Annotated in this window: 60 protein-coding genes (2 of these 60 only partly in view); 26 read left to right on the top strand and 34 right to left on the bottom strand. The window is 68.4% G+C overall.

Annotated features, from left to right (window positions below; translation table 11 throughout):
• The 3 genes from OG205_RS28285 to OG205_RS28275 form a co-directional block, all read right to left on the bottom strand.
• Positions 1-492 carry the beginning of a YncE family protein gene (locus OG205_RS28285; RefSeq protein WP_330271054.1) on the bottom strand. It extends 567 nt beyond the left edge of the window, so the window shows 492 of its 1,059 coding nt (coding positions 1-492); its start codon is at positions 490-492; its stop codon lies beyond the left edge, outside the window.
• Positions 493-774: 282 nt separating this feature from the next.
• Positions 775-1,458 (bottom strand): SDR family NAD(P)-dependent oxidoreductase, encoded by a 684-nt coding sequence (locus OG205_RS28280; protein ID WP_330271053.1) that lies wholly within the window; start codon positions 1,456-1,458, stop codon positions 775-777.
• A complete protein-coding gene (locus OG205_RS28275) occupies positions 1,455-2,195 on the bottom strand; it encodes an inositol monophosphatase family protein (protein ID WP_330271052.1) in 741 nt (246 codons plus the stop codon). Before OG205_RS28275 ends, OG205_RS28280 begins: the two co-directional genes overlap by 4 nt.
• A gap of 117 nt (positions 2,196-2,312) precedes the next feature.
• Between OG205_RS28275 and OG205_RS28270 the strand changes: the two genes are divergently transcribed.
• Positions 2,313-3,152 (top strand): SGNH/GDSL hydrolase family protein, encoded by an 840-nt coding sequence (locus tag OG205_RS28270; RefSeq protein ID WP_330271051.1) that lies wholly within the window; start codon positions 2,313-2,315, stop codon positions 3,150-3,152.
• 40 nt (positions 3,153-3,192) lie between these two features.
• On the opposite strand, the gene OG205_RS28265 is transcribed toward OG205_RS28270, so the two are convergent.
• The 6 genes from OG205_RS28265 to pqqA all read right to left on the bottom strand — a co-directional run bounded on the left by OG205_RS28265 (position 3,193) and on the right by pqqA (position 7,488).
• Positions 3,193-4,338 (bottom strand): PucR family transcriptional regulator, encoded by a 1,146-nt coding sequence (locus tag OG205_RS28265; RefSeq protein WP_330271050.1) that lies wholly within the window; start codon positions 4,336-4,338, stop codon positions 3,193-3,195.
• An 18-nt stretch (positions 4,339-4,356) separates the two neighbouring features.
• Positions 4,357-5,238, bottom strand: a complete 882-nt coding sequence (gene pqqB, locus OG205_RS28260; protein WP_330271049.1) for a pyrroloquinoline quinone biosynthesis protein PqqB — start codon at positions 5,236-5,238, stop codon at positions 4,357-4,359.
• On the bottom strand, positions 5,235-6,314 hold the full coding sequence (gene pqqE, locus OG205_RS28255) for a pyrroloquinoline quinone biosynthesis protein PqqE (RefSeq protein ID WP_330271048.1): 1,080 nt from the start codon (positions 6,312-6,314) through the stop codon (positions 5,235-5,237). The genes pqqB and pqqE overlap by 4 nt, the downstream gene beginning before the upstream one ends.
• Positions 6,307-6,585, bottom strand: coding sequence for a pyrroloquinoline quinone biosynthesis peptide chaperone PqqD (gene pqqD / locus OG205_RS28250; RefSeq protein ID WP_319980320.1), 279 nt, complete (start codon positions 6,583-6,585; stop codon positions 6,307-6,309). The genes pqqE and pqqD overlap by 8 nt, the downstream gene beginning before the upstream one ends.
• Positions 6,582-7,277 (bottom strand): pyrroloquinoline-quinone synthase PqqC, encoded by a 696-nt coding sequence (gene pqqC / locus OG205_RS28245; protein WP_330271047.1) that lies wholly within the window; start codon positions 7,275-7,277, stop codon positions 6,582-6,584. Before pqqC ends, pqqD begins: the two co-directional genes overlap by 4 nt.
• A gap of 88 nt (positions 7,278-7,365) precedes the next feature.
• On the bottom strand, positions 7,366-7,488 hold the full coding sequence (pqqA, locus tag OG205_RS28240) for a pyrroloquinoline quinone precursor peptide PqqA (RefSeq protein ID WP_330271046.1): 123 nt from the start codon (positions 7,486-7,488) through the stop codon (positions 7,366-7,368).
• A 290-nt stretch (positions 7,489-7,778) separates the two neighbouring features.
• Here pqqA and OG205_RS28235 point away from each other — a divergent pair, with 290 nt between their 5' ends.
• The gene (locus tag OG205_RS28235; protein ID WP_330271045.1) at positions 7,779-8,813 is read left to right on the top strand and encodes a PQQ-dependent sugar dehydrogenase; all 1,035 of its coding nucleotides are present in this window, start codon (positions 7,779-7,781) and stop codon (positions 8,811-8,813) included.
• Here OG205_RS28235 and OG205_RS28230 read toward each other — a convergent pair.
• From OG205_RS28230 to OG205_RS28220, 3 genes are all read right to left on the bottom strand, one after another.
• Positions 8,810-9,958: a polysaccharide deacetylase gene (locus OG205_RS28230; protein WP_330271044.1), complete on the bottom strand. Its 1,149-nt coding sequence runs from the start codon at positions 9,956-9,958 to the stop codon at positions 8,810-8,812. The genes OG205_RS28235 and OG205_RS28230 overlap by 4 nt on opposite strands.
• A 70-nt stretch (positions 9,959-10,028) precedes the next feature.
• The gene (locus tag OG205_RS28225; RefSeq protein WP_330271043.1) at positions 10,029-10,736 is read right to left on the bottom strand and encodes a class F sortase; all 708 of its coding nucleotides are present in this window, start codon (positions 10,734-10,736) and stop codon (positions 10,029-10,031) included.
• On the bottom strand, positions 10,721-12,109 hold the full coding sequence (locus tag OG205_RS28220; RefSeq protein ID WP_330271042.1) for an MSCRAMM family protein: 1,389 nt from the start codon (positions 12,107-12,109) through the stop codon (positions 10,721-10,723). Before OG205_RS28220 ends, OG205_RS28225 begins: the two co-directional genes overlap by 16 nt.
• Before the next feature lie 320 nt (positions 12,110-12,429).
• On the opposite strand from OG205_RS28220, the gene OG205_RS28215 reads away from it, so the two are divergent.
• Positions 12,430-13,236 (top strand): Bax inhibitor-1/YccA family protein, encoded by an 807-nt coding sequence (locus OG205_RS28215; protein ID WP_330271041.1) that lies wholly within the window; start codon positions 12,430-12,432, stop codon positions 13,234-13,236.
• Between the two features lie 120 nt (positions 13,237-13,356).
• The gene (locus tag OG205_RS28210; RefSeq protein WP_330271040.1) at positions 13,357-13,743 is read left to right on the top strand and encodes a GNAT family N-acetyltransferase; all 387 of its coding nucleotides are present in this window, start codon (positions 13,357-13,359) and stop codon (positions 13,741-13,743) included.
• Here OG205_RS28210 and OG205_RS28205 read toward each other — a convergent pair.
• The 3 genes from OG205_RS28205 to OG205_RS28195 all read right to left on the bottom strand — a co-directional run bounded on the left by OG205_RS28205 (position 13,740) and on the right by OG205_RS28195 (position 16,297).
• Positions 13,740-13,949: a hypothetical protein gene (locus OG205_RS28205; RefSeq protein WP_319980312.1), complete on the bottom strand. Its 210-nt coding sequence runs from the start codon at positions 13,947-13,949 to the stop codon at positions 13,740-13,742. The genes OG205_RS28210 and OG205_RS28205 overlap by 4 nt on opposite strands.
• Positions 13,950-14,112: 163 nt before the next feature.
• Positions 14,113-15,333 (bottom strand): acetyl-CoA C-acetyltransferase, encoded by a 1,221-nt coding sequence (locus OG205_RS28200; protein WP_330271039.1) that lies wholly within the window; start codon positions 15,331-15,333, stop codon positions 14,113-14,115.
• 91 nt (positions 15,334-15,424) lie between these two features.
• Positions 15,425-16,297 (bottom strand): SGNH/GDSL hydrolase family protein, encoded by an 873-nt coding sequence (locus tag OG205_RS28195; protein WP_330271038.1) that lies wholly within the window; start codon positions 16,295-16,297, stop codon positions 15,425-15,427.
• A gap of 118 nt (positions 16,298-16,415) precedes the next feature.
• On the opposite strand from OG205_RS28195, the gene OG205_RS28190 reads away from it, so the two are divergent.
• The 3 genes from OG205_RS28190 (at position 16,416) to OG205_RS28180 (ending at position 20,245) form a co-directional block, all read left to right on the top strand.
• Complete coding sequence (locus OG205_RS28190) at positions 16,416-17,786, top strand: cystathionine beta-synthase (protein ID WP_319980309.1); 1,371 nt, start codon at positions 16,416-16,418, stop codon at positions 17,784-17,786.
• A gap of 92 nt (positions 17,787-17,878) precedes the next feature.
• Positions 17,879-18,988, top strand: a complete 1,110-nt coding sequence (locus OG205_RS28185) for an RDD family protein (RefSeq protein WP_330271037.1) — start codon at positions 17,879-17,881, stop codon at positions 18,986-18,988.
• Positions 18,989-19,099: 111 nt separating this feature from the next.
• Entirely contained in the window at positions 19,100-20,245 is a 1,146-nt protein-coding gene (locus tag OG205_RS28180) for a cystathionine gamma-synthase (RefSeq protein WP_330271036.1), read from the top strand.
• A 506-nt stretch (positions 20,246-20,751) separates the two neighbouring features.
• On the opposite strand, the gene OG205_RS28175 is transcribed toward OG205_RS28180, so the two are convergent.
• Positions 20,752-20,997: a hypothetical protein gene (locus tag OG205_RS28175; RefSeq protein WP_093602603.1), complete on the bottom strand. Its 246-nt coding sequence runs from the start codon at positions 20,995-20,997 to the stop codon at positions 20,752-20,754.
• A gap of 54 nt (positions 20,998-21,051) precedes the next feature.
• The gene (gene hppD, locus OG205_RS28170) at positions 21,052-22,233 is read right to left on the bottom strand and encodes a 4-hydroxyphenylpyruvate dioxygenase (protein WP_330271035.1); all 1,182 of its coding nucleotides are present in this window, start codon (positions 22,231-22,233) and stop codon (positions 21,052-21,054) included.
• A gap of 74 nt (positions 22,234-22,307) precedes the next feature.
• On the opposite strand from hppD, the gene OG205_RS28165 reads away from it, so the two are divergent.
• Positions 22,308-22,817, top strand: coding sequence for an Lrp/AsnC family transcriptional regulator (locus OG205_RS28165; protein WP_319980305.1), 510 nt, complete (start codon positions 22,308-22,310; stop codon positions 22,815-22,817).
• Between the two features lie 29 nt (positions 22,818-22,846).
• On the opposite strand, the gene greA is transcribed toward OG205_RS28165, so the two are convergent.
• Positions 22,847-23,341, bottom strand: coding sequence for a transcription elongation factor GreA (gene greA, locus OG205_RS28160; RefSeq protein ID WP_330271034.1), 495 nt, complete (start codon positions 23,339-23,341; stop codon positions 22,847-22,849).
• A gap of 186 nt (positions 23,342-23,527) precedes the next feature.
• Positions 23,528-23,950, bottom strand: a complete 423-nt coding sequence (locus OG205_RS28155) for a DUF4307 domain-containing protein (RefSeq protein ID WP_330271033.1) — start codon at positions 23,948-23,950, stop codon at positions 23,528-23,530.
• Positions 23,951-24,046: 96 nt separating this feature from the next.
• On the opposite strand from OG205_RS28155, the gene mca reads away from it, so the two are divergent.
• Together mca and OG205_RS28145 are read left to right on the top strand one after the other, a co-directional pair.
• Entirely contained in the window at positions 24,047-24,916 is an 870-nt protein-coding gene (gene mca / locus OG205_RS28150) for a mycothiol conjugate amidase Mca (protein WP_330271032.1), read from the top strand.
• A 2-nt stretch (positions 24,917-24,918) separates the two neighbouring features.
• On the top strand, positions 24,919-25,236 hold the full coding sequence (locus OG205_RS28145) for a hypothetical protein (protein ID WP_442916595.1): 318 nt from the start codon (positions 24,919-24,921) through the stop codon (positions 25,234-25,236).
• 462 nt (positions 25,237-25,698) lie between these two features.
• Here OG205_RS28145 and OG205_RS28140 read toward each other — a convergent pair whose 3' ends face one another.
• From OG205_RS28140 to OG205_RS28125, 4 genes are read right to left on the bottom strand one after another with little or no spacing between them, the layout of a single operon-like run.
• Complete coding sequence (locus OG205_RS28140; protein ID WP_330271031.1) at positions 25,699-26,457, bottom strand: nucleotidyltransferase domain-containing protein; 759 nt, start codon at positions 26,455-26,457, stop codon at positions 25,699-25,701.
• Entirely contained in the window at positions 26,454-27,068 is a 615-nt protein-coding gene (locus OG205_RS28135; RefSeq protein WP_330271030.1) for a nucleotidyltransferase domain-containing protein, read from the bottom strand. The genes OG205_RS28140 and OG205_RS28135 overlap by 4 nt, the downstream gene beginning before the upstream one ends.
• Positions 27,065-29,533, bottom strand: coding sequence for a polynucleotide kinase-phosphatase (locus OG205_RS28130; RefSeq protein ID WP_330271029.1), 2,469 nt, complete (start codon positions 29,531-29,533; stop codon positions 27,065-27,067). Before OG205_RS28130 ends, OG205_RS28135 begins: the two co-directional genes overlap by 4 nt.
• Entirely contained in the window at positions 29,533-30,870 is a 1,338-nt protein-coding gene (locus tag OG205_RS28125) for a 3' terminal RNA ribose 2'-O-methyltransferase Hen1 (RefSeq protein WP_330271028.1), read from the bottom strand. The genes OG205_RS28130 and OG205_RS28125 overlap by 1 nt, the downstream gene beginning before the upstream one ends.
• A 55-nt stretch (positions 30,871-30,925) precedes the next feature.
• Here OG205_RS28125 and OG205_RS28120 point away from each other — a divergent pair, with 55 nt between their 5' ends.
• From OG205_RS28120 to OG205_RS28105, 4 genes are read left to right on the top strand one after another with little or no spacing between them, the layout of a single operon-like run.
• The gene (locus OG205_RS28120) at positions 30,926-32,902 is read left to right on the top strand and encodes a thioredoxin domain-containing protein (RefSeq protein ID WP_330271027.1); all 1,977 of its coding nucleotides are present in this window, start codon (positions 30,926-30,928) and stop codon (positions 32,900-32,902) included.
• Positions 32,903-32,955: 53 nt separating this feature from the next.
• Complete coding sequence (locus tag OG205_RS28115; RefSeq protein WP_330271026.1) at positions 32,956-33,510, top strand: hypothetical protein; 555 nt, start codon at positions 32,956-32,958, stop codon at positions 33,508-33,510.
• Positions 33,511-33,520: 10 nt separating this feature from the next.
• Positions 33,521-34,324, top strand: coding sequence for a hypothetical protein (locus tag OG205_RS28110; protein WP_330271025.1), 804 nt, complete (start codon positions 33,521-33,523; stop codon positions 34,322-34,324).
• A complete protein-coding gene (locus tag OG205_RS28105; protein ID WP_330271024.1) occupies positions 34,321-34,854 on the top strand; it encodes a hypothetical protein in 534 nt (177 codons plus the stop codon). Before OG205_RS28110 ends, OG205_RS28105 begins: the two co-directional genes overlap by 4 nt.
• Before the next feature lie 6 nt (positions 34,855-34,860).
• Here OG205_RS28105 and OG205_RS28100 read toward each other — a convergent pair whose 3' ends face one another.
• A complete protein-coding gene (locus OG205_RS28100; protein WP_330271023.1) occupies positions 34,861-35,799 on the bottom strand; it encodes a DMT family transporter in 939 nt (312 codons plus the stop codon).
• A gap of 47 nt (positions 35,800-35,846) precedes the next feature.
• Here OG205_RS28100 and pdxR point away from each other — a divergent pair, with 47 nt between their 5' ends.
• Positions 35,847-37,199, top strand: a complete 1,353-nt coding sequence (gene pdxR / locus OG205_RS28095; protein WP_330271022.1) for a MocR-like pyridoxine biosynthesis transcription factor PdxR — start codon at positions 35,847-35,849, stop codon at positions 37,197-37,199.
• On the opposite strand, the gene OG205_RS28090 is transcribed toward pdxR, so the two are convergent.
• Complete coding sequence (locus OG205_RS28090; protein WP_330271021.1) at positions 37,196-37,369, bottom strand: hypothetical protein; 174 nt, start codon at positions 37,367-37,369, stop codon at positions 37,196-37,198. The genes pdxR and OG205_RS28090 overlap by 4 nt on opposite strands.
• A 90-nt stretch (positions 37,370-37,459) precedes the next feature.
• On the opposite strand from OG205_RS28090, the gene OG205_RS28085 reads away from it, so the two are divergent.
• From OG205_RS28085 to OG205_RS28065, 5 genes are all read left to right on the top strand, one after another.
• Entirely contained in the window at positions 37,460-38,989 is a 1,530-nt protein-coding gene (locus OG205_RS28085) for an ATP-dependent DNA ligase (protein ID WP_330271020.1), read from the top strand.
• Between the two features lie 19 nt (positions 38,990-39,008).
• Positions 39,009-40,274, top strand: a complete 1,266-nt coding sequence (locus OG205_RS28080) for a GNAT family N-acetyltransferase (RefSeq protein WP_330271019.1) — start codon at positions 39,009-39,011, stop codon at positions 40,272-40,274.
• Positions 40,275-40,347: 73 nt separating this feature from the next.
• A complete protein-coding gene (locus tag OG205_RS28075; RefSeq protein WP_330271018.1) occupies positions 40,348-41,787 on the top strand; it encodes a GuaB1 family IMP dehydrogenase-related protein in 1,440 nt (479 codons plus the stop codon).
• Positions 41,788-41,791: 4 nt separating this feature from the next.
• Positions 41,792-42,745, top strand: coding sequence for an ABC transporter ATP-binding protein (locus tag OG205_RS28070; protein WP_330271017.1), 954 nt, complete (start codon positions 41,792-41,794; stop codon positions 42,743-42,745).
• The gene (locus tag OG205_RS28065) at positions 42,742-43,512 is read left to right on the top strand and encodes an ABC transporter permease (protein WP_330271016.1); all 771 of its coding nucleotides are present in this window, start codon (positions 42,742-42,744) and stop codon (positions 43,510-43,512) included. Before OG205_RS28070 ends, OG205_RS28065 begins: the two co-directional genes overlap by 4 nt.
• 60 nt (positions 43,513-43,572) lie before the next feature.
• Here OG205_RS28065 and OG205_RS28060 read toward each other — a convergent pair whose 3' ends face one another.
• Together OG205_RS28060 and OG205_RS28055 are read right to left on the bottom strand one after the other, a co-directional pair.
• Positions 43,573-44,877: a PhoH family protein gene (locus OG205_RS28060; protein ID WP_442916839.1), complete on the bottom strand. Its 1,305-nt coding sequence runs from the start codon at positions 44,875-44,877 to the stop codon at positions 43,573-43,575.
• Positions 44,878-45,265: 388 nt separating this feature from the next.
• The gene (locus OG205_RS28055; RefSeq protein ID WP_330271014.1) at positions 45,266-46,516 is read right to left on the bottom strand and encodes a DUF885 domain-containing protein; all 1,251 of its coding nucleotides are present in this window, start codon (positions 46,514-46,516) and stop codon (positions 45,266-45,268) included.
• 229 nt (positions 46,517-46,745) lie between these two features.
• Here OG205_RS28055 and OG205_RS28050 point away from each other — a divergent pair, with 229 nt between their 5' ends.
• Positions 46,746-47,015 carry a hypothetical protein gene (locus OG205_RS28050; RefSeq protein WP_330271013.1) on the top strand — a complete coding sequence of 90 codons (270 nt, stop codon included), beginning with the start codon at positions 46,746-46,748 and terminating at the stop codon, positions 47,013-47,015.
• Between the two features lie 87 nt (positions 47,016-47,102).
• On the top strand, positions 47,103-47,372 hold the full coding sequence (locus OG205_RS28045; RefSeq protein WP_330271012.1) for a hypothetical protein: 270 nt from the start codon (positions 47,103-47,105) through the stop codon (positions 47,370-47,372).
• 58 nt (positions 47,373-47,430) lie between these two features.
• Here the strand turns inward: OG205_RS28045 and OG205_RS28040 are convergent, their stop codons facing one another.
• Positions 47,431-48,213 carry an isoprenyl transferase gene (locus OG205_RS28040; RefSeq protein WP_330271011.1) on the bottom strand — a complete coding sequence of 261 codons (783 nt, stop codon included), beginning with the start codon at positions 48,211-48,213 and terminating at the stop codon, positions 47,431-47,433.
• Positions 48,214-48,290: 77 nt separating this feature from the next.
• On the opposite strand from OG205_RS28040, the gene trhA reads away from it, so the two are divergent.
• Together trhA and OG205_RS28030 are read left to right on the top strand one after the other, a co-directional pair.
• Positions 48,291-48,962, top strand: a complete 672-nt coding sequence (gene trhA / locus OG205_RS28035) for a PAQR family membrane homeostasis protein TrhA (protein ID WP_330271010.1) — start codon at positions 48,291-48,293, stop codon at positions 48,960-48,962.
• Between the two features lie 29 nt (positions 48,963-48,991).
• On the top strand, positions 48,992-49,270 hold the full coding sequence (locus OG205_RS28030) for a hypothetical protein (RefSeq protein ID WP_330271009.1): 279 nt from the start codon (positions 48,992-48,994) through the stop codon (positions 49,268-49,270).
• A 39-nt stretch (positions 49,271-49,309) separates the two neighbouring features.
• Here the strand turns inward: OG205_RS28030 and OG205_RS28025 are convergent, their stop codons facing one another.
• Positions 49,310-50,704: a class II fumarate hydratase gene (locus tag OG205_RS28025; protein ID WP_330271008.1), complete on the bottom strand. Its 1,395-nt coding sequence runs from the start codon at positions 50,702-50,704 to the stop codon at positions 49,310-49,312.
• 63 nt (positions 50,705-50,767) lie between these two features.
• On the opposite strand from OG205_RS28025, the gene OG205_RS28020 reads away from it, so the two are divergent.
• Positions 50,768-51,736, top strand: a complete 969-nt coding sequence (locus tag OG205_RS28020; RefSeq protein ID WP_330271007.1) for an NAD(P)/FAD-dependent oxidoreductase — start codon at positions 50,768-50,770, stop codon at positions 51,734-51,736.
• A 28-nt stretch (positions 51,737-51,764) separates the two neighbouring features.
• On the opposite strand, the gene OG205_RS28015 is transcribed toward OG205_RS28020, so the two are convergent.
• On the bottom strand, positions 51,765-52,226 hold the full coding sequence (locus OG205_RS28015; protein WP_093602793.1) for an Lrp/AsnC family transcriptional regulator: 462 nt from the start codon (positions 52,224-52,226) through the stop codon (positions 51,765-51,767).
• Between the two features lie 111 nt (positions 52,227-52,337).
• Here OG205_RS28015 and OG205_RS28010 point away from each other — a divergent pair, with 111 nt between their 5' ends.
• Positions 52,338-53,279 carry a Glu/Leu/Phe/Val dehydrogenase dimerization domain-containing protein gene (locus OG205_RS28010; protein ID WP_330271006.1) on the top strand — a complete coding sequence of 314 codons (942 nt, stop codon included), beginning with the start codon at positions 52,338-52,340 and terminating at the stop codon, positions 53,277-53,279.
• A 45-nt stretch (positions 53,280-53,324) separates the two neighbouring features.
• Here the strand turns inward: OG205_RS28010 and OG205_RS28005 are convergent, their stop codons facing one another.
• The 4 genes from OG205_RS28005 to glpX all read right to left on the bottom strand — a co-directional run.
• On the bottom strand, positions 53,325-53,735 hold the full coding sequence (locus OG205_RS28005) for a L,D-transpeptidase (protein WP_330271005.1): 411 nt from the start codon (positions 53,733-53,735) through the stop codon (positions 53,325-53,327).
• A gap of 79 nt (positions 53,736-53,814) precedes the next feature.
• Positions 53,815-54,363, bottom strand: coding sequence for a L,D-transpeptidase (locus OG205_RS28000; RefSeq protein WP_330271004.1), 549 nt, complete (start codon positions 54,361-54,363; stop codon positions 53,815-53,817).
• Between the two features lie 125 nt (positions 54,364-54,488).
• On the bottom strand, positions 54,489-55,259 hold the full coding sequence (locus OG205_RS27995; RefSeq protein ID WP_330271003.1) for a S1 family peptidase: 771 nt from the start codon (positions 55,257-55,259) through the stop codon (positions 54,489-54,491).
• Positions 55,260-55,391: 132 nt separating this feature from the next.
• Positions 55,392-55,771: the 3' portion of a class II fructose-bisphosphatase gene (gene glpX / locus OG205_RS27990; RefSeq protein WP_330271002.1), read on the bottom strand. It continues 661 nt past the right edge of the window; the window shows 380 of its 1,041 coding nt (coding positions 662-1,041); the start codon falls outside the window, past its right edge; it ends in the stop codon at positions 55,392-55,394.

Here is a 55,771-nt window from a genome sequence, read left to right as displayed (position 1 = left end):
CGCGCGCACCTCGCCGGTCGCCGTGTCCACGACGGCCACGTGTCCGCGGGAGCCCCCGCCACCGCTGGACCCGGTAGCCACGTAGACGGTCCTGCCGTCCGGCGAGACGATCAGTTCGTTGACGAACCCGCCGACCGCGACCTCACCGGTCACCCGGCCGCCGTCCACGTCCACGACGCTCAGTCCCGGCCCGAAGACCGTCCCCACGTAAGCGCGCAGACCGTCGGGCGAGCCCGCGATCCCGTTCGGCTGGCCGTTGACGGCGACGATGGTCTGCTCGCCGGTCAGGCTCGGGTCGGCCAGCTGCAGGATCCCGTTGCCGAGCGGATCCACGCTGCCGATCAGAAGTTTCTTGCGGCCGGCCGCGGGCGCCGCGTTGGCGGCTCCGGCGAACAGGCTGTTGCCGACAACGCCCACCGCGACGCCACCGAGTGCGGCGGCGAACAGCGTGCGGCGGGAAATCGGTCGGAACTCAGGCGTTTCAGATGGCATGTCGTCCGTCCCCCTCTGGTCCAGTGCGACTGGTTGAGGTTTCGACGAATAGGACGTGCCTGTTATCACTCTGGGTAGGCAAATTTTGACATGTGACCGAGTTGAGACATTTCATAGCCGATGGATACGGACCGTGCGCGCTGAGTTACCCATCGCTTTTGACCTGGTTTTTTATTGCCTATCGATGAACTCTTCCGGTGGGGTCTTTGTGCCCTGTCGGTCCTGTACGAACTGGTGTAAAACCGCGCGTGATTACTTACTGTCATGCCAAGGTGACTGAGTTCACCAGGTGGGCCGGGCGGTCACTCCTCCGTCGACCACGAGATCGTGGCCGGTGATCCACTTCGCCAGGTCGCTGGCCAGGAACACGCACGCGTCGCCGACGTCCTCCGGTGTGCCGAGACGGGTGAGCGGTGCCGCCGCACGCCACCGTGCAACGCCCTCCGGCCACTGCTCCTCGATGCCCGGCCGCGCGATCAGGCCAGGCGAGACCGTGTTGACCCGGATGCCCCGCGGCCCGTACTCCAGCGCGGCCGCTCGCGCGTGCATGATCAGACCGGCCTTCGAAGCCGCGTAGTGGGCGTGGCCGGGGGCAGGGTGAGTGCCCTCGATCGACGCGATGTGCGTGACGGAGCCGCCGGCCGGGAGGTGCGCGACGGCGGCCTGGGTGACGGCGAACGGGGCCGTCAGGTTGACGTCCACGACGAACCGCCATTGCTCGGGCGTCATGTCCGGCAACGGTTCCACGGGTTGGACGCCGGCGTTGTTGACCACCGCGTCCAGCCTGCGGTGCTGAGCGAAGGCGTCGTCGACCACGCGCTGGGCCGACGTGCGCAGGTCGCCGTCCTCGACGCCCCGGTGGCGGACGACGCGGGCGCCCGCGTCCTCGAACCGGAGAGCGATGCCGTTGCCGATGGGGCCGCCGGTGCCGGTGACGAGCACGACCTTGCCGCTGAGATCGATCACGAGACGATGCCTTCCATTCGTTCGGCCAGCCAGCCGACGATCTCACCCCGGCCGGCGACGAAGCCGTTCGTGCCGATCTCGCGGAACTCGCCGCCCGCCTCGCGGACCAGCACCGCGCCCGCCGCGACGTCCCACGGGTGGATGCCGATGTTCGCCGCCGCGTCCGCCCTGCCCGTCGCGACCCACGCGAGCGACAGGGCCGTCGAGTAGACGCGGCGCACGTCCGCGACAGCCAGAAGATCGCTCAGGAGTTCCATCTCGCCCTGGTACGGGCTGCCGGGCAACGGGATGTCGGTCAGCACGAGCGGCCGCGGGCTCGTGCCAGGCGGGATCGTGAGGCCCGTGGAGGTGACGCGGAACGGGACGCCGACGGCCGCCGTGAACAGCTCGTCGCGGAACGGGTCGAGCACGCAGCCCGCGACCAGCGAGCCCTCGACGGCCGCCGCGACCGAGATGCACGACAACGGGATGCCGCGCACGAAGTTCCGCGTGCCGTCGATCGGGTCGACGTACCAGGTGAGCGGGGCGGACGAGCTGCCCAGCTCCTCGCCGACCACGGCCGAACCGGGAGCACCGGAGACCAGGGCGGCCCGCAGGAACGCCTCCACCTCCAGATCGGCCGTGCTGACCTGGTCGAAAGTGCCCTTCGACGACACGTCGACGCGCATGTCGCGCAGCAGCTTGGCGGCGTCCACGCAGGACTGCGCGGCCAACGCGAGGAGTTCCCCAGGAGTCACGAGGCCCATTGTGATCGGTCACAAACACGACCGGATGACTCTGGGCAACGTCCCACCCGCACCAGTGACCTGAACCACCACGATGAGCAGACCTGACAACGGCGTTGGAGGATCGGAATGCGAATCGTGGCCGGGTTGGCTGTCGTGGCGATGTTGGTCGCCGGAACAAGTACCGCGCAGGCGGACACCCTCGACTACGTGGCCCTGGGCGACTCGGCGGCGGCCGGTCCGCTGATCCCGAACCAGGACCCGGCGCTGTGGTGCCTGCGCAGCGATCGGAACTACCCGCGGATCGCCGCGAAGCTGCTCGGCGCGAAGCTCACCGACGTCACGTGCTCCGGTGCGAAGACCGACGACTTCGCGGGCCGCCAGTTCGGGTTCGTCGCACCGCAGTACGACGCGCTCAAGCCCACCACCGACCTGGTGTCGATCACGATCGGCGGCAACGACGTCGGCCTCGTGCAGACCGCGCTGGGCTGCATCAACCTGCTCCCGGAACCTGTGGGTCTGTCCTGCAGGGATCGGCTGACGGCAGGCGGGGACCAGGTCGCGGCGGCCATCGCCGAGTGGGCGCCCGAGTTCGGCACCGCCCTCGACGAGGTCAAGCGCCGGGCACCGCACGCGAAGATCCTCGTCACCGGCTACGGCACCTACATCCGTCCAGGAGGCTGCTACCCGGTCCAGCCGATCTGGGCGCGCGACAGCGACTACCTGCAGGCCTCGGTGAACCTGCTCAGCACCACCGCCAAGGCCGAGGCGGAGAAGCGCGGCGCGACCTACGTGGACCTCGCGGCGGTCAGCGTCGGCCACGACACGTGCGCCAAGCCCGCGGACCGCTACCTGGAGGGCCTGATCCCGACGACGATCGCGGCGCCGCTGCACCCGAACGCGGCCGGCATGAAGGCCTTCGGCACCGCGGTGGCGAAGGCAACTGATCTTGTCGGACCCGCTGCGTAGGTTGTGACGCAGGGGTTCCCAGCCAGGGGGTACCCCTGCGTCAGCGCGCCCTCCGCGCCGCCAGCGCCGCCGCGAGCAGCGTGACGTGCTCGATCCGCGTCGGATCCAGCCCGGTCAGCTCCGCGACCCGCCGCAACCGGTAGTCCACGGTGTTCGGATGCACGTGCAGTTCCGAAGCGGCGGGTCGCCGCGACCCGCGCCGCAGATAGACCTCCAGCGTCTGCACGAGTTCCTCGGTCAGCGGCCCGACGATCGCCGCCAACGGTCCGAGGGCCGCGCTCGGCCGGGACAGCTGGTACTCCAGCAACACGTCGGCGAGCCGGTAGAGCCCCGGACCCGACCGCGCCGCGACGGCCAGGACCTCGCGCGCCAGGACCGCGGCGGCCGCGACCTCGGAGGGTGAGGCCGCGACCGCCGCCACCGTCACCGGGGTCCCCGCCGAACGCGTCACGTCCGCGACGATCCGTTCCAGCGGCGGGTCCTCACCCGGCAGCAACGCGAGACCGCCATCGGGCGTGAGCGACGACAGCACCGGTTCGCGGCTGTGCCGTTCCAGCTCGGTCCGCAGGCGGCGCAGCTTCCGCCGCCCGGCGACCGCCGCGTCCACCCCGTCCAGCAGCTCGTCCGGATGCGGCGGTATGTGCAGCGCCAGCACGACGTACGGCCCTGACGCCTCAACGGTTCCGGAGAGCAGACCGGTCAGCAGCGTGGCACGCGCCGAGCGTTCGTCGTCGAACATCGTCTGCCGCTCGTCGAGGTACCCGGCGCTCACCACGGGCGTCACGAGCTGCAAGTACCGCAGCGCCAACGCGTTCAGCGCGAGCACGTCCGCGACCTCCTCGGGCAGGGCCTCGGGCACCAGCGTCTCCCACACGACCTGGATGCCCACGTGGTACGCCGTGAGCACCACGTCGATCGGCACGCCCTCCTCGGCCCGCCGTGCCGCCGACTCGCGCAGGAACCGCAGTTCGTCGGCCGAGGGCAACTCACCGGTGGCGAGCACGGCCGCGAACGCGCGCAGGGCGTGCTCGGTGACGCGGAAGATGTCGCCGTCGAGCTCCTCCGCGGGCAGCTGTGCGTACGCGGGCACGCGCTCCACCAGCGACGCGACCACCTGCCGCACGAACGACGGCATCTCCGCGACGAGTCGCGCTGCCAGCGGCCGGCCACCGATCACGTAGGACATCCGGTGATTGTGGCCGATCTACAGCTCGATCACCGTGCCGTCCAACGGAACCTCGACACCGGCCTCGCGGACCTTCGAGAACTCCGGGGACGACGGGTCGAGCACCGGGTTGGTGTTGTTGAGGTGCGTGTAGATGCGCCGCACGGACGGGAATCGCCGCAGCTCAGGCAGGCTCGCGGACATCGGCAGATGACCCATCGCGGCCTGACCGGACGAGCTGCCGGTCGCCGACCCCATCTCCGAGGCCGCGTAGAACGTGCCGTCCAGCAGCACGCAGTCGGCGCCGGCCACCACCTCGTCGAAACCGGAGGGCCACGACGCCAGGCAGGGCGCGTAGACCAGCACACCGCCGGAAACCTCGTCCTCGAACCGGTAAGCGATCACCCAATGCCCGTCCACAGTGGACGACCGGGCGTACTTCGGTCGCTTGCCGCTGATCGGGATCGCCGACACGCGCACCCCGCCGAGCGAGAACGACTGGTCGGCCTCGACCTGACGCCACGCCACCGGCGCGTAGCCGTCGATCACCGTGCGCAGGTCGAACTGGTCCTGCAACGCGTGCAGCACCGGGCCGGGAGCCCACACCGTCAGGCCCGCGCCCCCGCGCAACGTCAGCAGCCCGAGAGTGTGGTCGAGCTCCGCGTCGGTGAACAGGGCACCTCGCAACGGGGTGTCGCGCGCGCCAGGTCCGGGGTTCAGGAACGCGCACGCGGCGATCTGCGTCCGGATGTCCGGAGAAGCGTTGACCAGCCACCAGTCCGTGCCGTCGCCGCTGATCGCCAGGCAGTCCTGGGATCGCGACGGCAACGAGCCGGAACGAGCCCGCACGCACAACGCGCAGGCGCAGTTCCACTGCGGGAAACCGCCACCCGCCGTCGTGCCGAGCAGAACCGCCTTCACCGCATCTTCCTCATCGCCATCGCGGGCACCTCGGCCGGCGCCATCTCGGTCTCCAGGATCAGGTCCACAGTGGACCGTGCGGGCGACAGGGAACACACGGGATCGGTCGCGGCGGCGTCACCGGTCAGCTGGAACGCCTGACACCGGCACCCGCCGAAGTCGATCTCCTTGCGCGGGCACGAGCGGCAGGGGTCCTGCATCCACTCGAACCCGCGGAAGGCGTTGAACGACGGCGAGTCGTGCCAGATGTCGTGCAACGAGGAGTCGCGCACGTTCTCGATCGTCAGCGACGAGATCACCGTGGCGGCGGGACAGGGGAGCACGTCGCCGTTCGGTGCCACCGTCAGCTGCCGTGCTCCCCACCCGTACATGCAGGGTTTCGGGTGGGCCTCGTGGTAGTCCGCGATGACGTAGACGATCTCCATCCGTCCGCGCAGACGTTCCTGCGCCGCGGCCACGATCGGGTCGGCGACGGCGAGCTGTTCGCGAGTGGGCAGCAGCACCGCGCGGTTGCGCAGCGCCCAGCCGTAGTACTGGGTGTTGGCGAGCTCCAGGCGTTCGGCGCCCATCTGTTCCGCCATCGCGATGATGCCGGCGATGTTGTCGAGGTTCTGCCGGTGCAGCACGGTGTTGACCGTCAGCGGCAGGCCCTCGTCGAGAACGTGGGCCGCGGCCTCGATCTTCCGGTCGAACGCCTTGATGCCCGCGATCCTGTCGTTGCCCTCCTTCGTCGCGTCCTGCAGGGAGAGCTGCACGTGATCGACGCCGAGAGAAGCCAGTTCCCGCAACCGGTCGCGCGAGAGACCGACTCCCGACGTGACGAGGTTGACGTAGCAGCCGAGGCTGTTCGCGTGCGCCACCAACTCAGGAAGGTCCGGCCGCAGCAACGGTTCGCCGCCGGACAGGTGGATCTGCAGGCAGCCCAGCGACCGGGCCTGGTCGAACACCCGCCGCCAGTCCTCGGTCGACAGCTCGGCGTCGCGTCGCACCAGCTCCAGCGGGTTCGAGCAGTAACCGCACTGCAACGGGCACCGGTGCGTCAGCTCGGCCAGCAGGCCGAAAGGAGCCTCAGCCATCGACGTCCACCACCCTTCGTTCGACCATGCGGGCGACCAGCGAAGCGATGTCCTCGGGCTCGACACCGTCGTACTCGTCCGCCAGCACGACGGCGATGTCCCCAACCGAACGGACGCCATCACACAGCGCCACAACGGAAGCCGCGGTCTCGTTCAGCACCAGAACGCCCTCGGGGAACAGCACGACGTGCGCCTCCCGGATCTGGTCGTAGGTGCACTTCACACCACGCCGGATCCGCGGCACCGCGTCCAGCGCGACGGCGGTCGTCACGGCCTGCCCTTGCCCGAGTAGTAGTCGACGGCGTCCAGCACGGCCCGCAGCACGTCGCACTTGAACGACAGCGCGTCGACGGCGGCCAGCTGTTGTTCGCGGGTCAGTGAATGAGTGACCACGATGTCCACAGTGGCCTTTCCTTCCCCTGCGACAGCCTGGATGCGGTTGGTGAAGTACGCGAAACCCTCCTCGGCGATCCACGGGTACTGCTCCCGCAACGCCGCCAAACGCTTGCGCATCAACGCGCCCGAGAACATCTCGGTGAGGCCGGAGGCGATGGCCTCGACCCACGGCTTGGTGCGCGCGAAGTTCACGTAGGCGTCGACGGCGAAACGCGTGCCGGGCAGCACATGGCGTTCGTCGAGCACCTCTTCCCGCGTCAACCCCACGGCTTCCGCGAGGCGGATCCAGTTCTCCGCGCCGCCCTCACCCGGCTGCGTGCCGTCGTGCCAGACGATCCGCTCCCGCCACTGGCGGCGAATTTCCGGCGACGGGCAGTTCGAGAGGATCGCCGCGTCCTTCTGCGCGATGCAGCGCTGGTAGTACCACCGGTTCGCGGCCCAGGCCTGCAGCTCGTGCTTGCTCAGCTGACCGGCGTGCATGCGCAGGTGGAACGGATGGCTGTCCCAGTACCGGGGTGCGAGGGCGCGCAGCTCGGCGACGAACTCCGCGGGAGAGACGGCAGTCATGGTCGGAAACTCCTCGGTCTACCACGAACGACGCGCGGGAGCCGGGGTTCCCGGCGCTGGCTGAGGAACCCCGGCGCGAAGCCTGACGTCAGCTGCGAGCCGCGTAGGCGGTGACCTCCATCGGCGTCTCGAAGTCGCGGAAGTCCGGCTTGACCCACTCGCGCTTGACCTCGGGAAGTGTGGTCTCGGTGGTGGTGACGGCAACGTTCATGGCGCAACTCCTCGGGTGTCCTGCCTGCAAGCCCGGCGTGGGCGAGCAAGCGCTTTCCGTGGGGGCGCGGCGGCTGACCACACGGTAGGTGGTCAGGCCAGGCACGGTCTAGACCGTACATAAAGTTCCCTGAAGTCATCGGGTGGATCACGGCGTTTCGCCTGCTCAGAAGCGATACATGTTCCGGAACATCGGGTCACCGTTGCGGGTGCCTGCGATCTGTGATTGCGTAAATACGCCCTGCAACACCGCCGCCGCCCTAATCCACGAGCGGACCCGAAGGAGAGCACATGCGTGCTCGTCGTATCGCAGCCGTGGCGGCCTGCACTGCCGTGGCCGCGTCCCTCTGCGTGATGCCCGCCTCTGCCCAGGACGATCCCTCTGTCCTGGCCGAACGGACACTCGCCACGAAGCTGGACATCCCGTGGGACATCGAGTTCCTGCCGGACGGCAGTGGCATCTTCACCGAGCGGGACACCAGGAAGATCAAGAAGATCTCGGGCACGACCGTGACCGAACTGGACACGGTGGAACAGGCCCAGACGACCGGCGGTGAGGGCGGACTGCTCGGCCTCGCCGTGTCGAAGAGCTTCGCGACCGACAACTCGGTCTTCATCTACTACTCGACGGCGAGCGACAACCGCGTCGCCAAGCTGCAGCTCGGCGGCACACCGCAGCCGATCGTGACCGGAATCCCCAAGAACCGCTACCACAACGGCGGCGGCCTCGAATGGGGTCCGGACGGTTTCCTGTGGGCCACCACGGGCGACGGCCAGAACACCGCCAACGCGCAGAACTGGAACTCGTTGGGCGGCAAGGTTCTCCGCTTCGACACCGCGGGCAAGCCCGCTGCCGGCAACCCTCGCGCCGGCAGCGTGGTCTACTCGATCGGCCATCGCAACGTCCAGGGCATCACCTGGATCGGGAACACCGCGTACGCCACGGAGTTCGGCAACAACACGACCGACGAGATCAACCGGATCGAGGCCGGCAAGAACTACGGCTGGCCGACGTGTGAGGGCAACTGCAACACCGCGGGCATGACCAACCCGGTCAAGACGTGGTCCACCAGCCAGGCCGGTCCGACCGGCATCGCCTACTACAAGAACGCCCTGTACGTCGGCGCGGTCACCGGCAAGCGCGTGTGGAAGATCCCGGTCAACGGCACCACGCTCGGCACTCCGCAGGCGGTGTTCACGAGCTACGGCCGGGTGCGCGCGGTGGCTCCGGCACCGGACGGCACGTTGTGGCTGGGAACGTCCAATCAGGACGCGAACGGCTCACCGGGCGCGAACGACGACCGGATCATCTCCACCGACGGCTAGTTGCGGGCAGCGGGCATCCGGCGGAGCTGGTCCAGCACCGCCGGATCCTGCAGCTGCATCCACTGGATCACCTCGGTGTAGGTGGCGCACACCGTCTCCGGCTTGTCGCACACGAACTCCATGAACTGCTCCATCGCCGTCGAGAACGCGTTGCCGTTCCACTCGTTGAAGTGGTTGCCGACGACGATCGGCGCGCGGTTGCCGTTCAACGCGGCCTGGTGCACCGACTTGTACGTGTCGAGGACGATCTGGGCGAAGTCGGCCGCGCGCTCCGGCTGTTCCTTGGCCTGGTTCAGCGAGTACCAGAGGTTGAAGTCCATCATCACGACCTGCTTGCCCAGCCCGGGAACGCGCACCTCGGGCATCGGGAACTCGTACAGTCCGTTCTGGACGGTCGGCCACTGCACGCCGAGGGCGACCTTGCTGGTGTCGTAGACGAGCCCGTGCGAGGCCATCGCGGGGAAAGCCTGGTCCCAGTTGCCTTCCAGGCACGGCGTCCGTCCACCTCGGACGGCATCGGCGGGCAGGTTGAGACCGGCTGCGCGCGACTTGTCCACGATCTGCTTGAACTGGTCGAGCTCCGCGTTCCAGGCCGCCGTGTCCCACTTGTCGACCGACGGCTGGGAGCCGTTCGAGCAGAAGTGGCCGTTGTAGTGCGTGCCGATCTCGTGGCCGTCGGCGATCACCTGGTTCAGGTAGCCGATGCGGGCGGTGATGTCCTGCCTGGTGCCGCCGAACGAGATGTCGGACAGGCCGCGCTTGAGTCCGGCGGGCGGCTGGTACTGGACGCCTTCCTGGTCCGCCAGCATGTAGACGCCGGACAGCAGGCCGGTGACGTGCGCCTTCTTGGCCTTCGCGATCGGCAGGATCTTGTCCCAGTGCTGTTTCGACACCGCTCCGTCGAAGGAGAAGAGCACGAACTGCGGGGGCTTCTCACCAGGTGCGAGCTTGTGCATCCACGACAGCTTCTGCATCTGTTCCTGGGTGGCCGCGGGCACCGTCGGCGTCGGCCCCGCGTCCTTGGGAGAGGGCAGTCTCGGTGCCATCGGCAGCGGACCGGAGTCCGCCTGAGGCGTCTGCTCCTTGTGCGACCCCAGGGTCATCACCATCACAAGAACCAGCCCCAGAGCCAGGCCCGTGGTCAACCATCCCCACCGTTTCACACCTTAGGAGACGACTGATTACCCGAACGGGTTGCGCGAGGTGCGCGATTGGTCACTGAACGGGTTCGGCGATGACCACTCGGTTCGCTTCGTACCCCTGCTGTCCGCCCACCCAGGTGCCACCGCAGGTGACCAGAACGAGCCGGTGCGGGCCACGCGGGCCGAAGAACTCGACGGCGCGCGCCGGCAGCTCTTCCTTGCGGACCGTCTCGATCTGCTTGATGCGGAACTTGAACTCCTTGCCCGCGCTGTCGGCGATCACGACCTCACGGCCGTTCTGCGCCTGCCACAGCTCCGCGAACGGGCCCTTCGCGCCCTTCCAGTCGACGTGCCCGGCCAGCACCGTCGCTCCCTCGGCACCCGCTAGCTCGGTGCCCCACCAGGTCGCCTCGCCGATGCCGTCGGGCACCGGCAGGACGCCGTCCTTGACCTCTTTGCGCACCAGCGTGGCCGAACCGCCCGAGGGCAGCCGCACGGAACCCGGACCGGCCTTGGGCGGCGCTGGCTGTTGCTGCGCGGTGGGTTCGACGGGCCTGGCGTTGGCCGTGTTCGCCCCGCCGAGCAACCCGGTGAGGTCGGGACCGCGGCCGGTGCTCAGGCTGTCCGCCACCGGTCCCGGTCCGACGACCGGGATCTCGTCCGCGACCGCGTGTCCTTTGAGGACCTCGGTCTCGGACGTGGTGACCAGCACGCTGGCGGCGGCGATGCCCGCCACCAGCGTGCCGGTCAGAAAAGCCTTGGGACTCACTGCCTGCGCCACACCAGGAAGCCTGCCAGCGCCGCGCCGAGCAGCACCAGTCCGCCCACCGTCAGCATCAGGCCCGGACGCAGCTGCGTGTCGAACGACGCGGTCGCGACCGGCGTCTGGCCGTCCGTGCCGGCGGGAATCGTGCTGGGCACGACCGGCTTGTTCGGCTTGTTCACCAGTTCGAGCGCGAGCGTCTGACCCGCCGCGACCGTGCCGCAGGAGACAGGCGGCGCCTTCGGGTCGAAGAACTCCTCGTAACCCTTGGGAGCGGCCACCTCGACGAGGCAGATCTCCTGCGGGGTGCGCAGGTCCGGCACCTCGACCGTGCCGTCGGGGCCGGTCTGCAGCACCAGCGGCTTGCCGTCCGTGCCGACCAGGTCCGTGTCGTCCTGCTTCTTCGCCGCGGCCGTCTGGTCCTTGGCCGTGACGCGCAGCGCGACGCCGGCGATGGCCTTCTTGGTCTCGGAGTCGATCTTCGTGATCTTCACGGCGCCGGGCGCGGTCTTGGCCTGGCCGTTCGCGGCGGCGTTCAGCTTCGCTTCACCGCCGGTCGTGACCATGCGCTGCATGTTGTCCGTCTGGATGGGGAAGTGCACGACCGGCTTGGGTGCCGGGGCGTCCGCCACCGCCGCGATCGCGGGCTTCGGGCCGGTCGGGATGATCTTCACGGTCGCCGCCTTGCCGTCGGCGCCCGTGGTGGCCGTGCCGCTGGTCTTGCCGTCGGCCAGCTTGGCGTCGGTCAGCGTGAAGTCGATGGGAGCGTTCGTGACGCCCTTCTCGTCGGCCTTGACCAGGGACAGGGTCCAGGTGGACTCCGTGTCGATGATCAGCGGTTCCTTCGGCGCGACGGCACTGAGCGTCCACGGACCGCGGTTGGCCGCGGCGTCGTCCTGCAGGCGCTTGACGGTGTCCATGACGGACTGCGGCAGCCGCGCGGCGTAGAAGGGAGCGTCGTAGGCGAGGAACTTCGCGTCGGTCGTGTCGAGCCGCACCGCGCCGTCCGGAACCGACGTCCAGCTGTGCAGCAGGTGCGCGAGGGCTGCGGCCTCGTCCGGCGACTTGGTCGTGGAGTAGCGCAGCAGCAGGTAGGAGATGTTCGCCGCGATCTCCGGAGCGAGCTTCTTGCCCGCCTTGGTGAGCAGCTCGTCGCCTTCCTTGTAACCGACGGTGCTGTCCGGCGCGGGCAGCGCGTACTGCACGCACCACACCTGCTTGTCCTGCCAGATGTATGACCCGTGCCACTCACTGCCCGGTGTGGCGTTGGGCTGGAGCCCTGACGCGTTGTGGCCGATGCCCTTGACGCCGACCGCTGACGCCGTCGCGGGAACGGTCAGGAGCGCGAGCCCCGAAACCATCGCCACGGCGGCCAGACGTTTCCAGCCCATGATGAATCGTGATCCCCTCTGACCTGTGTAGATCCCGCGTGCGAGCCTGTCGGTCCCCCAGACCGGGGACAAGCCGCCACGCGGAGGAAGTCTCTCGCTACTCAGCGTGTGAACGTGATTGGAATGTGACGGGCCTTACGTCCTTCGTGTCAGACACGCCGCGACACGCCGTAGTCGCATAACGCTCTGGAGTTGGCGCAGTATTTGCGCACGTGTGATCGTCGTCGGGGGTAAAGTCGCCTTTACCGATGGGGAACATGGCACCGAGCGTGCTCGTTGAACCCAGTGACGGCGTAAAGCAACGCCACAGGAGGATCCAGGTGCGCTCGAGCAGCAACCCGGCCTTCCGCAACCTGCCGACCGGCGGCGGGTACGGAGGCTACGCAGGCTTCGGTCAGCCAGAGCAGGCTGGCTACCAGCAGGCCCCGCCGCCGCTGACCAGCGAGCGGCCGATGACGATCGACGACGTCGTCACCAAGACGGGCATGACGCTCGCCCTGGTGGCCACGACCGCCGTCATCACGTACCTCATGAAGGCGTGGGGTCTGCTGATCCCCGCGGCGATCATCGGTCTGGTGCTCGCCCTCGTCATCATGTTCAAGAAGATGCCGAGCCCGCCGCTCGTCCTCGCCTACGCCGCCGTCGAAGGTGTCTTCCTCGGCGCGTTCAGCGGGATCATCGGCAACATGATCGACGGCATGACCGACAAGCCCGGCCAGGGCGTCGTGGTCATCGGGCAGGCCATCATCGGCACGCTCGGCGTGTTCTTCGGCATGCTCGTCGTCTACAAGACGGGCGCGATCCGCGTCACGCCGAAGTTCACCAAGTGGATCGTCGGCGCGATCATCGGTGTCGGCGTGCTCATGCTCTTCAACCTGGTCATGAGCTTCTTCACCGACGGCGGCCTCGGCCTGCGCAGCGGTGGCCCGCTCGCGATCATCTTCAGCCTCGTCTGCATCGGCCTCGCGGCGTTCAGCTTCCTGATCGACTTCGACGCCGCCGACCAGGCGATCCGGGCCGGCGTGCCGGCCAAGTTCGCGTGGCAGATCGCGTTCGGTCTCACGGTCACCCTGGTGTGGCTGTACACCGAGATCCTGCGCCTGCTGTCGTACTTCAACTCGGACTGACGCTTCGGGTGTTCTGGAGGGGCGTTCCGCTGCGGCGGGGCGCCCCTTCGGCGTTCTAGGGTGAAGTCCGAGGAATTCAACTTCAGGGGGAATTCAGTGGACTCCGCATACCGGCTCGTCATGGAACCGCCATCAGTCGACGACTACCTGCGGTTGCGCAAGGAATCCGGACTGAGCGCGCGAACTCGTGAAGAAGCGGAAAACGGCATCAGCGGCGCGTGGTCCAGCGCCAGTGTCATTCACGTGGAATCAGGCGAAACCGCCGGCATGGGCCGCGTGCTCAGTGACGGCGGCTGGTACTTCCACGTCATCGACATGGCGGTGCTTCCGCATCATCAACGCAAAGGCATCGGCGACGCGATCCTCACCGCGTTGCTGGACCACATCCACGCGCAGTCCCCGAACGCGTACGTCAACCTGCTTGCCGACCCACCCGGCCGTCGTCTCTACGAACGGCACGGCTTCACCGAGAGCGCACCGGCGAGTGTCGGCATGCGGCGGGTCTAGACCCGCCAGCGGACATCCGGCAGTTCGGTGCCCACCTTGATCAGGCAGGTCGTGCAGAGCGCGCCCGCCTGCGCGCGCGACACCCGTTCGTCGGGCACCGAATGTTCGCAGACGGCCTCGTAAAAGCTGCGCGAACCATCGGCCTGGTCTCGGGAGAAAGCATGGCATTGCAGGTCATATTCGCTTTGCCACCACACATAGGGCATGTCCGACCCCTCCTTGCTCATCGGTAGGGACGGACTTCCCCTCGCCTGATGACGCCATAGCGCGATGATTCAACTCATCGGCAGAAAGGGCGCAGGCAAGTAGCTCCGTTCGGGTGATACGGAGCCACTTGCAAGCGTCAAATTGCAGATCTTGAACGAAAGCTCAGCTCAGGCGCTCGATGACCATCGCCATGCCCTGGCCGCCGCCCACGCACATCGTCTCCAGACCGAACTGCTTGTCGTGGAACTGCAGCGAATTGATCAAGGTCGTGGTGATGCGCGCGCCGGTCATGCCGAACGGGTGGCCGACCGCGATGGCGCCGCCATTCACGTTCAGCCGGTCCAGGTCGATTCCGAGGTCCTGGTAGGACGGAATCACCTGGGCGGCGAACGCCTCGTTGATCTCGACGAGGTCGATGTCGGAGACCGACAGGCCGGCCAGCGCCAGTGCGCGCTTCGAGGCCTCGACCGGGCCGAGGCCCATGATCTCCGGCGACAGGCCCGAGACGCCGGTCGACACGACGCGGGCGAGCGGCGTGATGCCGAGTTCGCGGGCCTTGGTGTCGGACATGATCACCAGGGCCGCGGCGCCGTCGTTCAGGGCGCAGCAGTTGCCGGCGTTGATGCGGCCGTCGGGGCGGAAGACGGGCTTCAGCTGGGACACGGCCTCGTAGGTGACGCCGGCGCGCGGGCCGTCGTCGGACGAGACCACGGTGCCGTCGGGCAGCGTGACCGGCGTGATCTCGCGGGCCCAGAAGCCGTCCGCGATGGCCTTCTCGGCGAGGTTCTGCGAGCGGACGCCGAACTCGTCCATCTCCTTGCGCGAGATCCCCTTGAGCAGAGCCAGGTTCTCGGCGGTCTGGCCCATGGGGATGTAGACGTCCGGCACGACGTCCACCGAACGCGGGTCGGCCCACTCCGAGGCACCCGACGCCGTGACGGAAGCGGTGCGCGCCTCGGCCTCGCCGAACAGCGGGTTGTGCGTGTCCGGCCACGAGTCGGAGCTGCCCTTGGCGAACCGCGACACGGTCTCGACGCCGGCGCTGATGAACACGTCGCCCTCGCCCGCCTTGATGGCGTGCAGCGCCATGCGCGTGGTCTGCAGGGAAGAAGCGCAGTAACGGGTCACGGTCGTGCCGGGCAGGTTGTCGTAGCCCAGCAGCACGGACACGACGCGCGCCATGTTGAAGCCCTGCTCGCCGCCGGGCAGGCCGCAGCCGAGCATCAGGTCGTCGATCTGCGCGGGGTCGAGCTGCGGCACCTTGTCCAGTGCCGCGCGAATCATCCGCGCCACCAGGTCGTCGGGCCGCACGTCCTTCAGCGAGCCCTTGCCCGCACGGCCGATGGGGGAGCGGGCGGCGGAGACGATCACGGCCTCAGGCATCACGAAACTCCTCGTTGAGAGTCAAGGTTGCCTTCGAGCCTAGTTAACGTCCGCTCACCCCGGCCAGCGCGAGTGACGAGAATTCCGAAACTCATGCGTGCCGCTTCTGCAGCCACCCCGGCACGCGTGAGGGCCGCACCGCCAACGCAGCCGCCGACCGCAACGGCAGAGCGGGGGCGACCCAGCCCGGCCACAGCCCCGCCACCTGGCACAACGGCGCCAGCAGCACACCGGCCGCCGCCTCGTAGCCGACGGAACTGGGGTGGAAGCGGTCCGAGCTGAACATGTCGACGTGCCGCGCCATGAACTCCGGCGCCAGCAGGTTCGCCAGCGACACCGGCACGCCACCGGCTTCTCGCACCGCGGCGGTCTGCGCGGCCGCGAGACGCAGGCTGTACTGATGCCCGACCATCCGCAACGGCTGGGGAATCGGCCGCACGATCCCCAGGTCGGGGCACGTGCCGACGACGACGCCGCAGCCGATCGCGCGCAGCTTGCGCACCTGCTCGCCCAGCAGTCGCCCCGACTCGCCCGGGCTCATCCGCGACGTCACGTCGTTCGCGCCGATGATGATCAACGCGACCTGTGGCAGGCCCAGTACGGCCGCGTCGACCTGCGGCACCAGGTCGCGGGTGGTCGAGCCGCTGATGGCGTACGTCGACAGGCGCACCGGCCGTTCGGCCTCCTCCGCCAGCGCCTCGGCCAGCAGCACACCCGGCATCTGCGAGGGATGGGTCACACCCACACCCACCGCCATCGAGTCGCCGAGCACCGCCAGCCGCACCGGATCGCGGCCGTCGTCGAGGTACACGCCGTCCGGCGCCGGCCACAGGTGCTCCAGCACGCCAATGGCCGTCCTGGCACGTCTTCCCTGCTCCGTGAGCAGTCCCACCAGTGCGCCGGAGAGGCCTCCGAGCGTCGCGGCGGTCATCGCCACAGCACGCAGCGTCCTGAGTCCGATCATCCGCAACACCCCCTTTCCAGTGGAATCGTCGGTTCCGCTGTTCGAATTAACCTCCGCAGTCACTCGAGCTAGGCTTCGTCCCGCTATCTCGGAGAGTGGGAGCAGGGAGTAGATACCGGTGGAGTACGTCGAGCACGTCGTCGATCTGGTCGGCAACACGCCGCTGGTCAAGCTCAACTCCCTGACCACGGGGATCAAGGCCACGGTGCTGGCCAAGGTCGAGTACCTGAACCCCGGTGGCAGCGTGAAGGACCGCATCGCGCTGCGGATGGTCGAGGCCGCGGAGAAATCGGGTGAACTTCAGCCCGGCGGCACGATCGTCGAGCCGACCTCGGGCAACACCGGCGTCGGCCTCGCCCTGGTCGCCCAGCGCAAGGGCTACAAGTGCGTGTTCGTCTGCCCCGACAAGGTCAGCGAGGACAAGCGCAACGTCCTCAAGGCCTACGGCGCCGAGGTCGTGGTGTGCCCGACCGCCGTCGCGCCCGAGCACCCGGACTCGTACTACAACGTCTCCGACCGGCTCGTCCGCGAGATCCCCGGCGCGTGGAAGCCCGACCAGTACTCCAACCCGGAGAACCCGGCGAGCCACTACCACCAGACCGGCCCCGAGATCTGGCGCCAGACCGCCGGCAAGATCACTCACTTCGTCGCGGGCGTCGGCACCGGCGGCACGATCTCCGGCACCGGCCGCTACCTCAAGGAGATCTCGGACGGCGCCGTGCAGGTCATCGGCGCCGACCCGGAAGGCTCCGTCTACTCCGGCGGCACCGGCCGCCCGTACCTGGTCGAGGGCGTCGGCGAGGACTTCTGGCCCGAGGCGTACGACAAGACCATCTGCGACCAGATCGTCGAGGTCTCCGACGCGGACTCGTTCGACACCACCCGCCGCCTCGCCCGCGAGGAAGGCCTGCTCGTCGGCGGTTCCTGCGGCATGGCGGCCGCCGCCGCGCTGCGCATCGCGAAGGACCTGCCGGAAGACGCCGTCGTGGTCGTGATCCTCCCGGACGGTGGCCGCGGCTACCTGTCCAAGGTCTTCAACGACCGCTGGATGGCGTCCTACGGCTTCCTGCCGCCCGACTCGACCGGCGCGACCGTCGGCGACGTGCTGCGCCGCAAGGGCGGAATGCTCCCCGACCTCGTGCACGCGCACCCCAACGAGACCGTGGGTGACGCCGTCGCGATCCTGCGCGAGTTCGGTGTCTCGCAGATGCCCGTCGTCAACGCCGAACCGCCCATCATGGCGGCCGAGGTCGCGGGCGCCGTGAACGAGCGCGACCTGCTCGACGCCCTGTTCACCGGCAAGGCCCAGCTGTCCGACCGCCTCGACAAGCACATGTCGCCGCCGCTGCCCACGCTCGGCGCCGGTGAGCCGGTCGGCATCGCCATGAACGCGCTCTCGCACGCCGACGCGGCCCTCGTGCTGGAGGACGGCAAGCCTGCCGGAGTCGTAACTCGTCAGGACATTCTGGGGTTCTTGGCTGGTCGCTGAGCGTAGAGGCCGGTGCGTCCGATAGCGTGACGCCCCAGATCATCATCAGTCTTACTCGTACCCACGGCCCAGCCAAGGGGGTTGGAAACCGGATGAACGCTCCGCAGCCGCCAGGAAACCAGTTCGGCGGTCAGCCGCAGCAGGAGCCCAACGCGGACGCCACGCAGATCGTCCCGGGAGGTGGGCAGCCGACTTCGGCATACCCGAACCCGGACGCGACGCAGGTCGTCTCGCCTGGTCAGGCTCCCGCCGCACCGCAGCAGAATGCGGACGCCACCCAGGTCGTCAGCCCCGGGCAGGTGCCTCCTGCTTCGGGTGGCTTCCCGGCGCAGGGACCCGGCTCTGGCGGTTTCCCCGCCCAGCAGCCGCCCCAGTACGGCGCTCCGCAGCAGCCCTACGGTCAGCCGCAGCAGCCTTACGGCGCGCCGCAGTCGAACCCGTACGGCCAGCCTCAGCAGCAGGCCTACGGTCAGCCGCAGCAGCCCTACGGCGCTCCGCAGTCGAGCCCGTACGGCCAGCCTCAGCAGCAGGCCTACGGTGGCGCACCCGGCGGCTACGGCCAGCCCGGTTACGGCGCCCCGATGCCTCCGACCGGCTACGCCGAGTGGGGTTCGCGCGCCGTCGCGGGCCTCATCGACTACGCCGCTCCCGGCCTGGTCGCCGGTCTGATCATCGGTGTCTTCAGCGCGATCGGCGCGAGCTCGGGTGACGCGTCCTCCGCCGGCCTCTTCATCCTGATCGCGTACGTGGTCGGCTACGGCGGCCTCTTCGGCTTCTACATCTGGAACACGGTCCTCAAGGGCGGTTCCACGGGCCAGTCGATCGGCAAGAAGGTCGCGAAGATCAAGGTCATCAAGGAGGACACGCAGCAGCCGCCCGGCGGCGGTGTGGCCTTCCTGCGCCTTCTGCTGAACAACGCGTTCGGTCTGCTCTGCGGCATCGGCTCGCTGATCAACTACCTCGCGCCGTTGTGGAACCAGCCGAAGAAGGAGACCTACTCCGACAAGATCTGCGGCACGGTCGTCATCAACTGGCCGGACACCGCGTCCTACGGCGGCGGCGGTTACCCGCAGCAGCCCGGCACCGGTGGCTACCCGCAGCAGCCGAGCACGGGCGGTTACCCGCAGCAGCAGCCTCCGCAGCAGGGCGGCTACGGCCAGCCCCCGCAGCAGGGTTACGGCGGCCAGCAGCAGGGCTGGTAAGTCCTTCTGCAGCACTTCGACCAGCCCCCGGCCATCACGGCCGGGGGCTGGTCTGTTTTCACTGCTTGGACACTTGCGGTCGGCGGCCAGATGGGTGAGTACCCTTCGAACATGAGCACCCCATACGGCTTCGCCACCAGGGCGATCCACGCCGGTCAGGACCCGGACCCGACCACGGGTGCGGTGAACGTGCCCATCTACGCGACCTCGACGTACGCCCAGGACGGCGTCGGAGGCCTGCGTGAGGGCTTCGAGTACTCGCGCACCGGCAACCCGACCCGCCGCGCACTGGAGACGTGCCTCGCGTCGCTCGAACGCGGCCGCTACGGCCGTGCGTTCTCCTCCGGCATGGGTGCGACCGACGCGGCACTGCGCACGTTCCTCAAGCCCGGCGACCACATCGTCATCCCGAACGACGCCTACGGCGGCACGTTCCGGCTGATCGACAAGGTCTTCTCGCAGTGGGGCGTCACCCACTCGCCGGCTCCCGTGTCCGACGTGGACGCGATCCGCGCCGCCATCCGTCCCGAGACGAAGCTCGTGTGGATCGAGACGCCCACGAACCCGTTGCTGAACATCGGCGACATCGCCGCCATCGCGTCTGTCGCGCACGAGTCCGGCGCGAAGCTGGTCGTGGACAACACCTTCGCCTCGCCCGCCCTGCAGACTCCGTTGGAGTTGGGTGCGGACGTCGTGCTGCACTCCACCACCAAGTACGTCGGCGGGCACTCCGACGTCGTGGGCGGTGCGTTGATCACCTCTGATGAGGAGGTCGACGCGGCGTTCGGCTTCCTGCAGAACGGTGCCGGAGCTGTGCCCGGGCCGTTCGACGCCTACCTGACGTTGCGCGGCATCAAGACTCTGCAGCTGCGGATGGAGAAGCACTCCGACAACGCCGAGCTGGTCGCCGAGGCCCTGACCCGGCACCCTCGCGTGAAGAAGGTCATCTACCCCGGCCTGGAGTCGCACCCCGGCCACGCCGTCGCGGCCAAGCAGATGAGCCGGTTCGGCGGGATGGTGTCGTTCATCGTCGACGGTGGCGAGGAGGCGGCTCTGGAGGTCTGCTCGCGGACCAAGCTGTTCCTGCTGGCCGAGTCGCTGGGCGGGGTCGAGTCGTTGATCGAGCACCCCGGGAAGATGACGCACGCGTCTACTTCCGGGTCGTTGCTGGAGGTTCCGGCGGACCTGATTCGGGTGTCGGTGGGTATTGAGTCCGGTGACGACCTGGTGGCTGACCTGCTCGAAGCCCTGGGCTGAGTTCGGCCGCGCGGGTTGCGTGCGGGCGTTTGTCGCGTTCCAGCGGGGTTGGTCGCGTTCCGTGCGAGTGGTCGCCTTGCGAGGGTGGGCGCGTGGGTAGTGACGAAGTGCGGGGTTGCGATTGGGGCTTGACCTTGAGCCTCTGGCGGGATGCTTGACGGCCGGAAAAGGCCGGGCTGAAAAGCGCCCGGCCGTGCCCATGAGGGGAGCATCCCGCCCACTCAAGGTAAAGCCCCAATCGCCATGAGCGGAGTGCACCGCTTACCCGGCGCCCTAGGTTCAGACTGCTCGCTCCGCATCGCCACGCCAGACTTCGTACGTGGTTGCTTTGCGAGGGGCCGTGCCTGGTGGCACCGCGCGCCAGACCTCGTACGTGGTCGCCTTGCGTTGGCGGGCGCCGGTTGGCACCGCGCGGGTCCTTGCGGTGGCCGGGCACGTTCCAGCGGAGGGGTGACCTCCGCACATGCGAAAGGCCCCTCCCGTGTGGGAGGGGCCTTCTGCGTCTTCTAAGGCTTCTTCGAGCCGCCGAACCTGTCCACGTTCTCGGCCTCGGCTGTCGGAGCCGACGGTAGGTCGGCACCGTTCACACAGCCGCCGACGAACTGGATCGCGTCGCCGGTGCGGACGAAGCGGCCGGCCTCGTCACAGCCTGCGTGCGCCACGGTCAGGAACGCCGCGCCGGTCAGTGCCACAGCCGTGGTCACGGCTCCGACCAGCGGAATCACCGCGGCCACGCGTCGCGCGAATGCCATGCCACCTCCACCCGATGTGAGTCCCCCGTAAGGCAGCCTACCGGGGTATCGGCGTCAGAGGTTGCCGCGTCGCTCCTGTTCGCGCTCGATCGCCTCGAAAAGGGCCTTGAAGTTGCCCTTGCCGAAGCCCAGCGAGCCGTGCCGCTCGATCATTTCGTAGAAGACGGTCGGGCGGTCGCCGATCGGCTTCGTGAAGATCTGCAGCAGGTAGCCGTCCTCGTCGCGGTCGACCAGGATGCGGTGTTCCTTCAGGGTCTCGATCGGGACGCGGACCTCGCCGATGCGCGCACGCAGCGCCGGGTCGTCGTAGTAGGAGTCCGGCGTTTCGAGGAACTCGACACCTGCGTCGCGCATGGCCGTGACGGTCTTGATGATGTCGTTGGTCGCCAGCGCGATGTGCTGGACGCCCGCGCCCTCGTAGAACTCCAGGTACTCGTCGATCTGCGACTTCTTCTTCGCGATCGCCGGCTCGTTCAGCGGGAACTTGACCCGGTGGTTGCCGTTGGAGACGACCTTGGACATCAGCGCCGAGTAGTCCGTGGCGATGTCGTCGCCGATGAACTCCGCCATGTTCACGAAGCCCATGACGCGGTTGTACCACTCGACCCAGTAGTCCATCTTGCCGAGCTCGACGTTGCCGACGCAGTGGTCGACGGCCTGGAACAGGCGCTTCGGGGCGCCTTCCGGACGCTTCACGGACGAGCTGCGTGCCACGTAACCGGGCAGGTAGATGCCCTCGTACTTCGAGCGGTCGACGAGCGTGTGGCGGGTCTCGCCGTACGTCGCGATCGCGGCGAGGCGCACGGTGCCGTGTTCGTCGGACACGTCGTGCGGCTCTTCGAGGACGGTCGCGCCCTGCTCGCGGGCGTGCTTGATGCACTGGTCGACGTCGCCGACCTCCAGTGCGAGGTCCACGACGCCGTCGCCGTGACGACGGTGGTGGTCGAGGAGTTCGGAACCGGGCGTGACGCCGCCGTGGATCACGAAGCGGGCCGAGCCCGACTTCAGCACGAACGACTTGTGGCTGCGCTGGCCGGTCTCGGGGCCCGCGTAGGCCACGAGCTCCATGCCGAACGCCACCTGGTAGAGCCACGCGGTCTGCGTGGCGTTGCCCGCGACGAACACCACGGCGTCCATGGCGCGCACGGGGAAGGGGTCCTTGGTCGCGTCGTAGTCGACCAACCCCACGAGCTGCCGGAGCTGGTCGTAGCTCACGTCGTCAAGCTGCTGCGTCATGTTCATCAGCATGATTCGACCTAGCAGGATGAGCAACAGTCAGCGAATTCACAGGACATTTTGTATAGTGATCTATGCCCTTGGATCAGCAGAGTGAGCACTCTGACCAGCCCGTGGACGAACTGGACGCGAAGCTGCTCCTGCTCTTGACGGACGAGCCCCGGCTGGGCGTCCTCGAATGCTCCCGCCGGCTGGGCGTCGCGCGGGGAACCGTGCAGGCCCGGCTGGACAGGCTGGTCGAGCGGGGCGTGCTCACCGGGTTCCCGCCGGCGCTCGACCTCGGCGCGATGGGCTACGGGCTGACGGCGTTCGCGACGGTGGAGATCGCACAGGGGCGCCGTGCCGAAGTGTGTGAAGGGCTGGCCGCGATCAGTGAGGTGTGCGAGGTGCACGCGACTACGGGCCAAGGCGATCTGTTCGTGAGAATGGTCGCGAGGTCGAATGCGGATCTGCAGCGCGTGGTCGATCACATTGTCGACGTGCCTCACGTTCGTCGTTTGTCGACCTCTATTGCTTTGTCGACGCCAGTGCCTCCACGCGTGCGGCCTCTACTGGAACGCGTGAAGGGGCGGCCACCTAGGTGACCGCCCCTTCGCACGTTTTTGTGGCGTGACTACGCCTGGTAAGGAACCGCGGAGATCAGCGTGACCTTCTGCTGCTTGCCGTTCGGCAGCTCGTAGGACACGGTCTCGCCGTCCTTCGCGCCGTTGAGCGCCTTTCCGAGCGGCGAAAGCGGGGAGTAGACCTCCATCTCGCCGTGCGCGCCCTCCTCGCGAGTCGCCAGCAAGAAGGTTTCCGACTCGTTGTCGCCTTCGTAGCGGATCGTGAGCACCGTGCCCGGCGCTGCGACACCCTTGGTGGTGGGAGCCTCGCCGACCTTGGCGGCCTGGAGCAGTTCGTGCAGCTGGCGGATGCGCGCCTCCTGCTTGCCCTGCTCCTCGCGGGCCGCGTGGTAGCCGCCGTTCTCGCGGAGGTCGCCCTCTTCGCGACGAGCGTTGATCTCGGCAGCCATGACCGGGCGGTACGCGATAAGTTCGTCCAGCTCAGCCTTGAGCCGGTCGTAGGCCTCCTGGGTCAGCCAGGTCACCTGGGTGTCGCTCACGGTCACCAACTCCTCGTCTTGCTCTGGTGCACGCGTGTCACCAGATAGTTCCCGGGCCGCTGGCCCGGAACGGAAAAACACGGCCCGCGCCGGGGCCGTGCTTGAGCGGCAATAGTAACACGCAGACAACGTTCAGCGACGGCGATTTGTTCCCCATCTCGCCGTTTAAACCGCAGATCACCCGCTTGGCCGCTAGCTCGTGGACAAGTAGGCGGGAACCTGGTAGGAGCACCCGAACACCTCGCCGGTGACCGGCGGCTTCGAGGTGCGGAGAACTGTTGTCTCTACGACGACGTCATTTCCCGGCGGCACCAGAACTTCGCGTCTACCCGCTTCGTCCCCGTCCTTGGACCGGGCCCGAATGATGCAGACGGCAGCGCGCTCCGGTTGATCGCGGGAAACCTCGAAACTGACCTTCACCTGGTCGTCGTTGAGGAGGATGAACGCGGTCTGCTTGGCTTCGATCGGTTTAGTGCCGAGATTTCGGTAACCGACGAAGGCGATCAGGGCACCCACCGCGACGGCTACAGCGAGTAACACCCACCGCGCCCACTTGGCCAGCGGCTTGCGGCTCTGTTTGCTGTAGCGCCCCTCGGGGAGCACGCGCTGTGCCACTTGTCCGCGCCCTCCTGAGCCTCTGGGGAACAATGGTGCCCGGCGTTCAGTTGATGAGTGTCGCAGGACCGTTCACACAGGAGGACCACGGGGGTCATGGCCGAAAAGCTGCGCCTTATGGCAGTGCACGCACATCCCGACGACGAGTCGAGCAAGGGCGCGGCCTCGATGGCTCGCTACATCGCGGAAGGGCACGACGTGATGGTCGTGACCTGTACCGACGGTGGTGCGGGCAGCATCCTCAACCCGGCGATGGACAGGCCGGACGTGCTCGAGAACATCATCGAGGTCCGCCGCGAGGAGATGGCCCGCGCGGCCAAGATCCTCGGCATCCAGCACCGCTGGCTGGGCTTCAAGGACTCGGGCCTGCCCGAGGGCGACCCGCTGCCGCCGCTGCCCGAGGGGTGCTTCGCCCTCGTGCCGCTGGAGGAGTCGGTGCCGTCCCTGGTGGAGGCCATCCGCGACTTCCGCCCGCACGTCGTGGTGACGTACGACGAGAACGGCGGCTACCCGCACCCCGACCACATCCGCACGCACGAGATCTCGATGGCAGCCCTGGACGCCGCCGCCGACGCTTCGTACCAGCCGGAACTGGGCGAACCGTGGGAACCGCAGAAGGTCTACTACGGCCACGGCTTCTCGCGCGCCAAGATCGTCGCGTTCCACGAGGCGATGGAAGCGCGCGGCATCGAGTCGCCGTACACCGAGTGGCTCGCGAACTGGAGCACCGACCGCCCGGACGTGATGGACCGCGTGACCACCCAGGTCGAGTGCGCGGACTACTTCGACGTCCGCGACGAGGCTTTGAAAGCGCACGCCACCCAGATCGACCCGACCAGCCGCTGGTTCGCCATCCCGATGGAGCTGCAGCGCGAGATCTGGCCGACCGAGGAGTACGAGCTCGTGCGGTCGCAGGTGGACTCGACTCTGCCGGAGAACGACCTGTTCGCCGGAGTTAAGGTCTAGGGGTGCTTTCCCCAGACTTCTCCCTCGGCAGCACGGTGGCGCTGGTCGCCGTGCAGCCGTCGAACCCGAACGACGGCAATGACAAGGGCGGCCAGGGCGAGGACTTCGGCAAGTCCTCCCCGGTCGGCCTCGTCCTGCTGATCGTCTTCTTCATCGCGATCTTCTTCCTGGTCAAGTCGATGAACAAGCACATCAAGGGCTTGCCGGCGTCGTTCGACGAGCCGGCCGAGGGTGCCGCTGTGCCTGCCACGGAGCCTTCTGAGTCCGCGGACGAGCCTTCGGTCTCCAAGGCTGCGAAGGCTTCGAAGAAGAAGGACTGACGTCGCGGCCCGTGGTGGTGAAACGACTCGCTCGATTGTCATGATCGCGAGTTGTCCACAGGTTTGAGCTTGCTGACCTGCGGCGATGTCGGAACGCGCTAGCTTGTGGATAGGCGGGAACGCAAATCGCGTTTCCTTCGTTCCGCAAGAGGAGGAAGCGCGGGGGGCGAGGGTCAGGTCAGCCCGACCAGGTCAGATCTTCTGTGTCGCGGCAGACGGGACGTGGGCCACGGCAGGTCCAGCCGGCCCGCCCGGCCAGCTCAGGCAGCCCAGCCCGCTCGGGCAGTCCGCCCAGCTAGGCAACGCAGACACGCAGCCAGCTGGGCCACGCGGCCGCACAGCCAGGCCAGCCCACCTCGGCCAAGCCGACTCAAGCAAGCGAGTCCTACGCGAGGCCACCCGCGCTGTGCACGCCCGGCCAGCTGAGCCAGGCCAGCCGAGCCGGGCGCAGCCGACCTCAAGTCAGCACAGCCGGGTCGAGACAACGAAGTCGTGGACCTCGTCGAACGCCGGCGGCTCCACCGGCAGGTCGCTGTTCTCCCGCGCCTGCCGCAACTCCTCCTGCCAATGCGTGAGGTCCGCCTCCAGCCGTTCGGGAGCGGGCCGCCCCGGCACTCCGGCCAGCGCCCGGTGCTCGCCGAGGATCTTGGCCTCGATGAGACCCGGCAGGTAGTCCGGGCCGTCGAGCTTCTCGAGCAGCGTCGGCAGGTGCGCGTTCACCTCGCCGGTGCGCAGCAGGTGCACGCCCGTCAGCAGCGCGCGGAACGTGTAGAGCAGCGGCTTGATCTCGGCGGTCTTCTCGAAGAGCCGCCATTGCGTCGCGGCGAACCCGCGGTAGTGGTGCCCGTGCCGTGAGGTCAGGCATCCCGCGGCTAGGTCGGCCAGCTTGCGGTGCGCGTCCGTGGTGTGCACGACCAGCGGTGAGAGCAGCTGTTCCAGCACGTAGCCGTTGGGGCGGGTCAGCAGGCGGCAGAACTTCTGCACGTCGTGCGTGACCAGGTCGATCTCGACGCCGTCGCGCACCCACATCCGTTCCTTGGTCTCCGGGCCGTGCCGCAGGCCCAGGATCTCCGCGAGCGGCAGGACGTGCACGCCTCGCAGGTCCACGTCCGAGTCCCGCGACGGGAAGCCGTACAGGTGCGCGCCGGAGACGGTCGCGAACAGCAGGCCGTGCGACTGCTCGGCGACCACGTCGCTCAGGTCCGGTACCTCGTAGCTCACAACATCCTCCTGCGCACCGACACCAACCAGTCCTCGACCCGCGCCCGGTCCGGGTCCTCCGGCAGCGGGCTTTCCACGCTTGCGATCTCGTCGCCGAGCCGGTGAGCCCAGGCGACCGCGTCGTCCCACGGCATCTCCCCGTTGCGGATCTTGAGGAGCGCGCGGTCCGCGGCGATGTCGTAGCGGCCGGTGCGCAGCAGGTTCAGGCCCACCAAGCGCAGCCGCACGACGTGCATGAGCTGCTTCGGCTTGAGGTTGCGACCCGCGCGCGACAGCTGCATCTCCGTTGCGCGCGTGAACGCTCGTACGGCATACCGGGAGAGGAACGCGGGCAGTAGATCCCGCAGCTCCTCTCCCATCGGCGTGCTGATCTCCACCAGCGGGCTCACCAGCGTTTCGAGCACCGTCGGGTTCGACTTCAGGCCCAGTCGGCAGAAGTGCTCGACCTCCCAGCTGAGTTGCTCCGGGTCCGGTCCCTCGACGCTCGTCGGGGGTTTCTCCAGGCGCCAGAACGCTTCCGTGGGCGCGACGAACACCCCGCGTCTGTCCACATCGGATTCCGCGCTCGCGAGCCCGTAGGCGTGCGAGCCGATCACGGCTTCGAGGATCACAGTCTTGGGTCCACCGGTTCCGACTCCAGCGCGAGCACGCCGAAGACGCACTCGTGCACCCGCCACAGGGGTTCGCCGCGCACGAGACGCTCCAGGGCCTCGATGCCCAGGGCGTACTCGCGCAGGGCGAGTCCGCGCTTGCGGCCGAGGGCACGCTTGCGCAGCCGCGACAGGTTCGACGGCGTCGTGTAGTCCGGGCCGTAGATGATCCGCAGGTACTCGCGCCCGCGCACCTTCACACCCGGCTGCACACGTCCGCCGAGGTTCGCCAGCGGCTTCACGACCATGCCCTCACCGCCGTCCGCGGTCAGCTCCTCCCACCACCGCACACCGGCGGCCACCTGCGACGGGTCGCCGACGTCGACCACGAGGTGCCGGGTGTGCTGGAACAACGGACCTTCCAAACGCCCCAAAGTCTCCAGGTGCCACAGGTGCGAACGGTCGTGGAACGTCTGCCCCTCGGCCGCGAGCAGCTGGAACGGCGCGATCCGCACGCCCTCCAACCCCTCCACTGGCCAGCAATATCGCTCGTACGCGGCGCTGTAGGCCGCGGCGTTCGAGGCACGCTGCGACGTGCGCGCCAACAGGTCCGCCACGTCCACGCCACGAGCGACAGCCGCGGACAACGCGTCGACCGCCACCGGCAGCGCACCGCCGGCCGCCGCCCCGACCGCCGCGTACTGCTCGCGGATCAGCCCGGAGGCCTTGGCGTTCCACGGCATCAGCTCGGCGTCGAGGAGCAGCCAGTCCGTGGCGAACTCGTCGAACAGCCCGGCACAGGCCGAACGCACGCGATCAAGCAACGACGAACCCAGCGCGCCGTCGAAGAACGCACGTCCGGTGCGGGTGTAGATCGCACCACCTTCCTTGCGCACCAACAACACCGCACGCGAGCCCATGTGCTTCTCCTCGCAGATCACCTGCGTGACACCGGCCGCGAGGTAGTCGGCGAACGCCTCCGATGGGTGCTCCAGCACGTCGTCTCGCTGCGAGGTCGCCACAGGCGCCATCGTCGGCGGCAGGTACAGCAGGTCGTGCGGGTCGATCGCGAACCGGCTCATGACCTCCAGTGCCGAAGCCGACTGCTCCGCGCGGATCGTCACGGCACCGATCAGCGACGTGTCGATCCGGCGCAGACCGGTGACGTCGGTGAGCGCCAGCACGTCCGGCGCGCGCTCGACGGCCTTCGGCGGGAACGGCGCGTCGCTCTCGTACCAGACCTGATGTGCCTTCACGGAGACGGTTTCCTTCTCCGGGTAGCGCAACGCGGTCAGCTTCCCGCCGAACACCACGCCCGTTTCGAGGCACATGGTGTTGTTGATCCACTCGGCCTCGGGCACCAGAACATGGCCGTACAGCACCATCGCCGCACCGCGGTAGTCGTTCGCCCACGGCAGGCGCACCGGCATTCCGTGCGCGTCGGTCTCGCCGGTCGTGTCGCCGTACAATGCGAAACTGCGCACCTTCGCGGACGCACGGCCGTGGTAGCGCTCGGGCAGGCCGGCGTGCGCGACGACGAGGTTTCCGCCGTCCAGCACGTAATGCGCGACCAGGCCGTCGCAGAACCGAGTCGCGGCCAGGCGGAACTCCTCCGACTCGTGTGCGAGCTGCTCCAGCGACTTCTCCAGCCCGTGCCGGACCGTCACCTTGTGCCCACGCATCGCCCGCACGAGCTTCTCCTCGTGGTTTCCGCGCACGCTCAAGGCGTGACCGGCCGCGACCATGCCCATGACCAGGCGCAGCACGCCCGGAGTGTCCGGCCCGCGGTCCACCAAGTCGCCGACGAACACGGCCTTGCGGTCGCCGGGCGGGACCGCGTCCACAGCACGGCCTTCGTCGTCACGAACCAGCGAGTACCCGAGTTCGACGAGCAGCTCCTCCAGTTCCGCGCGGCAGCCGTGCACGTCACCGAACACGTCGAACGGGCCGGTCTCGTGCCTGAGATCGTTGAGCAGGCGCTCGTACACGATCGTCGAGTTGTCCACATCGGACTCGGAGCGCAGCACGTGGACGCGCTTGAAGCCCTCCTTGCCGAGGAACTTCAACGAGCGCCGCAAAGCCGACCGGTGCCGCTTCACGACGTGCGCGCCGAAGTCGCGGTCGGGACGCTGTGCGTTGCGCGCCAGGCACACCTCGGCCGGGGTGTCGAGGACGATCGCGACCGGCAGCACGTTCGCCTTCTTCGCGACCTCGATCAGCCTGGCGCGGTCCGGCGCCTGCACGTTGGTCGCGTCGATGACCGTGACGCGCCCGGCCTGCAGTCGCTTGTTCGCCACGTAGTGCAGCACGTCGAACGCGGCCGCGGAGGCCGACTGGTCGTTCTCGTCGTCGGACACGAGCCCGCGGAAGTAGTCGCTCGACAGCACCTGCGTGGGCAGGAAGTGCTTGCGCGCGAACGTGGACTTGCCGGAACCGGAGGCGCCGACCAGCACGACCAGACACAGGTCAGGGATCTTCAGTTCCATCAGTTCGCATCTCCCAAGCTGAACACGGCCATTTGGGTCGGCGCGCCGCGTTCGGCGTCCTCCGGCCCGATCGGCACGTACCGCACGCGGTAACCACGGCGTTCCGCGACACCGTCCGCCCACGCCGCGAACTCCACCCGAGTCCATTCGAAACGATGGTCGGAGTGCCGCATCTGCCCTTCCGGCAATGTGTCGAACAGCGCGTTGTACTCGACGTTCGGCGTCGTCACCAGCACGGTCGCCGGTCGCGCCACGGTGAAGACCGAGTGCTCCAGCGCGGGCAGGCGCGACGGGTCGACGTGCTCGACGACCTCCATCAGCACCGCCGCGTCGTAGCCGGCCAGTTCGGGGTCGGCGTACGTCAAAGCCGACTGCCGCAACGTGATCCGCTCACGCTGACGGTCTCCCATGCGGTCCAGGTGCAGCTTGCGCGCGGCCTCCTGCAACGCCTTCGCGGACACGTCGACACCGTGGATCTCGGTGAACTCGGGCTCGTTGACGAGTGCGCGCAGCAACGCCCCACCACCGCAACCGAGGTCGAGCACGCGCTTGGCCCGCGCGTCCTTCAAGGCCTTGATCACGGCCTCCTTGCGTTGCACGGCAAGGGAGATCTTCGGTTCGGCCAGCGCGTTGTCCAGCTCCTCCGGCTCGACCTCGTCGACGTCCGCGAGGCGTTCCAGGGCGGAGGTGATCAACGGTCGCTTGCGCGCCAGGTAGCGGGTGGTGATCAGCTCCTTGTCCGGGTGCGCCGCCAGCCAGCCGTCACCGGCCTTGAGCAGCTTGTCGACCTCGTCGGCCGCGACCCAGTAGTGCTTGCCGCCGTCGAGCACGGGCAGCAGCACGTAGAGGTGCTTCAGCGCGTCACTGAGCTTCACGGTGCCGGTCAGCGTCACGTCCGCGAACCGCGAGTCGCCGTGCTCGGAGACCGCGACGTCCCAGCCGAGTGGCGTGAACAACCGGTCCGCGAGCCGGTGCGGCAGCGCGGGAATGCGGATGACCAGCGGAATCGGCGTCGCGGCGAGCTCGGGGTAGCTCTCGCTGCGGCCGTTCATGGCCGTGCGGAAGACGCTGCCGAGCGCGACCGTGAGCAACGACCCGGCCGCGTAGGGCCTGTCGTTGACGTATTGGGTGAGCGTGCTGCCGGGACCTCGCACGAGCGCGATGGGGTCGACCTCCAGCAGGAGGGCGACCGTGCATTCCTCGTTCGTCGCCTTCGGGTAGAAGACGTGCGCGATGCCCGAACTCGTCGTGAAGGACTGAGCCCGGTCGGGATGCTTGTGCAGCAGGTGGCCGAGATCGGTCGCCGGCTGGTGCGTCGTGGTCAAGGTGAGCAACACGAGGTCGAGTCTGATCGACAGTCGGCCTTCGCGCTGCTCATTTAGTGTGGTTCGCATGACTAACCGGCTTGCGGACGCGACCAGCCCTTACCTGCTGCAGCACGCGGACAACCCGGTCGACTGGTGGCCGTGGTCCGCGGAGGCGTTCGAGGAGGCACGACGGCGCAACGTGCCGGTGCTGCTGTCCATCGGCTACGCGGCCTGCCACTGGTGTCACGTGATGGCGCACGAGTCCTTCGAGGACGCGGAGGTCGCCGCCTTCCTGAACGCGAACTTCGTGTCGGTGAAGGTGGATCGCGAGGAACGCCCGGACGTCGACGCCGTGTACATGGAGGTCACGCAGGCCATGACCGGCCAGGGCGGATGGCCGATGACGGTGTTCCTCACGCCGGAAGCGCGGCCATTCCACGCGGGCACCTACTACCCGCCGTCGCCGCGGCCGGGCATGCCGTCGTTCACGCAGCTCATCGAGGCCGTGTCGGCGACGTGGGCCGAACGCCCTGGCGAGATCCTGGAGTCCGCTTCCGCTGTGGTGGAGGAGATCTCGCGTCACGCGGCGCCGCTGCCTCCGTCCGCTGTGGACTCGGACGCGCTGGCGGGCGCCGTGGTGTCGTTGCTCGGAGAGTTCGACCGGCGCCACGGCGGATTCGGTGGGGCGCCGAAGTTCCCGCCGTCGATGGCGCTGGAGTTCCTGCTGCGCCACCACGAACGCACCGGCTCGGTCGAGGCCGTCTCGATGGCGACCGCGACGGCCGACGCGATGGCCAACGGCGGCCTGTACGACCAGCTCGGCGGCGGGTTCGCGCGGTACGGCGTCGACGCGTCGTGGGTGGTGCCGCACTTCGAGAAGATGTTGTACGACAACGCTTTGCTGCTCCGCTTCTACACGCACCTGACGCGGGTGACGCGTTCTGAGCGCTACGAGCGGGTCGCGCGGGACACGGCTTCGTTCCTGCTGCGGGATCTGCGCACGGCCGAGGGCGGGTTCGCGGCCTCGCTGGACGCGGACACCGAGGGTGTCGAGGGCCTGACCTACGTGTGGTCGTTCGAGGAACTGGGTGACGCGGCGGCCGCGTTCGGCGTGACCTCCGAGCCGAACTTCGAGGACGGGAAGTCGACGCTGCGGTTCGTGTCGGAGCCGGGGGAGGACGTGCGGGCCGCGCTGCTGGCGGTGCGCGCCGGAAGGCCGCAGCCCGGCCGGGACGACAAGGTGATCGCCTCCTGGAACGGCATGGCGATCGCCGCGCTGGCCGAGGCGGGCGCGTTCTTCGGTGAACCGTCGTGGATCGCGGCGGCCTCGGAGGCGGCGTCGTTGCTGGCCTCGGTGCACATGGTCGAGGGCAGGCTGCTGCGGACCTCGCGTGACGGCGTGGCGGGGCCGTCGTTCGGCGTGCTGGAGGACTACGGCTGCCTCGCCGACGGCCTGCTGGCGTTGCACCAGGTCACCGGCTCGATCCGGTGGCTCGATCTGGCGTGCGGCCTGCTGGACACCGCTCTCTCGCGGTTCGCCGTCCCGGACTCGCCCGGCGCCTACTACGACACCGCCGACGACGCCGAGACGCTGGTTCGCCGTCCCGCCGACTCGACCGACAACGCGTCGCCTTCCGGGGCGTCCTCGCTGGCCTCGGCCCTGGCGACGGCGTCTTTGCTGGCGGGCGCCGATCGTTCGTCGCTGTACTTCACCGCCGCGTCGGATGCAGTCACGCGGGCCGGTCTGCTGGCCGCGCGGGCGCCCCGGTTCGCCGGCCACTGGCTGACCGTCGCCGAAGCGTTGGTGGCCGGCCCGTTGCAGGTGGCCGTAGTAGGTGCCGACGACTCGCGCCGTGCGTCGCTATGGGCGGCGGCGGTGGCGCATGTGCCGGGAGGCGGCGTCGTCGTGGCCGGTGAGCCAGCGTCCGTGCCGTTGCTCGAAGACCGGCCGTTGGTCGATGAAGGCCCTGCGGCTTACGTGTGCCGTGGCTACGTGTGCGACAGGCCTGTCGTGTCGGTAGATGCCCTGGTCACTTCGCTGACGGCGAACACCACCCGCTGATTGCAGGCGTAACGTCGGTTACAACGTAATCAAGTAATCAGGGGTTGGTTGTAATGGGACGTGGATGGCGAGGACGAGGCGGGTGGCAGCAGGCTGACCTGCCCTCGGCCGACGACGCGGCGGCGTGGTTCGCGGGAAGGCTCCCGGACGCGTGGTTCGCCGGCACGCCCGAGGTGATCATCGACCGCGAGGAGATCACGGTCGTCGGCACGCTGCCCGCGCTGGAGGGCGAGTTCGACGACGCCTCGCGCGCCGCGGCCGAGTCGGGCCGCATCTCGCGCTGGCGTGAGGACACCCGCGAGGAACGCATCGAGATCGCCCGCCAGGCCGAGCACCGCTACGGCCGCAAGGTCGCGTGGGGTGCCGTGCAGGGCAGCACGCGCGAACTCTTCACGCACCTGGCCGTACCGGTCATGACGCGCCTGCGCCAGCCAGAACGCCAGGTGCTCGACACGCTGGTAGCCGCCGGCGTGGCCCGCTCACGGGCAGACGCTCTGGCATGGGCCGTGCGCCTTGTCGGCGAGCACGCGGACACGTGGCTCGACGAACTGCGTGACGCCATGTCGAAGGTTGACGATCTCCGCTCGCAGGGGCCTGATCTGGCCTAACCTCCTGCGTGTGGATCTGACGTCGGTCGCGGAAGCGGTCGTCCGGGACGAGCCGGGCGCGTTCGAAACGTTCATCAACGAGGCCCAGGGCCGCTCGCCCGACGAGATGTCGGCGGCGGCCCTGGTCCTGTCCTCGTCGCCGGACGTCCAGGTCAACGAGTTGCTCGGCAACCTGCTGTTCTACATCGGCGCGTGCGATGCGTTGGAGCCGTTGGTTCTGCGCGTCGTGGAAGCCTTCGAACGCGGTGACGGCGAGGCCTGGGAGCGCGCTCTTCTGCTGCCGCTGCAGGACGAGGACGTCCGCGCCGGCTTGCCGCACCGCGAGCGCCTTCTTGCCGCGGTGCCAACCGACTCGTGGCTGTACGGCCTGCTCATGGTCGTGGACCTCGAACCGCTGTTGGTGCTGCATCGGCCCAGTGGCACCGGTTTCGAGGTGACGATCGGCGGCCTCGGCGACAACTTCCAGCTCCACACGCTGCTCGCGTACCGCCTGGTCCCCGAGCACGTGCCCGGCGAACCGCCGCTGGACTCGTGGGTCGAGGCGGCGTCGGTGGGCCCGGACCTCCAGCCCGAGGGAGGAATCCGCGGCCAGTTCGAGCTTTCCGACGGCTTCGGCGACACGATCTGGAACGAGGGCCGTCCGTCCGACATCCCGCTGTTCGAGGGCCACCGGGTCGTCGTGCTGGGCCCGCCGCCGTACCAGCGCTCGTGGAACACGGGCCGCCTCTACCCGATGATGACGCCTCTCGTCGACATCGCTCGCGTGCTGCCCGCCGACGAGGCTGCTTCATGGCTCTCGAAGGTCAGCTCGTGAGCTTTTCCAGTAACAGAAGGAAAGTCCTCGACGACTCGCTTCCGCTGGATCGTCGTGTGACGGCGTTGTGCTACTGCCTGAACCGCTACCGGCCGATCGGGTTCCACGCGGCGTTGAGCTTTCTTCGGTTCGTGGCAGGTGACTTCATCCGTGACCCGGCCGCGTTGCCGAGGGCGATGGAACTGCTGACCGCGAGCTACTCCGCCTGGCAGGCCGAACTGCACGCTTACGGCGTGCTCCGGCGCCGTGCCAAGGAGTTGGGCTATCGGGTGCCGCATCCGTCCGCGCCCAACCCGAATCGTCCGTCGCACTGGTACGGCGCACCGCGCGAGGCCGCTCTTCACGCCGTGTGGTTCTGGTACTCGAAGGGCGACTCTGCGGACATCGACGTGCACAGCCTTGCCGTCGCCTTGATCGAGCGCGGCCGGTTCACGGCGGCACAGCGGGAGATCTTCGACCGGGTCCTCGCCGAGCCCGGCGACTCCCGGGCGATCGTCCGGCAGATGGCCGTCGTGGTCGCCAACCCCTGAACGCCTTTACGGCGCAACGACTTGCGCGGGAGTGTCAGACCCGTTCGCTATTGTTGAATTTGGGGGTACCCGGCCCGCGGCGTGTGTGTGGTGGGCCTCCGTTGGTTCGTGTGTTCCGGTTGGTTCGTGCGTTCCCCTCCGGAGCCCGATGACGCACCCGAGTGCGACCGTGGTGACACCGGCGACGGACACGAGCGTGAGTTCCTGTGCGCCCAGCAGTACGGAAGTTGCCAGGCCGGAGACCGGCATCAGGCCGATGAGCACGCCCGCGCGGTCGGAGCCCAGGCGGTTCACGGCGAAGTACCAGAGTCCGAAGGCCAGCGCGGTCACCACCACGGCCAGCAGTGCGAGAGAGAAGCCCTGCCTGGCGTTCGGCATCTGCCAGCCGCCGACGAACGTGCCGAGCACCGCGCCGATCACCGTCGCCAGGATGCACGTCCAGGTGGCCACGCCCAGCACGCCAAGGCGCCGTACGACTCCCACGGCGAACAAGGTGAAGCAGACCTCGCCGACCATCGTGATCAATGCGAGCGCAAGGCCCGGGCCGTGCCACGAGCCGCCGCCGGACAACAGCACGATGCCTGCCGCCACCACCACGGCGCCCACTACGGCCGATGCGGTCCGTTGGCGGGAGAGCAGTGCCAGTGCGATGGGGGCGCCGCCCATGACGGCGGCGACGAAGCCCGGTTCCGCGTACTGCTGGGCGGCGATGAGCACGGCGTTGAAGCCGAGCATGCCCGTGACGACCACACCGAGCAACGGCGGGATGTCACGCCACGACGGCATCGGCAGACGGCGTGCCACCAGCAGCAACACGGCCGCGCCGAGGGCGTAGCGCATGGCCTGACCGGTCAGGACCGGGTAGCCCTCCAGCATTCCCGTGATCGGAACGGACGCTCCGACGATCGTTGCCGCTGTCGCTCCCGCGGCCACCCCGAGTTTCATGCTCACCACCCTTGCGCTGGACTGGTCCAGATATAAGCTCCACTTCGATGGCTACGAACTGGACCACTTTTCGCGAGCTGCTGTTGCCGGGGCATCAGCGGCGGCGCGGCGTGGAGGTCGAACTGCGCCGGGCGATCCGGGACGGGCGGCTTCTGCCGGGCACGCGGCTACCGTCGAGCAGGGACCTGGCCGCGCAGCTGGACGTGGCGCGCGGGACGGTGACGTCGGCGTACACGCAGCTCGTCGCGGAGGGGTATCTCACCAGTCGGCGCGGGTCGGGGACGATCGTCGCGAGCCTTGGACCGGCCGGCGTGTGCGGTGTGCCGGAGCCACCGCCGCGGTGGCGGTACAACCTGCGGCCCGGGCTGCCCGCGCTGGGCGCGTTTCCCCGCGCCGAGTGGGTGGCGGCTCATCGCTCGGCGCTCGCCGAGCTCCCCGACGAGGACCTCGCCTATCCCGATCCTGCCGGTTTCGTGGGGCTGCGCAAGGAGATCGTCGATTACCTCTCGCGGGTGCGGGCGGTCGTCGCGAAGGACGCGGTGATCACCAACGGTGCGGCGGACGGGTTGCAGCTCACCGCCCGGATGCTGAACGGCAGCATCGCGATCGAGGAACCCAGCCACTTCGGCGGCGAGAACATGCTGCGGTCGCACGGACTCAACACCGTGCCGGTTCCGGTGGACGACAAGGGCATCCGGGTCGACCTTCTGTCCAAAACGGACTGCAAGGCGGTGCTGGTCACTGCGGCACACCAGTTCCCGCTGGGCGTGGTGCTGCATCCGGAACGGCGGCGGGCGCTCGTGGACTGGGCGCGCGAGCGGGACGCGTTGATCATCGAGGACGACTACGACGCCGAGCATCGGTACGACCGGCCGGCCCTGGGGGCGTTGCAGGCCCTCGCGCCCGAGCACGTGGTGTACCAGGGCACGACGAGCAAGGTGCTGGCGCCCGCGTTGCGCCTCGGGTGGCTCGTGGTGCCGGAACGGCTGCGCGAAGGCATCGTGCAACGCAAGCAGTACAACGACATGGGCACCGCCACGATCCCGCAGGCCGCGTTCGCGCACCTGTTGCGGACGGGTGGCTATGACCGGCATCTGCGCCGTACGCGCGCGCTCTACCGGAAGAGGCGGGACGCGCTGCTGGAAGCCGTTGCGGAGCATCTGCCCGCATGGCAGCCCATCGGCGTTGCGGCTGGCCTGCACGTCGTGCTGCGCATGCCTGACGGGACGGACGACCTCGCGTTGAAGAGCAGGCTTGCGGACCGTGGCATGCACGTCTGGGCGTTGGCGCAGTACACGCGCACGCCCATGTGGCCCGGTTTGGTGCTCGGTTACGCCGCGCTCACCCCTGACCGCCTGCGCGAGGCGGTCAGGGAGATCGCTGATGCGGCTGTTGCTTAGAGGATGTGCTCGCGGTCGGTGCACATGATGTGCTCGCGCGGGTCGCACATGATGTGTTCGCGGTCGCTCATGATGTGCTCGCGGTCGGTGCCGTCACCGGCGGCACCGAGCGTCGTCACCGCGGCGGCGGCGAACAGCAGGGCGGCCGCGACGATCTTGAAAGCGTTCATGGTTCGGTAAACCCCCAGGTAGAACGGTTGGCGGGGCAGCCTAGCCCGCGCCTCCAGAAATTGTCAGTGCCAGGGTGCACCATTGAACACGTGCTTCTCTCCGAAGTGGTCGACACGTCGGCCGCCGTAGCGGCGACCCGGTCGCGCCTGGCCAAGGTCAAGGCGCTGTCCGCGTTGCTGCGCGCGGCGACGGCGGACGTAGTGGTCGCGGTGGTGTCGTTCCTCATAGGCACCCCGCGGCAGGGTCGTATCGGTGCGGGCTGGCGCACCGTCGTCGACCTGGCCGTGCCTCCGGTCGCGCGTGCCGAACTGACGATCGCCGAGGTCGACGCCGCGCTCGCCGAGGTGGCCGCGACGTCCGGCAAGGGCTCTGCGCAGCGCCGGATCGACCTGCTGACGGCGTTGTTCGGGCGGTCGACCGAGGCCGAGCAGGACTTCTTGCGGCGGTTGCTCACCGGCGAGCTCCGCCAGGGCGCGCTGGAGGGCGTGATGCTCGACGCGATCGCCTCCGCCGCGGACGTGCCGGGCGAGACGGTGCGGCGCGCCTTCATGCTGTCCGGCCGCTTACCGGAGACCGCCGTGGCCGCGCTGGACGGCGGCGCGCCGGCCCTGGAGGCGTTCCGGCTGGAGGTCGGGCGCCCCCTGCGACCGATGCTGGCCTCGCCCGCGGAGTCGCTGGACGAGGCGCTGACCGAACTGGGCAGCGTCGTGGTGGAGCACAAGCTCGACGGCGCGCGCATCCAGGTGCACCGCTCCGGCGACGAGGTCCACGTCTACACGCGCACGTTGCGCGAGATCACCAAGACGGTGCCGGAGCTCGTCGAACTCGTGCGCGGCCTGCCCTGCACGTCGGTGGTGCTCGACGGCGAGACGCTGGCGCTGACCGACGAGGGCAGACCCCGCCCGTTCCAGGAGACGATGAGCCGGTTCGGCGCGCAGGACGAACGCGAGCTGCTGCTGCACCCGTACTTCTTCGACTGCCTGCACCTCGACGGCAAGGACCTGCTCGACGAGCCGCTGCGCGACCGCCTCGCCGCACTGCGGCAGGTGGCGGGCGAGCACGTCATCCCCGGAGTGCTGGACCCGTCACCGGAGGAGGCGGCGGCCGTCGTCACGGCATCGCTGTCCGCGGGCCACGAGGGCGTGATGGTGAAGTCGCTGGCCTCGCCCTACGCGGCAGGCCGCCGCGGCAAGGCCTGGCAGAAGGTGAAGCCGGTGCACACGCTCGACCTGGTCGTGCTCGGCGTCGAGTGGGGCAGCGGCCGCCGCCGCGGCTGGCTCTCGAACCTGCACCTGGGCGCCCGCGACCCGGACGGCGGCCCGCCCGTGATGGTCGGCAAGACCTTCAAGGGCCTCACCGACGAGCTGCTGAAGTGGCAGACCAAGGCCCTGCAGGAGATCGCCGCCGAACAGAACGACTGGGTGGTCATGGTCCGCCCCGAGCTGGTGATCGAGATCGAGCTGGACGGCGTGCAGGTCTCGCCGCGCTACCCCGGTGGCGTCGCGCTGCGGTTCGCCCGCGTCGTGCGCTACCGCCCGGACAAGGACCCGTCGGAGGCCACGACCATCGAGGAGGTGAGGGCGCTTCTGCCTGCCGCACAACCGAATCCCGAAGCCTGACCGCCGCTAGTGTGGCGGCATGGGGGAGTGCCGGGAGTTCAGCCGCGTCTACGCCGAGCCGGACGACTTCGCGCAGTGGACGGAGTTCGACCGCGGCGCGACGGTGAGCTGGTACGACGGTCGGGTCCTCGCCGTGCAGGACTTCGGCTTCACGATCCGAGTGGTCCTGCCGATCAGCCTCGACACCGGAGAAACCGTGCGGCTCGAGGTCTGGGTCGTCCTCGACTTCGGCGACAGCGGCGAACTCGCCTCCGAGCTGGAGAACGGCTGGCGCGGTGTGCCCGCCCGAGGACTCCTGCTCAACGTGGTCGAGCCCTGGCCGGAGGTCTACGGCGCCCCGGTGACGTTCGCCGGAGAACCAGGCGAGTGGTTGCCCCGCGTCACCGGCTCCGAGCACCCCGCCCTGCGGCGCGTGCTCACCGAGAAGTGGCCGGTCAGCGTGCTCGCGCTCGGGCGGTTCTGGTTCGAAAATCGGGTGCGGCCACCGGCGCCCGGCAATAGCGTCATGCCAGTGCCCGACGCTTCCGCGCTGCTCAGCGCATTCGACACCCAGGCCCGCTCCGCCGAGTGGGAGGCGTATCCCGACGCCGTGCAGGACGCGGAGGTGTTCCGGGTCGCCTGGGACAACCGCCGCGGGTTCGTCTCAGGCCCGCCCAACCTCCGCCTCGCCGGCGCCGAGCTGGACGCGGTGATCGCACGTCAGCGCGACTTCTTCGCCGCTCGCGGGCAGGCCGTCGAGTGGAAGACCTGGGGTCACGACAGGCCCTCTGACCTGCCGCAACGGCTGGAGGCGGCCGGGTTCGTCTCCGAGGGCCGCGAGACCGTGCTCGTCGGGCTCGCCGAGGAGATGGCGGGGCCGGTCCACCTCGAGGACGGCATCGTCCTGCTCGAGACCAGGGAGGAGGCAGACCTGCATCGGCTCGCCGCCACCGCCACGGAGGTGTTCGAGCACGACAGCGGCTGGCTCGCCGACTACCTGCTGGAGAAGAAGGACGACCCGAACACGGTCGTCGTGATCGCGGAAGCCGACGGCCAGGTCGTGTCGTCCGCGCGGCTGGAGATCGTGCCGGGCACCGAGTTCGGCGGGCTCTGGGGTGGCGGCACGCTGGAGCGGTGGCGGGGCAAGGGCATCTACCGCGCTCTCGTGGCGCACCGTGCGCGCGTCGCGCTCGAACGAGGTTTGAAGTACCTGCAGGTCGACGCGTCGGAGGACAGCAGGCCGATCCTGGAACGCCTCGGGTTCGTCGTGGTGACCACGACCACCGGTTACGTCTGGAAGCCGTGACGCGCCTGCCCCGAGCGGAAGCGGCCGTGAGACCGACTGCCCAAGTGAGACGGTGCGGGTATCGTGGAAGCACGTGCGGTTCATCGAAGGGCATCGACCCTCTTACGACCTGACCTACGACGACGTCTTCCTCGTTCCCGGCCGTAGTGCCGTGGAGTCCCGGTTCGGCGTCGACCTCTCCACTTCGGACGGCACCGGGGCCACGATCCCCATCGTCGTCGCGAACATGACGGCCGTGGCCGGGCGGCGGATGGCGGAGACCATCGCGCGGCGGGGCGGGCTCGTCGTCATCCCGCAGGACGTGCCCACCGAGGCCGTCGCGGAGATCATCGCGTGGGTCAAGGAGCGGCATCCCGTCTGGGACACCCCGTTGACGCTCACCACGCGTGACGCGGTGGCGGACGCCTGGAACCTGCTGCACAAGCGGGCGCACGGCGCGGTTGTCATCGTGGACGACGGTGGGCGGCCTCTTGGCGTTGTCGACGAGGCCGCGCTCACGGGCGTGGACCGGTTCGCGCGCCTTGGCGACGTCATGAACACCGACGTGCTGAAGCTGTCGCTCGACTCGCGGCCTCAGGACGTGTTCGACGAGTTGCACCACAGCGCGCACAAGATCGCGTTGGGCGTGGACGACTCGCTCCGGTTGAGGGGCGTGCTGACCGAGCTGACGGCGCTCAGGGCCGAGGTCTACCAGCCGGCCAAGGACGATGACGGCAAGCTGCGGGTCGCGGCCGCGGTCGGGGTCAACGGGGACGTGCGGGCCAAGGCCGAAGCGTTGATCAAGGCCGGGGTGGACGTGCTGGTCGTCGACACGGCGCACGGGCATCAGGAGAAGATGATCGCGGCGCTCAAGGCCGTGAAGGAAGCGAACCCGAGCGTGCCGGTCGCGGCGGGCAACGTCGTCACCGCGGAGGGTGTGCGGGACCTGGTCGAGGCCGGTGCGGACATCATCAAGGTCGGCGTCGGCCCCGGCGCGATGTGCACCACGCGGATGATGACCGGCGTGGGGCGGCCGCAGTTCAGCGCCGTCGCGGAGTGTTCGGCAGAGGCGCGCCGGCTCGGCAAGCACGTGTGGGCCGATGGCGGCGTGCGGCACCCACGCGACGTGGCGCTGGCGTTGGCGGCAGGGGCCAGCAGCGTGATGGTCGGCAGCTGGTTCGCGGGGACGTACGAGTCGCCTGGGGATTTGCAACGCGATGAGCGCGGGAACCTCTACAAAGAATCCTTCGGAATGGCGTCGAAGCGCGCTGTGACGGCGCGGACGCGCAGCGACAACGCGTTCGACCGGGCCAAGAAGGGGTTGTTCGAAGAGGGCATCTCGACCTCGAAGATGAGGTTGGACCCGGTGCGCCCGAGCGTGGAGGACCTGCTCGATGCGATAACGTCCGGCGTTCGCTCGGCCTGCACGTATGCCGGTGCGAACTCGCTGGAGGAATTCCACGACAAGGCTGTGCTCGGCATCCAGTCCGCCGCCGGATTCGCGGAAGGAAGGCCGTTGCCAGGGGGATGGTGAAAAAGTGGATGAAGCGGTCTCGGTAAGAGATCTCCGCAAAGTCTATAAAACGGGACAAAAACCCGCGGTGGACGGATTGAGTTTCGACGTCCGCCGGGGTGAGGTCTTCGGATTGCTCGGGCCCAACGGCGCGGGCAAGACGACCACGGTCGGTGTCCTCACCACGCGCGTCCGCCCCACCTCGGGGCAGGCGTTCGTGGAGGGCGTCGACGTGGTGGCCGACTCCAAGCGCGCGCGGCAGTTGCTGGCTGTCGTGCCGCAGCGCAACAACCTCGACCGGTCGCTCAACGCACGGCAGAACCTGTTGTTCCACGCGGCTTATCACGGCATCGGCCCGAAAGAACGCCAGGCGCTCGCCGACGACATCCTCGAGCGGATGGGTCTCAAGGACCATCAGAACGCGCTCGTCGACACGTTGTCCGGCGGTCAGGCGCAACGGCTGATGATCGCCCGCGCGCTGATGCACCGTCCCAAGGTCCTGTTCCTCGACGAACCGAGCACCGGCCTCGACCCGCAGGCCAGGCTCTTCGTCCACGAACGCGTCGCCGCACTGCACGCGGACGGCGTCACGGTCGTGCTCACCACGCACGACATGGACGAGGCCACGAAGCTGTGCGACCGCGTCGGCATCGTCGACCACGGCAAGCTGCTCACCCTGGACGCGCCGGACGAGCTCACGAAGAGCCTGCCCGGCAGCGACACGGTCAGTGTCACGGTGAGCCCCAACGGCCACGACATCGCCAAGATCACCCAAGCTCTGTCCGAAGTGGACGGCGCACAGCGCGTCGAGGAACTGAACGGCATGTATCGCGTCTACACCGACAGCGACACCTCGATCACGCTGCCCGCCGTGCTGAACGTCCTGCGGGACCTCGACGTCACGGTCAGCGACGTCGCGATCGGCAAGCCCAGCCTGGAAGACGTCTTCATCCACCTGACCGGCAGGGAGCTTCGGTGAGCCAACTCAGGACGTTCCAGGCGATCCTGTGGCGCGACGTCTTCGTCACAGGCCGCGAGCTGCCGAGCTTCCTCGCGCAGGTGATCATCCAGCCGTTCTTCATCCTCTTCATCTTCGCGAAGGTGCTGGGGGACATCGGGTACGTCCAGGACGACTTCGCCCAGGTGCTGTTACCCGGCATCATCGCGATGAACGGGTTCCTGGGCGCGCTGCAGAACACGACGCTGCCGCTGGTGCTGGACTTCTCGTGGACGCGCGAGATCGAGGACCGGCTGCTCGCGCCGATCTCCATCCCGCTCGTCGCGGTGGAGAAGATCGTGTTCGGCGCGGTCCGCGGGTTCTTCGCGGCCGTGCTGATGGTGCCGGTCGGCTTCGTGATGCTCGACGTGTCGTGGGCGTGGTCGGGAATCCCCGGCGCCCTGCTGGTGATCGTTCTCGGATGTCTCGCCGGTGGCAGCGTCGGCCTCGTCATCGGCACGTCGGTGCCCGCGCGCCGGATCAACGTGATGTTCGCGGTGATCCTCACCCCGATCCTGTTCACGGGGTCCGCCCAGTTCCCGTGGCGGTCGCTGAGCGACGACCTGCTGTGGTTCAAGGTGGTCTGCGCGCTCAACCCGCTGACATACGTGAGCGAGGGCATGCGCGCCGAACTGGTGCCGGCCGTGCCGCACATCCCGCTGCCGATCGTGCTGCTCGTGCTCGTCTTCGCGATCGCCGGCTTCGGCGGACTCGGCCTGCGCGGCTTCATGAAGCGCGCTCTCGACTAAAGCCGAAATGAAGAACGGCCCCGCGCAACGAAATGCGCGGGGCCGTTCTCGTTCACGGCACTACGAGGCGTAGTCCTCCAGCATCTCGGTGACGAGAGCCGCGATCGGCGAACGCTCCGAGCGCGTCAGCGTGACGTGAGCGAAGAGCGGGTGGCCCTTCAGCTTCTCGATCACCGCCGCCACGCCGTCGTGCCGGCCCACCCGCAGGTTGTCGCGCTGCGCCACGTCGTGCGTCAGCACCACCCGCGAGTTGCTGCCCAGACGCGACAGCACGGTCAGCAACACGTTGCGCTCCAACGACTGCGCCTCGTCCACGATCACGAAGGAGTCGTGCAGCGAGCGGCCGCGGATGTGGGTGAGGGGCAGGACCTCGAGCATTCCTCGGTCCATCACCTCTTCCACCACCGCCTGGCTCACCAGCGCGCCGAGGGTGTCGAACACCGCCTGCGCCCACGGCCCCATCTTCTCGCTCTCGCTACCCGGCAGGTAGCCGAGCTCCTGGCCACCGACCGCGTACAGCGGCCGGAACACCACGACCTTGCGGTGCTGCCTTCGTTCCATCACGGCTTCGAGACCGGCGCACAGCGCCAGCGCCGACTTGCCGGTGCCCGCACGCCCGCCCAGCGAGACGATGCCGACCTCGGAGTCCAGCAGCAGATCCAGTGCGATCCGCTGTTCGGCGGACCTCCCGTGCAGTCCGAACGCCTCCCGATCTCCGCGCACCAGCTTGATCTGCTTGTCCGCGGTCACCCGGCCCAGAGCGCTCGAGGTGCCCGCCAGCAACCGGATTCCGGTGTGGCAGGGCAGTTCCGCGATGTGCTCCAGGTCCTCGAACTGGGTGGGGTCGACGACGTTCTCCTTGAACAGGCTGTCCACCAGGGACTGTGGAACGTCCAGATCGGACATTCCCGTCCAGCCTGACAGGGTGACGTCGTGCGCCCGGTACTCCTCCGCCTGCAGGCCGACCGATCCGGCCTTGACCCGCAGCGGCATGTCCTTCGTCACCAGGGTGACGTTGCGTCCCTCAGCAGCGAGGTTGAGAGAGCAGGCGAGGATTCGGGCGTCGTTGGAGTCCGTTCGGAAACCTGATGGCAACACCTCCTGGTCGGAGTGGTTGAGCTCGACGTGCAAGGTGCCTCCCAGATCCCCGATGGGGATCGGCGAATCGAGGCGACCATGCCGCAAGCGCAGGTCGTCGAGCAGTCGCAGTGCTTCCCTCGCGAACCAGCCCAGTTCGGGGTGGTGGCGCTTGCCCTCCAGCTCGCTGATCACCACGAGCGGGAGCACGACCTCGTGCTCCGCGAAACGGGTGGCGGCGAGAGGATCGGACAGCAGTACCGACGTGTCCAGCACATATGTCGTGATGGCTGGGGCGGCGGACTTGCGCCGGGAGGAAGAACTGCGCGATGAGCCTGAGGAACGGCTCGCGGGACGTCGTGCGTTCACGGCAACTCCCTCACGAACGCGGCACCCGCGTCCGCTCCTCGCTGGGCCAGGCACCACCCTGATCGGTCGTCTCACCTCACGCCGGTAAGGCGTCAGGCAGGTCGACCACGAGGGCCGGGTGCCGGCCCCCTCGCGACGTTCTCAGCCACGATCAGGACCTCCCTGCGCGGTCCGCAGTGGTCGCGTCCCGCCGCTTTCGAAGTTACCTGCGAAAGTGCCCCGTCTGCACGAAGCCACACAGGTGATTCCCGATTCGTCATCTGCCCGAAAACAACCCGAAACGTGACCGCAGCCGTGTTTCCGCTGGTCAGATGCTGTTCTCGTGGGTGTTGCGCGCCAACCACGACAAACCGTCCCTGACCTGGGATTCGAGTGATTTCGGCACGAGGGGCTCGTCGAGAAGTCTCAGATAGCGGGAGTCGAGCGACTCGCCGGGCGCGCGGACGTCCAGCCAGGCCCGCACGAGACGCACCCCTTCGACGTATGTCGTGGTGTACGCGCGCCACAGCGGGTCGGCCAGAAAACGGACCATCTGCCGTGCGCGACGGTCGGGGACTAGCAGCCACCTGCGCAGATGCGCAACCACGTCATCCTGATCCGCACCACGATCGTGTAGCAGCAGAGCCGCGTCCTGCCGCACCGTGAGCAGGCCCGATGCCGCCGCCTCGACCTTTTCGGACAGTTCGCCGTCCATTCGCAACCCGAGGTCGCCGAGGATCCGCTCCGTCCACACGCCCCAGCCCGGCCCGACCGCGGCGTGCAGGCCGAGGTCCGCCATGCCCTCGGCCATCAGGCACTGCGGCGTGTTGATCAGGAAGATCGACTGCTCCGCGTGGCCGCGCTTGGCGACCAGGCCCGCCTCCTTGCGGCAGTGCTCGGTGTGGTGGCCCGGATAGGACTCGTGCGCGACCAGGTGCGGCAGGTTCGACATGCGGTGACCCATGTCGGCGTTGATCGCGACCCTGCTGCGGTAGCCGCCGAGGTAGTAGTTGAAGCCGCTCCACGGCTTGTTCGTGACGACCTGGTACTCCACGATCTCCCGCTCGGGCAGCGCGTACTTCTGGCGCACCTGGTCCCGCAGAGCGCTCGACAGGGCCTGTACGACGCCCTGGAGCCTGCGCGGGGGCACCTCGTCGGTCTCGCGGAAGTCGGCGAGGCGGTCGGCGAGCGAGCCCGGGCCCTCGAGCACCGCGCCGAGGTGGCGGTGGGCCTGCGCGTACGCGTCCTCGTCGCCGGGGCGGATCCGGACCTGGAAGTACTGCTGGACCTCGTCGACGAACGAGATGTGCTCGCCGTCGAGCTTGCGGGCGGTGCACTCCAGCGCCCTCAGGTGCGCGTCGAGGAACTGTTTGCGCTGGTCGGTGAGGTCGCTGCCGGGAATCTCCCTGCGCAGCAGCCGCGCGTGGTCCCCCAGCGCCCTGGGGTGCAGGCGCGGTTCGTTGTCGACAGCGCGGCTCAGTGCCGGGTCGCCGGTGAACGAGTCGACGAACCCGGACACCAGGCGCCCGAGGCGCAGCCCCAGCACCAGGTAGCCGCGCACCAGCTCGTTGGCGTCCATGAGTCGGAGAGCGTAGAGCGTCTACCACAGCGTCTTACTCGCGACCGAATCGTGAATCGACGACCACCTGATCGGGGAATGTTGTTGATCTTGGCGTCACACAATGGGGTCACACAGGCCGCCATTCGAGATCAATACCTATAGCGTTTCCGCCCGGAGACCCCACCGCTCCGGAGATCCCCGAAGACTCCGGAAATGACGGGGATAACCCGACATGAAGGAGAATCACATGAAGAAGGCTTGTGCCGTGGTTGCCGCTGCAGCCGCGCTGTCGCTCGCGTTCGCCCCGGCCGCCATGGCCGGCGAGGGCCACGGCCACGGTGGGTACGGACACCAGTGGAAGAACGGCCCCCTGCTGGTTCTGCTGAACGGCAACAACCTCAACGGCACGATCGGTGCCTGCGGCAACAACGTCGGCGTGCTGGGTGGCGCTGTGCCGATCAACTCGCCGTCGATCACCGAGACCTGCGCCGCCGGCGGCATCGTCGACGAGGGCTGATCTCCCTTTTAGCTCTACGTCTGGGGGCGTCATTTCTGGCGCCCCCAGACGCGTTTTCCCGTTTGAACCTTCATGAGGAGAAAAATCGTGCTGAAGAAGGCTGCCGCCGCTCTCGGTGTCGCTGCTGCGTTCGTTGTCGTCGGTTCCCCCGCGATGGCCGCTCCCGGCCACCACTGGGTCAACGAGCCGCTGCTGATCGTCGGTAACGCCAACAACCTGAACGGCGTTGTCGGTGCGTGTGGCAACAACGTCGCGGTGCTCGGTGGAGCGGTTCCGGTGAACTCGCCCTCCATCACCGAGACCTGCGCCGCCGGCGGCATCGAGGACGGCGACGACTTCGGCCACTACCACGGCTGATCGTCATCAGGCTGAAAAGGGGCGCCCACCGTCGCGGTGGGCGCCCCTTCTGCTGTTCTCAGCCGCCGTACCTGCGGTGACGCTTGGCGTACTCGCGCATGGCCCGCAGGAAGTCGGTGCGCCGGAAACCGGGCCAGTAGGCCTCGCAGAACCAGAACTCCGAGTGCGCCGACTGCCAGAGCATGAAACCGGAGAGCCGCTGCTCACCGGACGTGCGGATGATCAGGTCGGGGTCGGGCTGCCCGGACGTGTAGAGGTGCTCCGCGATGTGGTCGACGTCGAGGACCTCGGCCAGCTCCTCGATGGTGCCGCCACGCTCGGCGTGCGCGGTGAGGAGCTTCCGGACGGCGTCCGCGATCTCCTGCCGCCCGCCGTACGCGACGGCGACGTTGACCTGGATGCCCGTGCGGTTCTTGGTCTTGTTCGCGGCGTTGGTGAGGCGCTCGGCGTGCTCCCTGGGCAGCATGTCGATCGCGCCGACGTGCCGGACCCGCCACGGCTTGCCGTCCTCGGCCAGCTCGTCGGTGATGTCCGCGATGATGTCGAGCAACGGCGCCAGCTCGTCGATGTCGCGGTTGAGGTTGTCGGTGCTCAGCATCCAGAGGGTGACGACCTCCACTTTGGCGTCACCACACCAGTCGAGCAGCTCGAGGATCTTGCGAGCGCCGGCCCTGTGCCCGTGCGCGACATCGGTGAACCCGGCTTCCCTGGCCCACCTGCGGTTGCCGTCGAGAACCACGCCGACGTGCTTGGGCACCTGCGTGGTCGCGCTGAGCTCGCGGCGGAGAATCCACTCGTAGAAGTGGATAGCGACGTCTTTCACACGGGTGCGGAGTGCCACGTCCGAACAGCGTACGCCGTGCAACGTTCATCACTGAGTCGCGGTAGGAAACCTACGGTCGCGTAACCTAGGACCCTGTGACCACTGCGACCGTTCCTCCTCAGCCCGGACTGCGGCCGCGCCTGCGTGGATGGCTGCACCTCTGGTCGTTCGTCGCCTCGGTGGCGACAGGCGCGACTCTGATCGCCCTGGCAGCGTCCACAGTGTCTGCGCGCGCTGCCCTCGCCACCTCCGTCTACGGCCTGACCGTCCTCGGCCTCTTCGGCGTCTCGGCGCTGTACCACCGCGTGACGTGGAAGTCCGAGCGCGTGCGCACGTGGATGAAGCGCCTGGACCACTCGATGATCTTCGTGTTCATCGCGGGCACCTACACGCCGTTCGCGCTGCTGGCGATGAATCCCGACACCGGGCGCATCGTGCTGACCGTGGTGTGGATCGGCGCGATCCTCGGTGTCACGTTGAAGCTGGCCTGGCCGCACGCGCCGCGGTGGCTCGGTGTGCCCATCTACATCGCGCTCGGATGGGTCGCGGTGTTCGTGCTGCCCGAGCTGCTGCACCACGCCGGGGTCGCTGCTCTGGTGCTGTTGTTGGTGGGTGGGGCGCTTTACACCGTTGGTGCGGTGTTCTACGCGACGCGGTGGCCCAACCCGTGGCCGCAGGTGTTCGGGTACCACGAGTTCTTCCACGCGGCGACTGTCGTGGCGGCGATCTGCCACTACATCGCGATCTGGTTGGCGATGTACTCGTGACGCGGGTCCGGTGCCAGGCGGTGCGCTGGGTGAGCGACGAACCTCAGCCCGGTGTGGTGGAGGCGCAGCTCACCGACGCTGATGGCGTTGCTTGGAGCTTCATCGAGAAGTACTACGTCTTCGACGCCGACGTCAACGTGTGGCTCGGCGCGGTGTACCCGTTCGAAGTCGAGGTGGACTGCGAGATCGTGTCCCGCCACGCCGACGCGAGCGGACGGGACCTCGTCACCATCTCGACTCGCCCCGCCTACGTCACCACGGAGACCGGTCGCGACCAGTTCACGGTGACGCCAGAGCAGCTCGTCTGAGTCCGGTGCCGGGAGCCCCGGCACCGGAACACTTGCGCGTCAGCGGCCGCCGCGGGCCATGTGCAGCACGTCGAGCGCCGCGTCCAGCTGCTCCTCGGTGAGCTTGCCCGGCACGTGGCCGCGCTCCAGCACCACCTCGCGGATGGTCTTGCGCTCCTTGAGCGACTGCTTGGCGATCGACGCCGCCTCCTCGTAGCCGATGTAGCGGTTCAGCGGCGTGACGATGGACGGGGACGACTCCGCGTACTCGCGCATCTGGTCGGCCTGGGCCTCGGTGCCGGTGAGGACCTTGTCCGCCAGCAGGCGGGCTACGGCGGCGAGCAGGCGGGACGACTCCAGGACGTTGCGGGCGATGACCGGCAGCATCACGTTCAGCTGGAAGTTGCCCTGCGAGCCCGCGAACGCGACGGTGGCGTCGTTGCCGATGACCTGGGCCACGACCATCATCGTCGCTTCGGAGATCACCGGGTTGACCTTGCCCGGCATGATCGAGCTGCCTGGCTGGAGGTCGGGGAGCGCCAGTTCGCCGAGGCCGGTGCGGGGGCCGGAGCCCAGCCAGCGGAGGTCGTTGGCGATCTTGAACAACGCTACGGCGGTGGCGCGGAGCTGGCCGGAGATCTCGACGACGCCGTCCTGGGTGGCCTGGGCCTCGAAGTGGTCGCGGGCCTCCACCAGTGGCAGTTCGGTGGCCTTGGCCAGTTCGGTGGCGACGAGAGCGCCGAACTCCGCGGGGGCGTTCAGGCCGCTGCCGACCGCGGTGCCGCCGATCGGCAGTTCCGCCAGGCGCGGGATCGAGGCCTGCAGGCGCTCTACGGAGTAGCGGACCTGGGCCGCCCAGGCGCCCGCCTCCTGGCCCAGCGTGATCGGGACGGCGTCCATGAGGTGCGTGCGGCCGGACTTGACCAGGTCGGACCACTCGGCGGCGCGTGACTCGAGCACGCCCAGCAGATGTTCCAGAGACGGGATCACGTCGGTCACCACGGCCTCGGTGGCGGCCACGCGCAGGGTCGTCGGGAAGGTGTCGTTGGACGACTGCGAGGCGTTGACGTGGTCGTTCGGGTGGACGTCGCGGCCCAGGAATTGAGTCGCCAGGGTGGAGATGACCTCGTTGGCGTTCATGTTCGAGGACGTGCCGGAACCTGTCTGGAACACGTCGACCGGGAACTGGTCGTCCCACTTGCCGGCGGCGACCTCGTCGGCCGCGGAGGCGATGGCCGCGGCCAGGTCCTCGTCGAGAACGCCGAGGCGGGCGTTCACTCGGGCCGCCGCTGCCTTGAGCAGGCCCAGGGCTCTGATCTGGGCTCGTTCGAGGCCTCGACCGGAAATCGGGAAATTCTCGACCGCGCGTTGTGTTTGGGCGCGCCACAATGCGTCGACAGGCACGCGGACCTCACCCATCGTGTCGTGCTCGACGCGGTACTCCTGTTCAGACATACCTCCGAGTCTCTATCGTCGATCACAGCACTGCCACCTACCACTGGCAGAAGGGCACCACTCATGGAGCGTGACGTCGACCTCCTCATCGTGGGAGCTGGTCCCACGGGGTTGTTCGCCGCTTACTACGCTGGCTTCCGGGAAATGAACGTCGCCGTGGTCGATGCGCTGCCCGAACCGGGCGGCCAGGTCACCGCGATGTATCCGGAGAAGATGATTTTCGACGTGGCCGGGTTCCCCGCAGTCAGGGGACGCGACCTCGTCAACGGCCTGGTGGAGCAGGCGGCGCAGTTCAAGCCGAACTACCTGCTCGGCCGTCAGGCACGCACTTGTGAGTCCACTGAGGACGGTCTGCGGGTCGGGCTCGCGGACGGTACCTCGATCAACACCAAGGCCGTGCTGATCACGGCGGGCATGGGCGAGTTCAACCCGCGTCCGCTGCCCGCGGGTGACGGCTGGCTGGGGCGCGGCATGGTCCACTTCGTGCCGGTGCTGGCCGAACACACCGGGCAGCACGTGGTGATCGTGGGTGGTGGCGACTCGGCGTTCGACTGGGCGCTGGCGCTGCACCCGATCGCCGCGAGCGTGAAGATCGTGCACCGCAGGGCCAACTTCCGCGCGCACGCCGCCACCGTGCGGCAGGTGCGGGAGCTCGGGGTCGAGATCATCACCGACGCCGAGGTGCTGGCGTTGCGCGGCGAGACGCTGTCCGAAGTGGACATCAAGGTCAAGGGCGGCGACTCGCGGACGTTGCCCGCGCAGACCGTGGTCGCGGCGCTCGGGTTCACCGCCGACCTCGGGCCGATCGAGTCGTGGGGCCTCGAGCTCGACCATCGCGCCGTGCTCGTCGACTCCACGATGAAGACCAAGCTGGACAGGATCTACGCGGCGGGCGACGTCGCGCAGTACCCCGGCAAGGTCAAGCTCATCGCGACGGGGTTCGGCGAGGCGGCGACCGCGGTCAACAACATCGCGGTGGTGCTCAACCCGTCGGCGCACCTGTTCCCAGGGCACTCCAGCGACGGCAGCTGACCCGGCGCGGAGGCCTGACCGGCAGCGGTCAGGCCTCCGGCAACGGCGCGGGGTCGTGCTTCGCGAGGTGCTGGAAGATGATCGACGTGCGGAAGCCGACGATCTCCTTGCGCTGACTCAGCCTGTCGACCAGGAACGCGTGCAGGTGCTCGTTGTCCTGCGCGCCCACGTGGATCACGAAGTCGTCGCTGCCCGCCATCACGAACACCGCCGTCACCTCGGGCAGGCCGACGGTGAACGCCTTGAAGGCGTCGATCACGGCCCGGCTCAACGGGCGCACCTGCACCGACACCAGCGCCTGCACGCCCCGGTTCAGCGCGGACGGGGCGATGTCGGCGTGGTAGCCGCGGATCACCCCGCGTTCGCGCAGCAGGCGGGTGCGTTCCAGGCACGTCGACGGGGCCACGCCCACCTTGCGGGCGATGTCGCGGTTCGACTGCCGGGCATCGCGCTGCAGTTCCCGCACGATCGCCGAATCAAGTTCATCCATCACGTTCCTCACGTCACCGTGCCGAATAATGTTCGGTGAAGTGCATCGAGCACTGGTGTTCACCCTAACTTCGAGGTCAGAGCTTGACCGAAGTTCGGGAGGGGAACGCAGATGTGGGAGCACGAACAGCTCGTCGTCCGCACGGGGAAGCGGTCGGGGATGACCACCATGGTCGCCCTGCACTCGACCGAGGCGGGGCCGGCAGTCGGCGGGTGCCGGATGAAGCCGTACGCGCGGATCACCGACGCCGTCACGGACGTCCTGCGGTTGTCCAGGGCCATGACGCTGAAGTGCGCGGCGGCCGGGATTCCGCACGGCGGAGCCAAGAGCGTGATCGTGGTCGACCGGGAGCTCACCCCGGAACTCAGGCGCGCGGTGCTGCTCGACCACGCCGACCTGATCAACGAGTTCGGCGGCGCCTACCAGGCCGGCCCGGACGTCGGAACGGGACCGGACGACATGCTGGTGCTCCGGGAAGTGACGCCGCACGCCTACTGCCTGCCTGAGGAGCACGGCGGCACCGGCTCGTCGAGCGGTCCCACGGCACGAGGTGTGCTGGCGGCGTTGAAAGCGGCCTCGCGTCACGTCTTCGGGACGCCGGACCTCAGCGGCAGGAAAGTGGTGATCAGCGGGTTCGGTTCGGTGGGGGAGCTGATCGCGAAGGGGCTCGACGGCGCGGACATCACGGTGTCCGATGTGGACGAAAGCAGGCGCACCGGCGAGTTCGGCTGGGTGCACCCCGATGAGGCGTACAAGGTCAAGGCCGACGTGCTGATCCCTGCGGCGGTGGGCGGCGTGCTGAGCCCGGAAACCGTGCGGCACCTCGACGTCAAGCTGATCGTGGGGCCCGCCAACAACCAGCTCACCGACGACGACGTGGCCGATCTGCTGGACGAGCGCGGCATCGTCTGGGTTCCCGATCACGTCGCCAGTGCCGGCGGGGTGATCTACACGTTGGCCAGGGAGGACGACGGGGCCGACCACGAGACCGCGCTGAAGAGGGTCGACAGGATCGAGGCGACGGTCGGCAGACTGCTCCAGGCGCAGGGGTGAAGGCCCGACCGGAGGGCGGCCAGGCCTTCGAAGTGTCACCGCCGGCTAGGGCAGCACCTGCACCTGCTCGCCGACCATCAGGTTGTCGTAGAACACGAGTGACGCATCCATGGGCATCCGGATGCAACCGTGCGACTGGACAGCGGTGTCACCCTGGTGGAACGCGATACCGGTCGTGGTGAAGTACACCGCGTTCGGCATCGGACCGTTGTAGGGGACGCTCCAGTCGTTCTTCACCTTGCGCAGCACCGAGAACATGCCCACCGGGGTCTCGTACCCCGGCTTGCCGTGGCTGATCGTCACCGGCCCGTAGCTCGTTTTGCCGTTGAAGACCAGCCACGCCTGGTTGGAGTGCTTCTCCAGGCATGCTCCGTTGTGGACGGTGCATCCCGCCTGGGCTTGCGCGGGAACTGCGAAACCGAGGATCAGGAGCACCGTCGCGATCAGAACTCGCATCTCTCATCACCCCTCAGTAGTGGAGTAACCACCACGGGGTGATCTCAATCATCTTCTTATGCACCCGCACAGTTGGTGATCATGAGACCACCTGGACGGAGTCGCCGATCGACAGGTTGCTGAAGTAGTACTGGGCCGACGGCGGGTCGAGGTGGATGCAGCCGTGCGACGGCACGGTCAGCGAGCCTTCGTGGAACGCGATGCCGCTCTCGGTGAAGTACGTCGACCACGGCATCGCCGCGTTGTACGGCCGGCTCCAGTCGTCCTTCACCTTGCGCAGCACCGGGAAGTTGCCCAGCGGCGTCTCGAAACCCTTGCGCCCGTGCGTGATCGGCGTCGGGCCGTAGACGATCTTGTCGCCCCGCACGACCCACGACTGGTTCGTGGAGAGCTGGATGCACGCGCCGTCGCTGATGGTGCACGGCGTCGGCTTCACGACGGGCGGAGGTGGCGGCGGCGGGGGAGGAGCCTCCGACGACGTCGGCGGGGGCGTGGAAGGCGGCGCTTCCGAGGACGGTGCCGACGATGACGCCGAAGATGGTGGCGTAGTTGGAGTCTCGGCGTGCACGGCCCCCTGCGCGCACCCCGCCACCGACATCAACGCGACCGCCACGAGCAGCATCCTCATCGCGCACCCCCTGGTTGTTCCATCCCTTGCCGAAGTAGACGGCGGGAGGTGTTCTCAGGTTGCAACGGCGAGGGCCCGCCTCCCATAACGAATGGGAGACGGGCCCTCGGAATGCGTTTACCGGGTTACAGGCCGCCCACGTTCGAGCTGACCCAGGAGCGGTAGTAGGCGACGTCCACGTAGATGGACGGGGCCTGGGCGCAGTTCGCGCCGCCACCGGAGCGGCTGGTCGCGCCGATGAGCTCCCAGCGGCCGCCGACCGACTTCACCTGCGGGCCACCCGAGTCGCCGTAGCAGGCGCCCTTGTTGCCACCGGTGTTGTTGGTGCAGATCTCCGACGCCGCGCTGATGCCGGAGCACCGGTTGTCAGCGACGATCGAGGTGTTGAGCTCCTGCAGGGTCACGGGAGCACCACAGGCGCCGCGGACCGGGCAGGTCTGGCCCCAGCCGATGATGCGGGTCGCCGTGCCGACCGCGCCCGACGACGTCGGGATGGTGATCGGGGCCTGGCTGACCGAGGTGTTGAGCTGCACCAGCGCCAGGTCGGCCGACGGGTGCGTGATGATCCGCGAGGCGCCGGTCGTGGTGCCGCCGCTGGTGCGGTTCGTGGTGCCGATCCGAGTGCGGATCGACGCCGCGGACGAGCCCTGGACGCAGTGCTTGGCCGTCACGACCCAGTTGGCCTTGACCAGCGACGCGCCGCAGAAGTGGCTACCCGAGGTGCTCTGCAGGGAGACCATGAACGGGTAGACCTGCGAGGCGTTGGTGCCACCGACGATCATCGGCGAGACATCGCCGTCAGCGGTGGGAGCCGGAGCCGCGGTAGCCGCAGCGGCCGAGGCGAGCAGAGCGCCCGCGGCCACGACGAATGCGGAGAACAACGAACGTGCCCTCATCGTTGAGTTCCTTTCCTGAACCCGGCGCAGGGTTGCCGGGGTCAGGTCGGAAACTAAGGACGAAAGTGACTTGGTCACTAGGGTCACTCGGAGGGTGACCCTCCGTTAACGGTTCACAGATTCACAGCCGCACTACGGCAGCGGCTGCTGCACGGCCTCGGGCAGGTCGAAGTCCACCGAGGCGTATTCGCGCAGCTTGTGCAGGCTGTGGAAGCCGTCGATCATGCGCACGGTGCCGGACTTGGAGCGCATGACGATCGACTGGGTCGTGCAGCCGCCCGCCCGGTAGTGCACGCCGCGCAGAAGGTCGCCGTCGGTCACACCCGTGGCGCAGAAGAAGACGTTGTCGCCCGAGACGAGATCGTTCGTGGTGAGCACGCGGGACAGGTCGTGGCCCGCGCCGATCGCCTTCTCGCGCTCCTCGTCGTCCTTGGGCCACAACCGGCCCTGAATGGCTCCACCGACGCACTTGAGGGCCGCCGCGGCGATGATGCCCTCCGGGGTGCCGCCGA

Source organism: Lentzea sp. NBC_00516, assembly GCF_036346835.1.
Taxonomy (GTDB): Bacteria; Actinomycetota; Actinomycetes; order Mycobacteriales; family Pseudonocardiaceae; genus Lentzea; species Lentzea sokolovensis.
This window is presented reverse-complemented; position numbering and strand designations above follow the sequence as displayed.

Coding starts and splice junctions, on each gene's coding strand:
- OG205_RS28270 (WP_330271051.1), top strand. CDS start 2,313: ATGCGAATCGTGGCCGGGTTGGCTGTCGTGGCGATGTTGGTCGCCGGA.
- OG205_RS28265 (WP_330271050.1), bottom strand. CDS start 4,338: ATGTCCTACGTGATCGGTGGCCGGCCGCTGGCAGCGCGACTCGTCGCG.
- pqqE (WP_330271048.1), bottom strand. CDS start 6,314: ATGGCTGAGGCTCCTTTCGGCCTGCTGGCCGAGCTGACGCACCGGTGC.
- pqqC (WP_330271047.1), bottom strand. CDS start 7,277: ATGACTGCCGTCTCTCCCGCGGAGTTCGTCGCCGAGCTGCGCGCCCTC.
- pqqA (WP_330271046.1), bottom strand. CDS start 7,488: ATGAACGTTGCCGTCACCACCACCGAGACCACACTTCCCGAGGTCAAG.
- OG205_RS28235 (WP_330271045.1), top strand. CDS start 7,779: ATGCGTGCTCGTCGTATCGCAGCCGTGGCGGCCTGCACTGCCGTGGCC.
- OG205_RS28220 (WP_330271042.1), bottom strand. CDS start 12,109: ATGGGCTGGAAACGTCTGGCCGCCGTGGCGATGGTTTCGGGGCTCGCG.
- OG205_RS28210 (WP_330271040.1), top strand. CDS start 13,357: ATGGAACCGCCATCAGTCGACGACTACCTGCGGTTGCGCAAGGAATCC.
- OG205_RS28205 (WP_319980312.1), bottom strand. CDS start 13,949: ATGCCCTATGTGTGGTGGCAAAGCGAATATGACCTGCAATGCCATGCT.
- OG205_RS28200 (WP_330271039.1), bottom strand. CDS start 15,333: ATGCCTGAGGCCGTGATCGTCTCCGCCGCCCGCTCCCCCATCGGCCGT.
- OG205_RS28195 (WP_330271038.1), bottom strand. CDS start 16,297: ATGATCGGACTCAGGACGCTGCGTGCTGTGGCGATGACCGCCGCGACG.
- OG205_RS28185 (WP_330271037.1), top strand. CDS start 17,879: ATGAACGCTCCGCAGCCGCCAGGAAACCAGTTCGGCGGTCAGCCGCAG.
- OG205_RS28180 (WP_330271036.1), top strand. CDS start 19,100: ATGAGCACCCCATACGGCTTCGCCACCAGGGCGATCCACGCCGGTCAG.
- OG205_RS28175 (WP_093602603.1), bottom strand. CDS start 20,997: ATGGCATTCGCGCGACGCGTGGCCGCGGTGATTCCGCTGGTCGGAGCC.
- hppD (WP_330271035.1), bottom strand. CDS start 22,233: ATGACGCAGCAGCTTGACGACGTGAGCTACGACCAGCTCCGGCAGCTC.
- OG205_RS28165 (WP_319980305.1), top strand. CDS start 22,308: ATGCCCTTGGATCAGCAGAGTGAGCACTCTGACCAGCCCGTGGACGAA.
- mca (WP_330271032.1), top strand. CDS start 24,047: ATGGCCGAAAAGCTGCGCCTTATGGCAGTGCACGCACATCCCGACGAC.
- OG205_RS28130 (WP_330271029.1), bottom strand. CDS start 29,533: ATGGAACTGAAGATCCCTGACCTGTGTCTGGTCGTGCTGGTCGGCGCC.
- OG205_RS28120 (WP_330271027.1), top strand. CDS start 30,926: ATGACTAACCGGCTTGCGGACGCGACCAGCCCTTACCTGCTGCAGCAC.
- OG205_RS28115 (WP_330271026.1), top strand. CDS start 32,956: ATGGGACGTGGATGGCGAGGACGAGGCGGGTGGCAGCAGGCTGACCTG.
- OG205_RS28100 (WP_330271023.1), bottom strand. CDS start 35,799: ATGAAACTCGGGGTGGCCGCGGGAGCGACAGCGGCAACGATCGTCGGA.
- pdxR (WP_330271022.1), top strand. CDS start 35,847: ATGGCTACGAACTGGACCACTTTTCGCGAGCTGCTGTTGCCGGGGCAT.
- OG205_RS28090 (WP_330271021.1), bottom strand. CDS start 37,369: ATGAACGCTTTCAAGATCGTCGCGGCCGCCCTGCTGTTCGCCGCCGCC.
- OG205_RS28080 (WP_330271019.1), top strand. CDS start 39,009: ATGGGGGAGTGCCGGGAGTTCAGCCGCGTCTACGCCGAGCCGGACGAC.
- OG205_RS28055 (WP_330271014.1), bottom strand. CDS start 46,516: ATGGACGCCAACGAGCTGGTGCGCGGCTACCTGGTGCTGGGGCTGCGC.
- OG205_RS28050 (WP_330271013.1), top strand. CDS start 46,746: ATGAAGAAGGCTTGTGCCGTGGTTGCCGCTGCAGCCGCGCTGTCGCTC.
- OG205_RS28025 (WP_330271008.1), bottom strand. CDS start 50,704: ATGTCTGAACAGGAGTACCGCGTCGAGCACGACACGATGGGTGAGGTC.
- OG205_RS28020 (WP_330271007.1), top strand. CDS start 50,768: ATGGAGCGTGACGTCGACCTCCTCATCGTGGGAGCTGGTCCCACGGGG.
- OG205_RS28015 (WP_093602793.1), bottom strand. CDS start 52,226: ATGGATGAACTTGATTCGGCGATCGTGCGGGAACTGCAGCGCGATGCC.
- OG205_RS28010 (WP_330271006.1), top strand. CDS start 52,338: ATGTGGGAGCACGAACAGCTCGTCGTCCGCACGGGGAAGCGGTCGGGG.
- OG205_RS28005 (WP_330271005.1), bottom strand. CDS start 53,735: ATGCGAGTTCTGATCGCGACGGTGCTCCTGATCCTCGGTTTCGCAGTT.
- OG205_RS28000 (WP_330271004.1), bottom strand. CDS start 54,363: ATGAGGATGCTGCTCGTGGCGGTCGCGTTGATGTCGGTGGCGGGGTGC.
- OG205_RS27995 (WP_330271003.1), bottom strand. CDS start 55,259: ATGAGGGCACGTTCGTTGTTCTCCGCATTCGTCGTGGCCGCGGGCGCT.